The organism is Stutzerimonas sp. 21-1, from assembly GCF_056336065.1.
In genome coordinates this window covers 3,941,854-3,996,971 of the sequence record NZ_CM150500.1, presented here as the reverse complement: position 1 = coordinate 3,996,971, position 55,118 = coordinate 3,941,854, and the positions used below count along the sequence as shown (strand labels likewise).

The 55,118-nt window shown below is 65.8% G+C and carries 58 protein-coding genes (2 of these 58 only partly in view); 48 read left to right on the top strand and 10 right to left on the bottom strand.

Translation table 11 applies throughout. The annotated features are described in order from the left end of the window. From yidC to glmS, 18 genes are all read left to right on the top strand, one after another. Nucleotides 1-177: the end of a membrane protein insertase YidC gene (gene yidC, locus AC0ZJQ_RS19165; protein WP_167133738.1), read on the top strand. 1,488 nt of this gene lie to the left of the window's left edge; only the last 177 of its 1,665 coding nucleotides appear in the window; the start codon falls outside the window, past its left edge; the stop codon is at nt 175-177. 80 nt (nt 178-257) lie between these two features. Beyond that, a complete protein-coding gene (gene mnmE, locus AC0ZJQ_RS19160; protein WP_167133740.1) occupies nt 258-1,625 on the top strand; it encodes a tRNA uridine-5-carboxymethylaminomethyl(34) synthesis GTPase MnmE in 1,368 nt (455 codons plus the stop codon). Nucleotides 1,626-2,076: 451 nt separating this feature from the next. After that, nucleotides 2,077-3,969, top strand: coding sequence for a tRNA uridine-5-carboxymethylaminomethyl(34) synthesis enzyme MnmG (gene mnmG / locus AC0ZJQ_RS19155; RefSeq protein ID WP_167133742.1), 1,893 nt, complete (start codon nt 2,077-2,079; stop codon nt 3,967-3,969). Continuing rightward, nucleotides 3,969-4,610: a 16S rRNA (guanine(527)-N(7))-methyltransferase RsmG gene (gene rsmG, locus AC0ZJQ_RS19150; protein WP_155551025.1), complete on the top strand. Its 642-nt coding sequence runs from the start codon at nt 3,969-3,971 to the stop codon at nt 4,608-4,610. Before mnmG ends, rsmG begins: the two co-directional genes overlap by 1 nt. Nucleotides 4,611-4,643: 33 nt before the next feature. After that, on the top strand, nt 4,644-5,432 hold the full coding sequence (locus AC0ZJQ_RS19145) for a ParA family protein (RefSeq protein ID WP_008569106.1): 789 nt from the start codon (nt 4,644-4,646) through the stop codon (nt 5,430-5,432). A 9-nt stretch (nt 5,433-5,441) separates the two neighbouring features. Next, on the top strand, nt 5,442-6,314 hold the full coding sequence (locus AC0ZJQ_RS19140) for a ParB/RepB/Spo0J family partition protein (RefSeq protein WP_155551024.1): 873 nt from the start codon (nt 5,442-5,444) through the stop codon (nt 6,312-6,314). Nucleotides 6,315-6,451: 137 nt separating this feature from the next. Continuing rightward, the gene (locus AC0ZJQ_RS19135) at nt 6,452-6,850 is read left to right on the top strand and encodes a F0F1 ATP synthase subunit I (protein ID WP_081002768.1); all 399 of its coding nucleotides are present in this window, start codon (nt 6,452-6,454) and stop codon (nt 6,848-6,850) included. A gap of 15 nt (nt 6,851-6,865) precedes the next feature. Next, a complete protein-coding gene (atpB, locus tag AC0ZJQ_RS19130; protein ID WP_008569109.1) occupies nt 6,866-7,720 on the top strand; it encodes a F0F1 ATP synthase subunit A in 855 nt (284 codons plus the stop codon). Between the two features lie 55 nt (nt 7,721-7,775). After that, the gene (atpE, locus tag AC0ZJQ_RS19125) at nt 7,776-8,003 is read left to right on the top strand and encodes a F0F1 ATP synthase subunit C (protein ID WP_003290909.1); all 228 of its coding nucleotides are present in this window, start codon (nt 7,776-7,778) and stop codon (nt 8,001-8,003) included. Between the two features lie 93 nt (nt 8,004-8,096). Next, on the top strand, nt 8,097-8,567 hold the full coding sequence (locus AC0ZJQ_RS19120) for a F0F1 ATP synthase subunit B (RefSeq protein WP_008569110.1): 471 nt from the start codon (nt 8,097-8,099) through the stop codon (nt 8,565-8,567). A gap of 12 nt (nt 8,568-8,579) precedes the next feature. Further along, nucleotides 8,580-9,116, top strand: coding sequence for a F0F1 ATP synthase subunit delta (locus AC0ZJQ_RS19115; RefSeq protein ID WP_054094240.1), 537 nt, complete (start codon nt 8,580-8,582; stop codon nt 9,114-9,116). 15 nt (nt 9,117-9,131) lie between these two features. Further along, nucleotides 9,132-10,676 carry a F0F1 ATP synthase subunit alpha gene (gene atpA, locus AC0ZJQ_RS19110; RefSeq protein WP_054094241.1) on the top strand — a complete coding sequence of 515 codons (1,545 nt, stop codon included), beginning with the start codon at nt 9,132-9,134 and terminating at the stop codon, nt 10,674-10,676. Between the two features lie 50 nt (nt 10,677-10,726). After that, nucleotides 10,727-11,593 (top strand): F0F1 ATP synthase subunit gamma, encoded by an 867-nt coding sequence (gene atpG, locus AC0ZJQ_RS19105; protein ID WP_008569113.1) that lies wholly within the window; start codon nt 10,727-10,729, stop codon nt 11,591-11,593. A 30-nt stretch (nt 11,594-11,623) separates the two neighbouring features. Continuing rightward, nucleotides 11,624-13,000 (top strand): F0F1 ATP synthase subunit beta, encoded by a 1,377-nt coding sequence (gene atpD / locus AC0ZJQ_RS19100; RefSeq protein ID WP_003290901.1) that lies wholly within the window; start codon nt 11,624-11,626, stop codon nt 12,998-13,000. A 75-nt stretch (nt 13,001-13,075) separates the two neighbouring features. Further along, nucleotides 13,076-13,504: a F0F1 ATP synthase subunit epsilon gene (locus tag AC0ZJQ_RS19095; protein WP_003290900.1), complete on the top strand. Its 429-nt coding sequence runs from the start codon at nt 13,076-13,078 to the stop codon at nt 13,502-13,504. 134 nt (nt 13,505-13,638) lie between these two features. After that, a complete protein-coding gene (gene glmU, locus AC0ZJQ_RS19090; RefSeq protein WP_314018486.1) occupies nt 13,639-15,003 on the top strand; it encodes a bifunctional UDP-N-acetylglucosamine diphosphorylase/glucosamine-1-phosphate N-acetyltransferase GlmU in 1,365 nt (454 codons plus the stop codon). 70 nt (nt 15,004-15,073) lie between these two features. Next, nucleotides 15,074-15,859 carry a DeoR/GlpR family DNA-binding transcription regulator gene (locus AC0ZJQ_RS19085; protein WP_175415110.1) on the top strand — a complete coding sequence of 262 codons (786 nt, stop codon included), beginning with the start codon at nt 15,074-15,076 and terminating at the stop codon, nt 15,857-15,859. 3 nt (nt 15,860-15,862) lie between these two features. Beyond that, the gene (gene glmS / locus AC0ZJQ_RS19080; RefSeq protein WP_008569118.1) at nt 15,863-17,698 is read left to right on the top strand and encodes a glutamine--fructose-6-phosphate transaminase (isomerizing); all 1,836 of its coding nucleotides are present in this window, start codon (nt 15,863-15,865) and stop codon (nt 17,696-17,698) included. An 18-nt stretch (nt 17,699-17,716) separates the two neighbouring features. On the opposite strand, the gene AC0ZJQ_RS19075 is transcribed toward glmS, so the two are convergent. Then, on the bottom strand, nt 17,717-18,523 hold the full coding sequence (locus tag AC0ZJQ_RS19075; protein ID WP_458989045.1) for a class I SAM-dependent methyltransferase: 807 nt from the start codon (nt 18,521-18,523) through the stop codon (nt 17,717-17,719). Nucleotides 18,524-18,618: 95 nt separating this feature from the next. Then, nucleotides 18,619-19,536: a LysR family transcriptional regulator gene (locus AC0ZJQ_RS19070; protein ID WP_167133750.1), complete on the bottom strand. Its 918-nt coding sequence runs from the start codon at nt 19,534-19,536 to the stop codon at nt 18,619-18,621. Nucleotides 19,537-19,719: 183 nt separating this feature from the next. Between AC0ZJQ_RS19070 and AC0ZJQ_RS19065 the strand changes: the two genes are divergently transcribed. From AC0ZJQ_RS19065 to AC0ZJQ_RS18950, 24 genes are all read left to right on the top strand, one after another. Then, on the top strand, nt 19,720-21,381 hold the full coding sequence (locus tag AC0ZJQ_RS19065; RefSeq protein WP_476477138.1) for a DUF1302 domain-containing protein: 1,662 nt from the start codon (nt 19,720-19,722) through the stop codon (nt 21,379-21,381). Nucleotides 21,382-21,433: 52 nt separating this feature from the next. Further along, nucleotides 21,434-22,789 (top strand): DUF1329 domain-containing protein, encoded by a 1,356-nt coding sequence (locus AC0ZJQ_RS19060; RefSeq protein WP_476477137.1) that lies wholly within the window; start codon nt 21,434-21,436, stop codon nt 22,787-22,789. 120 nt (nt 22,790-22,909) lie between these two features. Beyond that, nucleotides 22,910-24,058, top strand: a complete 1,149-nt coding sequence (locus AC0ZJQ_RS19055) for a WD40/YVTN/BNR-like repeat-containing protein (protein WP_008569124.1) — start codon at nt 22,910-22,912, stop codon at nt 24,056-24,058. Next, the gene (locus AC0ZJQ_RS19050; RefSeq protein WP_476477136.1) at nt 24,058-26,490 is read left to right on the top strand and encodes an efflux RND transporter permease subunit; all 2,433 of its coding nucleotides are present in this window, start codon (nt 24,058-24,060) and stop codon (nt 26,488-26,490) included. Before AC0ZJQ_RS19055 ends, AC0ZJQ_RS19050 begins: the two co-directional genes overlap by 1 nt. Before the next feature lie 23 nt (nt 26,491-26,513). After that, nucleotides 26,514-27,971 (top strand): methyl-accepting chemotaxis protein, encoded by a 1,458-nt coding sequence (locus AC0ZJQ_RS19045; protein WP_476477135.1) that lies wholly within the window; start codon nt 26,514-26,516, stop codon nt 27,969-27,971. Nucleotides 27,972-28,095: 124 nt separating this feature from the next. After that, nucleotides 28,096-29,760, top strand: a complete 1,665-nt coding sequence (locus tag AC0ZJQ_RS19040) for a sigma 54-interacting transcriptional regulator (protein ID WP_476477134.1) — start codon at nt 28,096-28,098, stop codon at nt 29,758-29,760. 417 nt (nt 29,761-30,177) lie between these two features. Beyond that, complete coding sequence (locus tag AC0ZJQ_RS19035; RefSeq protein ID WP_476477133.1) at nt 30,178-31,107, top strand: catechol 2,3-dioxygenase; 930 nt, start codon at nt 30,178-30,180, stop codon at nt 31,105-31,107. 10 nt (nt 31,108-31,117) lie between these two features. Then, nucleotides 31,118-31,411, top strand: a complete 294-nt coding sequence (locus tag AC0ZJQ_RS19030) for a phenol hydroxylase subunit (protein ID WP_155551017.1) — start codon at nt 31,118-31,120, stop codon at nt 31,409-31,411. A gap of 44 nt (nt 31,412-31,455) precedes the next feature. Then, nucleotides 31,456-32,448 (top strand): aromatic/alkene monooxygenase hydroxylase subunit beta, encoded by a 993-nt coding sequence (locus tag AC0ZJQ_RS19025; protein ID WP_003288494.1) that lies wholly within the window; start codon nt 31,456-31,458, stop codon nt 32,446-32,448. 11 nt (nt 32,449-32,459) lie between these two features. After that, nucleotides 32,460-32,729 (top strand): MmoB/DmpM family protein, encoded by a 270-nt coding sequence (locus AC0ZJQ_RS19020; RefSeq protein WP_003288492.1) that lies wholly within the window; start codon nt 32,460-32,462, stop codon nt 32,727-32,729. Nucleotides 32,730-32,743: 14 nt separating this feature from the next. Then, nucleotides 32,744-34,267, top strand: a complete 1,524-nt coding sequence (locus AC0ZJQ_RS19015; protein WP_476477132.1) for a YHS domain-containing protein — start codon at nt 32,744-32,746, stop codon at nt 34,265-34,267. A 94-nt stretch (nt 34,268-34,361) separates the two neighbouring features. Beyond that, on the top strand, nt 34,362-34,718 hold the full coding sequence (locus AC0ZJQ_RS19010; protein ID WP_008569138.1) for a phenol hydroxylase subunit P4: 357 nt from the start codon (nt 34,362-34,364) through the stop codon (nt 34,716-34,718). A 16-nt stretch (nt 34,719-34,734) separates the two neighbouring features. Next, on the top strand, nt 34,735-35,793 hold the full coding sequence (locus tag AC0ZJQ_RS19005; RefSeq protein ID WP_008569139.1) for an NADH:ubiquinone reductase (Na(+)-transporting) subunit F: 1,059 nt from the start codon (nt 34,735-34,737) through the stop codon (nt 35,791-35,793). 30 nt (nt 35,794-35,823) lie between these two features. Further along, entirely contained in the window at nt 35,824-36,237 is a 414-nt protein-coding gene (locus AC0ZJQ_RS19000; RefSeq protein ID WP_003288487.1) for a GFA family protein, read from the top strand. 187 nt (nt 36,238-36,424) lie between these two features. Next, nucleotides 36,425-37,885 carry a 2-hydroxymuconic semialdehyde dehydrogenase gene (locus AC0ZJQ_RS18995; protein ID WP_008569141.1) on the top strand — a complete coding sequence of 487 codons (1,461 nt, stop codon included), beginning with the start codon at nt 36,425-36,427 and terminating at the stop codon, nt 37,883-37,885. Nucleotides 37,886-37,954: 69 nt separating this feature from the next. Then, nucleotides 37,955-38,752 (top strand): 2-oxopent-4-enoate hydratase, encoded by a 798-nt coding sequence (dmpE, locus tag AC0ZJQ_RS18990; protein WP_003288484.1) that lies wholly within the window; start codon nt 37,955-37,957, stop codon nt 38,750-38,752. Next, the gene (dmpH, locus tag AC0ZJQ_RS18985) at nt 38,749-39,552 is read left to right on the top strand and encodes a 2-oxo-3-hexenedioate decarboxylase (protein ID WP_008569142.1); all 804 of its coding nucleotides are present in this window, start codon (nt 38,749-38,751) and stop codon (nt 39,550-39,552) included. The genes dmpE and dmpH overlap by 4 nt, the downstream gene beginning before the upstream one ends. A gap of 14 nt (nt 39,553-39,566) precedes the next feature. Beyond that, nucleotides 39,567-39,776, top strand: coding sequence for a tautomerase family protein (locus AC0ZJQ_RS18980; protein ID WP_008569143.1), 210 nt, complete (start codon nt 39,567-39,569; stop codon nt 39,774-39,776). Next, nucleotides 39,773-40,687, top strand: a complete 915-nt coding sequence (locus AC0ZJQ_RS18975) for an acetaldehyde dehydrogenase (acetylating) (protein ID WP_003288478.1) — start codon at nt 39,773-39,775, stop codon at nt 40,685-40,687. The genes AC0ZJQ_RS18980 and AC0ZJQ_RS18975 overlap by 4 nt, the downstream gene beginning before the upstream one ends. Next, nucleotides 40,684-41,736, top strand: a complete 1,053-nt coding sequence (gene dmpG / locus AC0ZJQ_RS18970; protein ID WP_476477131.1) for a 4-hydroxy-2-oxovalerate aldolase — start codon at nt 40,684-40,686, stop codon at nt 41,734-41,736. Before AC0ZJQ_RS18975 ends, dmpG begins: the two co-directional genes overlap by 4 nt. 26 nt (nt 41,737-41,762) lie before the next feature. Beyond that, a complete protein-coding gene (locus AC0ZJQ_RS18965; RefSeq protein ID WP_476477130.1) occupies nt 41,763-42,512 on the top strand; it encodes an SDR family NAD(P)-dependent oxidoreductase in 750 nt (249 codons plus the stop codon). A 58-nt stretch (nt 42,513-42,570) separates the two neighbouring features. Next, on the top strand, nt 42,571-42,987 hold the full coding sequence (locus AC0ZJQ_RS18960) for a tautomerase family protein (protein WP_003288474.1): 417 nt from the start codon (nt 42,571-42,573) through the stop codon (nt 42,985-42,987). Next, nucleotides 42,984-43,430, top strand: a complete 447-nt coding sequence (locus tag AC0ZJQ_RS18955) for a GlcG/HbpS family heme-binding protein (RefSeq protein ID WP_003288472.1) — start codon at nt 42,984-42,986, stop codon at nt 43,428-43,430. The genes AC0ZJQ_RS18960 and AC0ZJQ_RS18955 overlap by 4 nt, the downstream gene beginning before the upstream one ends. Before the next feature lie 5 nt (nt 43,431-43,435). Beyond that, nucleotides 43,436-43,795, top strand: coding sequence for a 2Fe-2S iron-sulfur cluster-binding protein (locus AC0ZJQ_RS18950; protein WP_008569145.1), 360 nt, complete (start codon nt 43,436-43,438; stop codon nt 43,793-43,795). Between the two features lie 34 nt (nt 43,796-43,829). On the opposite strand, the gene pgm is transcribed toward AC0ZJQ_RS18950, so the two are convergent. Further along, nucleotides 43,830-45,494, bottom strand: coding sequence for a phosphoglucomutase (alpha-D-glucose-1,6-bisphosphate-dependent) (gene pgm / locus AC0ZJQ_RS18945; RefSeq protein WP_476477129.1), 1,665 nt, complete (start codon nt 45,492-45,494; stop codon nt 43,830-43,832). A 238-nt stretch (nt 45,495-45,732) separates the two neighbouring features. On the opposite strand from pgm, the gene AC0ZJQ_RS18940 reads away from it, so the two are divergent. Continuing rightward, complete coding sequence (locus AC0ZJQ_RS18940) at nt 45,733-45,924, top strand: DUF2934 domain-containing protein (RefSeq protein ID WP_008569149.1); 192 nt, start codon at nt 45,733-45,735, stop codon at nt 45,922-45,924. 6 nt (nt 45,925-45,930) lie between these two features. Here AC0ZJQ_RS18940 and AC0ZJQ_RS18935 read toward each other — a convergent pair whose 3' ends face one another. Then, nucleotides 45,931-46,830: a LysR substrate-binding domain-containing protein gene (locus AC0ZJQ_RS18935; RefSeq protein ID WP_476477128.1), complete on the bottom strand. Its 900-nt coding sequence runs from the start codon at nt 46,828-46,830 to the stop codon at nt 45,931-45,933. 276 nt (nt 46,831-47,106) lie between these two features. On the opposite strand from AC0ZJQ_RS18935, the gene AC0ZJQ_RS18930 reads away from it, so the two are divergent. Further along, nucleotides 47,107-47,691 (top strand): DUF1993 domain-containing protein, encoded by a 585-nt coding sequence (locus AC0ZJQ_RS18930; RefSeq protein ID WP_476477127.1) that lies wholly within the window; start codon nt 47,107-47,109, stop codon nt 47,689-47,691. Nucleotides 47,692-47,929: 238 nt separating this feature from the next. Here the strand turns inward: AC0ZJQ_RS18930 and yghU are convergent, their stop codons facing one another. The 3 genes from yghU to trpB form a co-directional block, all read right to left on the bottom strand. Next, nucleotides 47,930-48,772, bottom strand: a complete 843-nt coding sequence (yghU, locus tag AC0ZJQ_RS18925; RefSeq protein WP_102828150.1) for a glutathione-dependent disulfide-bond oxidoreductase — start codon at nt 48,770-48,772, stop codon at nt 47,930-47,932. A gap of 273 nt (nt 48,773-49,045) precedes the next feature. Continuing rightward, nucleotides 49,046-49,867 (bottom strand): tryptophan synthase subunit alpha, encoded by an 822-nt coding sequence (gene trpA, locus AC0ZJQ_RS18920; RefSeq protein ID WP_008569154.1) that lies wholly within the window; start codon nt 49,865-49,867, stop codon nt 49,046-49,048. Further along, nucleotides 49,864-51,090, bottom strand: a complete 1,227-nt coding sequence (trpB, locus tag AC0ZJQ_RS18915) for a tryptophan synthase subunit beta (RefSeq protein WP_476477126.1) — start codon at nt 51,088-51,090, stop codon at nt 49,864-49,866. The genes trpA and trpB overlap by 4 nt, the downstream gene beginning before the upstream one ends. Nucleotides 51,091-51,296: 206 nt before the next feature. On the opposite strand from trpB, the gene AC0ZJQ_RS18910 reads away from it, so the two are divergent. From AC0ZJQ_RS18910 to AC0ZJQ_RS18895, 4 genes are all read left to right on the top strand, one after another. After that, nucleotides 51,297-52,202, top strand: coding sequence for a LysR family transcriptional regulator (locus AC0ZJQ_RS18910; RefSeq protein WP_476477125.1), 906 nt, complete (start codon nt 51,297-51,299; stop codon nt 52,200-52,202). A 111-nt stretch (nt 52,203-52,313) separates the two neighbouring features. Then, entirely contained in the window at nt 52,314-52,817 is a 504-nt protein-coding gene (locus tag AC0ZJQ_RS18905; protein WP_476477124.1) for a DUF3060 domain-containing protein, read from the top strand. 16 nt (nt 52,818-52,833) lie between these two features. Next, nucleotides 52,834-53,049 (top strand): KTSC domain-containing protein, encoded by a 216-nt coding sequence (locus AC0ZJQ_RS18900; RefSeq protein WP_476477123.1) that lies wholly within the window; start codon nt 52,834-52,836, stop codon nt 53,047-53,049. Nucleotides 53,050-53,151: 102 nt separating this feature from the next. Continuing rightward, nucleotides 53,152-53,367 (top strand): dodecin, encoded by a 216-nt coding sequence (locus AC0ZJQ_RS18895; protein WP_167133789.1) that lies wholly within the window; start codon nt 53,152-53,154, stop codon nt 53,365-53,367. 29 nt (nt 53,368-53,396) lie between these two features. On the opposite strand, the gene AC0ZJQ_RS18890 is transcribed toward AC0ZJQ_RS18895, so the two are convergent. From AC0ZJQ_RS18890 to AC0ZJQ_RS18880, 3 genes are all read right to left on the bottom strand, one after another. Continuing rightward, entirely contained in the window at nt 53,397-54,392 is a 996-nt protein-coding gene (locus tag AC0ZJQ_RS18890; RefSeq protein ID WP_476477122.1) for an LLM class flavin-dependent oxidoreductase, read from the bottom strand. Between the two features lie 15 nt (nt 54,393-54,407). Next, a complete protein-coding gene (locus AC0ZJQ_RS18885; protein ID WP_314018446.1) occupies nt 54,408-54,818 on the bottom strand; it encodes a PA0061/PA0062 family lipoprotein in 411 nt (136 codons plus the stop codon). A 104-nt stretch (nt 54,819-54,922) separates the two neighbouring features. Then, nucleotides 54,923-55,118, bottom strand: the end of a protein-coding gene (locus AC0ZJQ_RS18880) for a PA0061/PA0062 family lipoprotein (RefSeq protein ID WP_008569163.1). Its footprint extends 230 nt past the window's final position; the window shows 196 of its 426 coding nt (coding positions 231-426); its start codon lies beyond the right edge, outside the window — the gene reads right to left on this strand; the stop codon is at nt 54,923-54,925.

The following is a 55,118-nucleotide window of genomic DNA, read 5'->3' as shown; positions in this document are numbered from 1 at the left end:
CCGACGCCGCCCGACCCGATGCAGGCCAAGGTGATGAAGTTGTTGCCAATCATCTTCACCTTCTTCTTCCTCTGGTTCCCGGCTGGTCTGGTGCTGTACTGGGTGGTCAACAACGTCCTGTCGATCGCTCAGCAGTGGTACATTACCCGGCAGATCGAGCAGGCCAAGAGCGCCTGACCGTCTCCAGTCATCGACACCGAGAACGCCCCTTGAATGGGGCGTTCTGCTATTTGCCCGGCCAATATCGGAGAGCTGCCATGAGCATCGTTCGCGACACCATCGCCGCCGTCGCCACCGCGCCTGGTCGCGGTGGGGTGGGTATCGTCCGCGTTTCCGGGCCACGCGCACGCGCACTGGCGATCACCCTCAGCGGTCGCGAACCCACGCCGCGCCACGCCCACTACGGGCCGTTCCATGCCAACGACGGCGAGGTGATCGACGAAGGCCTGCTGCTGTTCTTCCCCGGCCCCCACTCGTTTACCGGCGAGGACGTACTGGAGCTGCAGGGGCACGGCGGCCCAGTGGTGCTCGATCAGCTGCTGCGGCGCTGCGTGGAGCTCGGTGCGCGGCTGGCGCGTCCCGGCGAGTTCAGCGAGCGGGCCTTTCTCAACGACAAGATCGATCTGGCCCAGGCCGAAGCGATCGCCGACCTTATCGAAGCAAGTTCGGCGCAGGCGGCACGCAATGCGGTGCGCTCCCTGCAGGGCGAATTTTCCCGGCGGGTGCACCAGCTCACCGAACGACTGATTCAACTGCGTATCTACGTCGAAGCGGCGATCGACTTTCCCGAGGAGGAGATCGACTTCCTTGCCGACGGACACGTGCTCCAGCTGCTGGACGGCGTACGCAACGAGTTATCCACAGTGTTGCGCGAAGCCGGGCAGGGGGCATTGCTCCGTGATGGTATGACCGTAGTCATCGCCGGGCGGCCGAACGCTGGTAAGTCCAGCCTGCTCAATGCACTGGCCGGTCGTGAAGCGGCGATTGTCACCGATATCGCCGGTACCACCCGCGATGTGCTGCGCGAGCACATCCTCATCGACGGTATGCCGCTGCACGTGCTCGACACTGCCGGTCTGCGCACTACCGACGATCAGGTCGAGCGCATCGGAGTGGAACGCGCGCTCGACGCCATCGGCAGCGCGGACCGCGTGCTGCTGGTCGTCGACGCCAGCTCGCCCGAGGCAAGCGATCCACTGGCGTTGTGGCCCGAGTTCCTTGCCAGCCAGCCCCAGCCGGACAAGGTCACGCTGATTCGTAACAAGGCCGATCTTACTGGCGAGGCTGTCGTGCTGAACCAGGCCGCCGACGGTCACGTCACCCTCAGTCTTTGCGCCAAGGCAGGCGAGGGCATCGATTTGCTGCGCGAACATCTCAAGCATTGCATGGGCTACGAGCAGACCGCCGAAAGCAGTTTCAGCGCACGCCGTCGGCACCTCGATGCGTTGCGCCTGGCCGAGCAGTATCTGCAACACGGCCATGCCCAGCTGACTCAGGCCGGCGCTGGCGAACTGCTGGCCGAGGACCTGCGCCTGGCGCAACAGGCGCTTAGCGAAATCACCGGGGCGTTCAGCTCGGACGATCTACTCGGACGCATTTTCTCGAGCTTCTGCATCGGTAAGTGACAGCGTTCTGCGAACGCAATCCCGCTTTGAACTCAACAAAGGCACGCCCAACGGCGTGCCTTTTTGTTTACCGCAACCCTGTGCACAACCTGCCCTGAGGTCGGTCGATAAGCGGGCTTGAAAAGTGCGGACAACCGCGCCTGTGCATAACCATACTTAATATACACAGGTTAGTGACGGATGCTGCACTGGCACGTCCCAGCTAGCCCACAGAGTTTTTTTTCCTGTAAGCCAAACAGGACGGAGGCTACAGAAGGTTATCCACAGAAAAGGCTGACTACATACATAAACATATAAACAAGCTCTTTATAAATTTCTTCTTTCTTATACTTTTGCCCGCCTGGCCCCTGGCTGATCATTTTTTGTCCAGAGCCCTTCTTATGCGTGGGCTAACTGCCTATACTTCGCGGCTTCCCGAAATTTCCCCATCTGAACAGGCACGAGGTGCGTGGTGGACTTCCCTTCCCGTTTTGACGTGATCGTGATCGGCGGCGGTCATGCCGGCACCGAAGCTGCTCTGGCAGCGGCACGCATGGGTGTGAAGACCCTGTTGCTCAGCCACAACGTGGAAACCCTCGGCCAGATGAGCTGCAACCCCGCCATTGGCGGTATCGGCAAAAGCCATCTGGTCAAGGAAATCGATGCGTTGGGCGGAGCGATGGCGGTTGCCACCGACCTCGGCGGTATCCAGTTCCGTGTGCTCAACAGCCGCAAGGGACCGGCGGTCCGCGCCACCCGCGCGCAGGCCGACCGCGTGCTGTACAAGGCGGCGATTCGCGAAATACTCGAGAACCAGCCGAACCTGTGGATATTCCAGCAGGCAGCCGACGACCTGATCGTCGAACAGGACGTGGTCAAGGGCGTGGTCACCCAGATGGGATTGCGTTTCTTCGCCACCTCGGTGGTGTTGACCACCGGCACCTTCCTCGGCGGGCTTATCCACATCGGGCTGCAGAACTACTCCGGCGGCCGAGCCGGCGATCCGCCGTCGATTGCGCTTGCGCAACGCCTGCGTGAGCTGCCGCTGCGCGTCGGTCGGCTGAAGACCGGCACACCGCCGCGCATCGACGGTCGTTCGGTAGACTTCAGCCAGATGACCGAGCAGCCGGGCGACACGCCGCTGCCGGTGATGTCGTTCCTCGGCAAGCGCGAGCAGCATCCGCGCCAGGTCAGCTGCTGGATCACCCACACCAATGCGCGCACCCACGAGATCATCGCTGCCAACCTCGACCGCTCGCCGATGTATTCGGGGGTGATCGAAGGCGTCGGGCCGCGCTATTGCCCGTCCATTGAGGACAAGATCCACCGCTTCGCCGACAAGGACAGCCACCAGGTTTTCCTCGAGCCCGAGGGCCTGACCACCCACGAGCTGTATCCCAACGGCATTTCCACCTCGCTGCCGTTCGACGTGCAACTGCAGATCGTGCAAAGCATCTGCGGCATGGAGCACGCGCACATCGTGCGTCCGGGCTACGCCATCGAATACGACTACTTCGATCCGCGTGACCTCAAGTACAGCCTGGAGACCAAGGTCATCGGCGGGCTGTTCTTCGCCGGGCAGATCAACGGCACCACCGGCTACGAGGAGGCGGGGGCGCAGGGGCTGCTCGCCGGCGCTAATGCGGCACTGCGTGCCCAGGGACGCGACAGCTGGTGTCCGCGCCGCGACGAGGCCTACCTCGGCGTGCTGGTCGATGACCTGATCACCCTCGGCACGCAGGAGCCGTATCGCATGTTCACCTCGCGCGCCGAATACCGGCTGATCCTGCGCGAGGACAACGCCGATCTGCGTCTGACCGAGAAGGGCCGCGAGCTGGGCCTGGTGGACGACGCCCGCTGGGCGGCGTTCTGCGCCAAGCGCGAAGGCATCGAGCGCGAAGAACAGCGCCTGAAGAACAGCTGGGTGCATCCGGGCAGCGCCGAGAACGCGGCGATCAGCGCGCGCTTCGGCAGCCCGCTGGCCCGCGAATACAACCTGCTCAATCTGCTGGCGCGCCCGGAAATCGATTACCAAAGCCTGGTCGAGCTGACCGGCAACGGCGCGGCGGATCCACAGGTCGCCGAACAGGTGGAGATTCGCACCAAGTACGCCGGCTACATCGAGCGCCAGCAGGAAGAGATCGAGCGGCTGCGTGCCAGCGAGAATCTCCGGTTGCCGGCGGACATCGACTACGCGAGCATTTCCGGACTGTCCAAGGAGATCCAGCACAAGCTGGCCCAGGCGCGTCCGGAAACCCTCGGCCAGGCCTCGCGCATCCCCGGCGTCACGCCGGCGGCGGTGTCGCTGCTGATGATCCACTTGAAGAAGCGCGGCGCCGGCCAGCAGCTGGAGCACAGCGCCTGATGGTCAGTGATGCGCATGCCGCCGAACTGCTGCGCGGCGCCCGTGAGCTCGGCATCGAGCTGAGCGAGCGGCAACAGCAGCAACTGCTCGCCTACCTGGCGCTGCTGATCAAGTGGAACAAGGCCTACAACCTGACTGCCGTGCGTGACCCGGACGAGATGGTCTCGCGCCACCTGCTCGACAGCTTGAGCGTGGTGCCTTTCGTCGCCGAAGGCGGCACACGCTGGCTGGACGTGGGCAGTGGCGGCGGCATGCCGGGCGTCCCGCTGGCGATCATGTTTCCCGAACGCGCGTTCACCCTGCTGGACTCCAACGGCAAGAAGACCCGCTTCCTCACGCAGGTGAAGCTGGAACTCGGCCTGGCCAACCTTGAGGTTATCCACAGCCGTGTCGAGCAGTACCGCCCGGACGCACCGTTTGACGGTATCAGTTCGCGCGCCTTCAGCGCGCTGCAGGATTTCGCGGCCTGGACCCGCCACCTCGGCGGAGCCGAGACGCGCTGGCTGGCGATGAAGGGCGTGCAGCCCGACGACGAGCTGCAGGCACTGCCCGCGGACTTCCGGCTGGAGGCCTGTCACGTGCTCAAGGTTCCCGGTTGCCAAGGCCAGCGCCATCTGCTGATACTGCGCCGCACTTCGTGACCCACGATTCATGACCGGGGACAGAGACTGATCATGGCCAGAGTATTCGCCATCGCCAACCAGAAGGGCGGTGTCGCCAAGACCACCACCTGCATCAACCTGGCGGCATCGCTGGTGGCGACGCGGCGTCGGGTGCTGCTGATCGATCTGGATCCGCAGGGCAATGCCACCACCGGCAGCGGCGTGGACAAGCTCAATCTGGAGTACTCGATCTACGACGTACTGATCGGCGAATGCAGCCTGGTCGATGCCATGCAGTTCTCCGAACATGGCGGCTACCAGCTGCTGCCAGCCAATCGCGACCTTACCGCGGCCGAAGTGGCGTTGCTCAACCTGCCGGCCAAGGAAAACCGCCTGCGCGAGGCGCTGGCACCGGTGCGCGAAAATTACGACTACATCCTCATCGACTGTCCGCCGTCGCTGTCGATGCTGACCATCAACGCGCTGACCGCCGCCGACGGCGTGATCATCCCCATGCAGTGCGAGTATTACGCGCTGGAGGGCTTGAGCGATCTGGTCAACTCGATCCAGCGCATCGCCCAGCTGCTCAATCCCAGTCTCACCATCGAAGGCCTGCTGCGCACGATGTACGACCCGCGCAGCAGCCTGACCAGCGATGTGTCCGCGCAGCTCAAGGCGCACTTCGGCGACAAGCTCTACGACACCGTCATCCCGCGCAACGTGCGCCTGGCCGAGGCGCCGAGCCATGGCATGCCGGCGCTGGCTTACGACAAGCAATCCAAAGGCGCGATGGCCTACCTGGCACTGGCTGGCGAGTTGTCGCGGCGTCAGCGCAAGGCCGCACGCAGCGCTATCGCATAAGGAATCTTCATGGCTACCAAGAAACGAGGGCTCGGACGCGGGCTGGATGCCCTGCTCGGCGGCGCCACGGTCGCGGCGATGCAGGAAGATGCCGTACGCGTCGACGACCGCGAGCTGCAGCACCTGCCGCTGGATCTCGTGCAACGCGGCAAGTACCAGCCACGCCGGGACATGGATCCGACGGCCCTCGAGGAACTGGCGCAATCGATCCGCAGCCAGGGCGTGATGCAGCCGATCGTGGTGCGTCCGATCACCGGCGGTCGCTACGAGATCATCGCCGGCGAACGCCGCTGGCGTGCCAGTCAGCAGGCCGGTAAGGACAGCATCCCGGCACTGGTACGCGATATTCCCGATGAAGCGGCCATCGCGATGGCGCTGATCGAGAACATCCAGCGCGAGGACCTCAACCCGATCGAGGAAGCGGTAGCGCTGCAGCGCCTGCAGCAGGAATTCCAGCTGACCCAGCAGCAGCTCGCCGATGCGGTGGGCAAGTCGCGGGTCTCGATCAGCAACCTGCTGCGCCTGATCGCGCTGCCGGAGGAGATCAAGACGCTGCTGTCGCATGGTGATCTGGAGATGGGCCACGCCCGTGCCCTGCTCGGCCTGCCGGCGGAGCAGCAGATCGATGGCGCGCGGCATGTTGTCGCACGCGGATTGACGGTACGGCAGACCGAGGCACTGGTTCGCCAGTGGCTGAGCGGCAAGCCGGCGGCAAAAAGCGCCGTCAAGGCAGACCCGGACATCAGCCGTCTGGAACAGCGCCTGGCCGAGCGGCTGGGCTCTCCGGTACAGATCAAGCATGGTCAGAAGGGCAAGGGACAGCTGGTGATCCGCTACAATTCGCTGGATGAGCTGCAAGGCGTACTGGCGCACATCCGCTGATACAAAGAATTTGTAGTGCCGGTCGGAAATTACTACCCGATGGTTGAACGAGGTGGGTCCTCCTCCTATACTCGCCGCGCTTTTTTGGACTGCGCAAACGCGCCCGGCGCGGCCTCGCCGCCAGCGATGGTTTTTTGGTGAACATACGCAACAAGACGCCCTTGCACCGTTTGCCGGCCGTTCGCGTGTTGCAGATACAGGCATTGGCAGCTCTGGCGGCCGCGGTCCTTTGTGGAATGGTTTTCGGCATCGTCGCCGGTTATTCGGCGTTGCTCGGTGGGCTGATCGCCTGGTTGGCGAATCTGTACTTCGCCTACAAGGCATTCCGTTATTTTGGCGCACGCTCGACCAGGGCGATCATCCAGTCCTTCTGGTCCGGCGAGATGGGTAAACAGATTCTGGCAGCAGCGCTTTTTGCGCTGGTGTTTGTGGGGGTGAGACCGCTCGAACCGGTTGCCCTGTTCACCGGCTACCTGCTGGTGCTGGGCGTCGGCGCGAGTGCACTCCTGCTGATGAAAAACAATCCGAAGCATTGAGCATTTGAGGCGTTTATGGCGAGCACACCGGCTGAATATATCCAGCATCACCTGCAAAACCTGACTTACGGCAAGCTGCCGGCCGGTTACGAGCGTGCTGATGGCAGCGTCCTCGACCAGGCGACCTGGACCATTGCCCAGACCGGCCTCGAAGCGCGCGACATGGGCTTCATGGCCGTGCACCTGGATACCCTGGGCTGGTCGCTGCTGATGGGCGCGCTGTTCATCCTGCTGTTTCGTAGCGCCGCCAAGGCTGCCACCGTCGGCGTACCGGGCAAGTTGCAGAATTTCGTCGAGATGTGCGTGGAATTCGTCGAAGGCGTGGTCAAGGACACCTTCCACGGCCGCAATACGCTGATCGCTCCGCTGGCGCTGACCATCTTCGTCTGGGTGTTCCTGATGAACAGCCTGAAGTGGATTCCGGTCGACTACATTCCGGGCATCGCCGGTCTGCTCGGCCTGCCAGCGTTCAAGATCGTGCCGACCGCCGATCCCAACGGCACCTTCGGCCTGTCGCTCGGCGTGTTCATCCTGATTCTGTTCTACAGCGTCAAGGTCAAGGGTTTCGGTGGTTTCAGCAAGGAGCTGGCGTTCACCCCGTTCAACCACTGGTCGCTGGTGCCGTTCAACCTGTTCCTCGAAATCCTCGGTCTGCTGACCAAGCCGCTCAGCCTCGCACTGCGTCTGTTCGGCAACATGTATGCCGGTGAGGTGGTGTTCATCCTCATCGCACTGCTGCCGTTCTACGTGCAGTGGACCCTGAATGTGCCTTGGGCGATCTTCCACATCCTGGTGATCCCGCTTCAGGCCTTCATCTTCATGGTACTGACGGTGGTGTACCTGAGCTCTGCCCATGAAGAACATCACTGAAAACGCAACGCTTTAACCGAAAAACCTTAAACCCCCCTAGCTTCAGGAGCTTTACATGGAACTCGTCTACATCGCCGCCTCCATCATGATCGGTCTGGGTGCCCTGGGCACTGGCATCGGCTTCGCCCTGCTGGGCGGCAAGCTGCTGGAATCCACCGCGCGTCAGCCTGAGCTGGCCCCGCAGCTGCAGACCAAGACCTTCCTGATGGCCGGTCTGCTCGACGCCGTGCCGATGATCGGCGTTGGTATCGCGATGTACCTCATCTTCGTTGTCGCCGGTTAATCATTTTTCCGGTTTGAGATGGGGTTCGCCGGGCGAACCCCGTCGCCGTGGAATGACTCCCGCGTTGAACGAGATAGCACGAGGTATATCGCTGTGAACATTAACTTGACGCTGTTCGGTCAAACGCTCGCCTTCGCTATCTTCGTCTGGTTCTGCATGAAGTTCGTCTGGCCGCCTATCACGGCTGCCATGAGCGCACGCCAGAAGAAGATCGCCGAAGGGCTGGATGCGGCAGGCCGTGCGCAGCAAGACCTGAAGCTGGCTCAGGACAAGGTGTCCAACACCCTGCGTGAGACCAAGGAGCAGGCTGCCCAGATTCTCGAGCAGGCGAACAAGCACGCCAACTCGATCATCGAGGAAGCCAAGCAGCAGGCACGTGTCGAAGGCGAGCGTCTGGTCGCCGGTGCCCGCGCCGAGATCGAACAGGAAGTGAACCGTGCCAGGGACCAACTACGCAGTCAGGTAGCGGCTCTGGCCGTCGCCGGTGCGGAGAAGATCCTGGAGTCCCAGGTGGACGCCAAGGTGCACAACGAGCTGGTCGAAAAACTGGCCTCCCAACTCTAAGCGAGGCAAGCGATGATCAATACCCAGACGCTTGCTCGGCCTTACGCGAAAGCCGCTTTCGAGTTCGCCAGCGCGGCCGGACAGACCGGTTCCTGGTCGAAGATGCTGAACCTGGCCGCCATCGCTGTTGAAGTCCCTGAAGTCGCGGCGTTGCTGAACGACCCCCGCCTGACCAGCGCAAGCAAGGTTCAGGAATTGGTGCGTCTGCTCGGCAACGATGCCGACGAGGCGTTCCGCAACTACGTCCAGACCCTTGGCGAGAATGATCGCCTGACGGTCCTGCCGACCGTGTGGGAGCTGTACGAGGACATCAAGGCGCAAGCCGAGAAAACGCTCGAGGCAGAGGTTGAAACCGCCTTCGAGCTCAGCAATGCGCAACTCCAAACTTTGGCTGCCGCCCTGTCGAAGCGGCTAGATCGTACCGTCAACCTCCAGCAGGTCGTGAACCCTGCGCTGATCGGCGGCGTGTTGATTCGCGCCGGTGATGTGGTTGTCGACGGTTCGGTCCGCGGCAAACTGAGCCAGTTGGCCGAATCGTTGAAATCCTGATTTGAGGGTCATGGCATGCAGCAACTGAATCCTTCCGAGATTAGTGAAATCATCAAGCAGCGCATCGAGAAATCCGATGTCGCCGCTCAAGCCCGTAACGAGGGCACCGTCGTCAGCGTTTCCGACGGTATCGTACGCATCTATGGTCTGGCCGACGTTATGTACGGCGAGATGATCGAGTTCCCTGGCGGCATCTTCGGCATGGCACTGAACCTGGAGCAGGACTCCGTGGGTGCCGTGGTTCTGGGTAACTACCTGGGCCTGACCGAAGGCATGAGCGCCAAGTGCACCGGCCGCATCCTCGAAGTTCCGGTAGGTCCGGAACTGCTGGGTCGCGTGGTCGATGCCCTGGGTAACCCGATCGACGGCAAGGGCCCGATCAATGCCCAGCTGACCGATGCGGTCGAGAAAGTGGCACCGGGCGTGATCTGGCGTAAGTCGGTCGACCAGCCGGTACAGACCGGCTACAAGTCGGTCGACGCCATGATCCCGGTCGGCCGTGGCCAGCGCGAGCTGATCATCGGTGACCGCCAGATCGGCAAGACCGCGATGGCCATCGACGCCATCATCAACCAGCGTAACAGCGGCATCCGCTGCGTCTACGTGGCCATCGGTCAGAAGCAGTCGACCATCGCCAACGTGGTACGCAAGCTGGAAGAGCACGGCGCGCTGCACAACACCATCATCGTTGCCGCTTCGGCGTCCGAGTCCGCTGCCCTGCAGTACCTGGCTCCGTACTCCGGCTGCACCATGGGTGAATACTTCCGCGACCGCGGCGAAGACGCGTTGATCGTCTATGACGATCTGTCCAAGCAGGCTGTGGCCTACCGCCAGATCTCCCTGCTGCTGCGCCGTCCGCCGGGACGCGAAGCCTACCCGGGCGACGTGTTCTATCTCCACAGCCGTCTGCTGGAGCGCGCTTCTCGCGTTTCCGAAGAGTATGTCGAGAAGTTCACCAACGGTGCGGTGACTGGCAAGACCGGTTCCCTGACCGCTCTGCCGATCATCGAAACCCAGGCGGGCGACGTTTCCGCGTTCGTTCCGACCAACGTGATTTCGATCACCGACGGTCAGATCTTCCTGGAATCGGCCATGTTCAACGCAGGCATCCGTCCGGCCGTCAACGCCGGTATCTCGGTATCCCGCGTCGGTGGTGCCGCGCAGACCAAGATCGTCAAGAAGCTGTCCGGTGGTATCCGTACCGCACTGGCTCAGTACCGTGAACTGGCCGCATTCGCACAGTTCGCTTCCGACCTCGACGAAGCCACCCGCAAGCAGCTGGAGCATGGTCAGCGCGTCACCGAGCTGATGAAGCAGAAGCAGTACGCGCCGATGTCCATCGCCGACATGTCCCTGTCCCTGTATGCCGCCGAGCGTGGCTACCTGGCGGACGTGGAAGTGGCCAAGGTTGGCGCCTTCGAGCAGGCCCTGATCGCCTTCTTCAACCGCGAGTTCGCCGATCTGATGGCGAAGATCAACGTGAAGGGCGACTTCAACGACGAAATCGACGCCGGCCTGAAGGCGGGTATCGAGAAGTTCAAGGCCACGCAGAGCTGGTAAGCCGCAGCGGGAGCCGCAAGGCTCCCGCCTGCTAACCCGATAGGTGTCAAATGGCAGGCGCAAAAGAGATTCGCAGCAAGATTGCGAGCATCAAAAGCACGCAGAAGATCACCAGCGCCATGGAAAAGGTGGCGGTCAGCAAGATGCGCAAGGCTCAGCAGCGCATGGCGGCCAGCCGTCCCTACGCGGAGCGGATCCGGCAGGTGATTGGCCATCTGGCCAATGCCAACCCGGAATACCGTCATCCGTTCATGGTGGAGCGTCCGGTCAAGCGTGTCGGCTATATCGTCGTGTCGACCGATCGTGGTCTGTGCGGTGGCCTGAACATCAACCTGTTCAAGGCCCTGATCAAGAGCATGAAGGAGTGGCACGACCAGCGGGTCGAGGTCGACCTGTGCGTGATCGGCAACAAGGGCGCAAGCTTCTTCCGCAGCTTCGGCGGTAACGTCGTCGCGGCGATCGGCAACCTCGGCGAAGCACCGTCGATCAACGATCTGATCGGTAGCGTCAAGGTCATGCTGGACGGCTTCAACGAGGGCCGTATCGATCGCTTGTACCTGGCATCCAACAAGTTCATCAACACCATGACCCAGAAGCCGATGGTCGATCAGCTGCTGCCCCTGGCGGCAGACGCGAGCGCCGAGCCGGTCAAGAAAGGTCAGTGGGACTACCTCTACGAGCCGGATGCCCAGCAGCTGCTGGATGCCCTGCTGGTGCGCTTCATCGAGTCCCAGGTCTACCAGGCGGTAGTTGAGAACGGCGCAGCCGAACAGGCCGCGCGGATGATTGCCATGAAGAACGCAACCGACAACGCCGGGGAGCTGATCGGCGACCTGCAACTGGTCTACAACAAGGCCCGTCAGGCTGCGATCACTCAGGAAATTTCGGAAATCGTCGGCGGCGCTGCCGCGGTTTAAGAACGGTTCAAATATTCAGAGGAACCAAACATGAGTAGCGGACGTATCGTTCAAATCATCGGCGCCGTCATCGACGTGGAATTCCCGCGCGATCAGGTGCCGAACGTCTATGACGCGCTGAAAGTACAAGGCGCCGAGACCACCCTGGAAGTCCAGCAGCAACTGGGCGACGGCGTTGTTCGTACCATCGCGATGGGTTCGACCGAAGGCCTCAAGCGCGGTCTGGACGTCAACAATACCGGCAACGCCATCCAGGTTCCGGTCGGTACCGGCACCCTGGGCCGCATCATGAACGTCCTCGGCGAGCCGATCGACGAAGCCGGTCCGGTTGCCTGCGACGAGCAGTGGGGCATCCACCGCGCGGCGCCGAGCTACGCTGATCAGGCGGGCGGCAACGACCTGCTGGAAACCGGCATCAAGGTCATCGACCTGGTTTGCCCGTTCGCCAAGGGCGGCAAGGTTGGTCTGTTCGGTGGTGCCGGTGTCGGCAAGACCGTAAACATGATGGAGCTGATCAACAACATCGCCAAGGCGCACAGCGGTCTGTCCGTGTTCGCCGGTGTGGGTGAGCGTACTCGTGAGGGTAACGACTTCTACCACGAGATGAAGGACTCCAACGTTCTCGACAAAGTGGCGATGGTGTACGGCCAGATGAACGAGCCGCCGGGAAACCGTCTGCGCGTTGCCCTGACCGGCCTGACCATGGCCGAGAAGTTCCGTGAGGAAGGTCGCGACGTTCTGCTGTTCATCGACAACATCTACCGCTACACCCTGGCCGGTACCGAAGTGTCGGCACTGCTGGGTCGTATGCCGTCCGCGGTGGGTTATCAGCCGACTCTGGCCGAGGAAATGGGCGTTCTGCAGGAGCGCATCACCTCCACCAAGACCGGTTCGATCACCTCGATCCAGGCCGTATACGTTCCCGCGGACGACCTGACCGACCCGAGCCCGGCGACCACCTTCGCCCACTTGGACGCCACCGTCGTACTGTCGCGTGACATCGCCTCCCTGGGTATCTACCCGGCCGTGGACCCGCTGGACTCCACCAGCCGTTCGCTGGACCCGCTGGTAGTTGGCCAGGAGCACTACGAAGTGACTCGCGGCGTGCAGTACGTGCTGCAGCGCTACAAGGAACTGAAGGACATCATCGCCATCCTGGGTATGGACGAACTGTCCGAGCAGGACAAGCAACTCGTTGCTCGTGCGCGTAAGATCCAGCGCTTCCTGTCGCAGCCGTTCCACGTGGCCGAGGTCTTCACCGGCGCTCCGGGCAAGTACGTGTCCCTCAAGGAAACCATCCGTGGCTTCCAGGGCATTCTCAATGGTGACTACGACCACCTGCCGGAGCAGGCGTTCTACATGGTCGGCACCATCGACGAAGCCATCGAGAAGGCCAAGAAACTGTAACTGGCGCGCCCGTTCGCGGGCGCCGATCCAGCCTGACCGGCCTCGGCCGGCCAGGCCGATTACCGAGGCATATGTATGGCTATGACAGTCCACTGCGACATCGTCAGCGCGGAAGAAGAGCTGTTCTCGGGGCTGGTGGAAATGGTCGTCGCTCACGGTAACCTGGGTGACATCGGGATCCTGCCAGGCCACGCGCCTCTGCTGACCGATCTCAAGCCGGGTCCGGTGCGGGTGATCAAGCAGGGTGGCGACGAAGAGATCTTCTACATCTCCGGCGGCTTCATCGAAGTGCAGCCGAACATGGTGAAGGTGCTCGCCGATACCGCCACGCGCGCCAAGGACCTCGACGAGGCCGCCGCGCAGGCTGCGGTCAAGGCCGCGGAAAAGGCGCTGAACGAGAAGGGCGCGGAATTCGATTACGGTTCCGCCGCCGCTCGTCTCGCCGAGGCCGCTGCCCAGCTGCGGACCATCGAGGCACTGCGCAAGAAGTACGGTCGGCACTGATCGATCCGCGACTTCATCGCGTACGAGTAAAAGGGTAGCCTTGGCTACCCTTTTTCTTTTTCCGTCATTCTGTCCGTACCGGCGACCGACCTGCCCGGTCAGCGGACGGCGCCAAACCGTTCAGGATCACCGTCATGTCTCTTGATATTGTCATCCTCGCCGCTGGTCAGGGCACCCGCATGCGTTCCGCCCTGCCGAAGGTCCTGCATCCGGTGGCCGGGCAGTCCATGCTCGGCCACGTCATCGACACCGCCCGCGCGCTGCAACCCAAGAGCATCCAGGTGGTGATCGGTCACGGTGCCGAACAGGTACGTCAGCGCCTGACGGGTGACGATCTGAGCTATGTCGTACAGGCCGAGCAGCTCGGTACCGGCCACGCGGTGGCGCAGGCGCTGCCGAACCTGACGGCCGAGCGGGTGCTGATCCTCTATGGCGACGTACCGCTGATCGAAACCGATACCCTGCAGCGCCTGCTGCACAAGGTCGGCCCCGACCAGCTCGCGCTGCTCACCGTCGAGCTTGCCGATCCGACCGGTTACGGCCGCATCGTGCGCGACGTGCAGGGCGAGGTGCAGGCCATCGTCGAGCATAAGGATGCCAGCGCCGCGCAGCGGGCGATCCGCGAAGGCAATACCGGCATCCTCGCCGTACCGGGCGCGCGGATCGGTGAATGGCTGGGCCGCCTGTCCAACAGCAATGCACAGGGCGAGTACTACCTGACCGACGTGATCGCGATGGCGGTCGCGGACGGTCTGCGCGTGGCCACCGAGCAACCGCTGGACGCAATGGAGGTGCAGGGCGCCAACGACCGCATTCAGCTGGCGGAGCTGGAGCGCCACTACCAGCAGCGCGCGGCGCGGCGGCTGATGGCGCAAGGTGTCACCCTGCGCGATCCGGCGCGTTTTGACCTGCGGGGCGAGGTTGCGGTCGGTCGCGACGTGCTGATCGACGTCAACGTGCTCCTCGAAGGCCGCGTGGTGATCGAGGACGACGTGCAGATCGGCCCCAATTGCGTGATCAAGGACAGCGTCCTACGTAAGGGCGCGATCATCAAGGCCAATTCGCACCTGGAAGGCGCCGAGGTGGGCGAGGGCGCCGACTGCGGGCCGTTCGCGCGGCTGCGTCCCGGCGCGGTGCTCGGCCGCAAGGCGCACGTCGGCAATTTCGTCGAACTGAAGAACGCGGTGCTCGGCGAGGGCGCCAAGGCTGGCCATCTGAGCTACCTGGGCGACGCCGAGATCGGTGCGCGGACCAACATCGGCGCCGGCACCATCACCTGCAACTACGACGGCGCCAACAAGTTCCGTACGGTGATGGGCGAGGACGTGTTCATCGGCTCCAACAGCTCGTTGGTCGCGCCGCTCACGCTCGGTGATGGTGCCACCACCGGCGCCGGTTCGGTGATCACCGAGGACGTGCCTGCACATACCCTCGGCCTCGGCCGCGGTCGCCAGCGCAACATCGACGGCTGGCAGAGGCCGGTGAAGAAGAAGTCCTGAACACTCTGCTTGCAGCCTTCAAACGCTTTATGTTTTGATTCGCGTCTGTAACTTTCGGATCGAAACATAGCTGATGTCGAAGCGCAACACACCGCAACGCCGCCACGCCATCCTTGCACTGCTCGCCGAGCAGGGCGAGGTGAGCGTCGATCAGCTGTCGCAGCGCTTCGAAACCTCCGAAGTCACCATTCGCAAGGACCTCGCCGCGCTCGAGAAGAATGGTCTGCTGCTGCGCCGTTACGGCGGCGCGGTGTCGCTGCCGCAGGAGCTGATCGGCGACGGCGTGCAGCCGGTTTCGCCGGCCAAGCAGGCCATCGCCCGCGCCGCGGTTGGCTGCATCCGCGAGCATGCGCGGATCATCATCGACAGCGGTACCACCACCGCCGCGATGATTCCCCAACTCGGCCACACGCACGGCCTGGTGGTGATGACCAACTCGCTGAACGTGGCCAACGCGCTGCGCGAGCTGGAGCACGAGCCGGTGCTGCTGATGACCGGCGGCACCTGGGACCCGCATTCCGAGTCCTTCCAGGGCCAGGTGGCCGAACAGGTGCTGCGCTCCTATGATTTCGACCAGCTGTTCATCGGTGCCGACGGCATCGATCTGGAGCGTGGCACCACCACCTTCAACGAACTGCTGGGGCTGTCGCGGGTGATGGCCGAGGTTGCCCGCGAAGTCATCGTGCTGGCCGAGTCCGACAAGATCGGCCGGCGCATCCCCAATCTGGAACTGCCCTGGGGCAGGATCCACACCCTGATCACCGACGAGCGCCTCACAGACGCGGCGCGCGCATCCATTCAGGCCCGTGGCGTCAGACTGATCTGCGCGGCCATCGAACCCAATCTGGAGACCTGACCCATGTGTGGCATCGTTGGCGCCGTCGCCGAACGCAACATCACTGCGATCCTGCTCGAAGGCCTCAAGCGCCTGGAATACCGCGGCTACGACAGTGCCGGCGTCGCCGTGCTGGATGGCGCCGGAACACTGCAGCGCCTGCGCCGCACCGGCAAGGTCGCCGAGCTGGAACAGGCGCAGACCGAGGCCCAGCTGGCCGGTCGTCTGGGCATCGCGCACACCCGCTGGGCCACCCACGGCGCGCCGTGCGAGCGCAACGCCCACCCGCATTTCTCCGGCGATGATCTGGCCGTGGTGCACAACGGCATCATCGAGAACCACGAAGCCCTGCGCGCGCAGCTCAAGGCGTTGGGCTACAGCTTCACCTCCGATACCGATACCGAAGTCATCGTCCATCTGCTGCACCACAAGCTCGACGAGTTCGGCGACCTCACCGTGGCGCTCAAGGCGGCGGTCAAGGAGCTGCACGGCGCGTACGGCCTGGCAGTGATCTCGGCGCGCCAGCCGGATCGTCTGCTCGCCGCGCGCAGCGGCAGCCCGCTGGTGATCGGCCTCGGCCTGGGCGAGAACTTCCTCGCCTCCGACCAGCTGGCGCTGCGTCAGGTCACTGACCGCTTCATGTACCTGGAAGAAGGCGACATCGCCGAGATTCGCCGCGACAGCGTGCAGATCTGGGACGCCGCCGGCCAGCCGGTGCAGCGCGAAGCGGTGCAATACCACGAAGGCGCCGAGGCGGCGGACAAGGGCGAGTACCGCCACTTCATGCTCAAGGAAATCCACGAGCAGCCCAAAGTCGTGCAGCGCACCCTCGAAGGTCGCCTGGGCGAAAACCAGGTGCTGGTGCAGGCGTTCGGTCCGCAGGCCGCCGAGCTGTTCGCCAAGGTGCGCAACGTGCAGATCGTCGCCTGCGGTACCAGCTACCACGCCGGCATGGTTGCGCGTTACTGGCTCGAAGAGCTGGCCGGGATTCCCTGCCAGGTCGAGGTCGCCAGCGAGTTCCGCTACCGCAAGGTGGTGGTGCAACCCGACAGCCTGTTCGTCACCATCTCCCAGTCCGGCGAGACCGCCGATACCCTGGCCGCGCTGCGTAATGCCAAGGACGCCGGCTATCTGGCCAGCCTGGCGATCTGCAACGTCGGCATCAGCTCGCTGGTGCGCGAATCCGACCTCTGCCTGCTGACCCAGGCCGGGCCGGAAATTGGCGTCGCCTCGACCAAGGCCTTCACCACCCAGCTGACCGGGCTGATGCTGCTGACCCTGGCCCTCGGCCAGGTGCGCGGCAGCCTGACGGCGGCCAGGGAAGCCGAGCTGGTGGCCGAATTGCGCCGCCTGCCGACGCGCCTGGGCGAAGCGCTGGCGATGGACACCACGGTGGAGAAGGTCGCCGAACACTTCGCCGAGAAGCACCACACGCTGTTCCTCGGCCGTGGCGCGCAGTATCCGGTGGCGATGGAAGGGGCACTCAAGCTCAAGGAAATCTCCTACATCCACGCCGAAGCCTACCCGGCCGGCGAGCTCAAGCACGGCCCGCTGGCGCTGGTGGATGCCGACATGCCGGTGGTCACCGTGGCGCCGAACAACGAGCTGCTGGAGAAGCTCAAGTCCAACCTGCAGGAAGTGCGCGCACGCGGCGGCGAGCTGATCGTCTTCGCCGATGGCGCCGCCGGGCTGGAGAATGGCGAGGGCACCTTCGTGGTGAACATGCCGCACATCCACGATGCGCTGGCACCGATCCTCTACACCGTGCCGCTGCAGCTGTTGTCCTACTACGTCGCCGTGCTGCGCGGCACCGACGTCGACCAGCCGCGCAACCTGGCCAAGTCCGTCACCGTGGAATAACCGCGCTGGCCACCGCCGTTAGGTGGTGGTGGCCGACGGTACCGTCCAGCCGATGAAGGCCCAGCGCATCGGCGCGCCGCCCTGGCAGGCGCGCTCCGGGTCGGCGTGGTACCAGCCGGCCAGGCTTTCGCGCTGCACGTCGTCGAGCGGACCAAGCGACCAGGCGACGCGCTCGGCGAATTCCTCGAAAGTGGCGCAGCCGGCCAGGCGACTGGGCAGCTCGATATAGTCCAGGCGTGGATGAATGCCGCGTTGGTGCAGCAGGTTGAGCGTGTAGATGTAGTCCGGCACGCTGGCCTGCTCGCGTCCGAGCAGGCGGGCGATGGCCGGATCGATGAAATGTCCGCCGGCCAGCTGGGTCATGTAGGCCCGCAGCCGGGTATGCCGGTGAATCTTCTCCAGCGCGGCATCCAGGTCGTCGACCAGACCCGAGCGCGAGGCGATCAGGATGTCGCACACCGGCACCGCGCTCCAGTCATCCTCCCAGGCGCATTGCAGCGGCTGCACGTTGTCCACGCCCGATTCGTCGAGGCGCGCCTGCAGGCAGGCTAGCATGCCGGGGCTGTAGTCCAGCGCGTAGATCCGTTCGAACTGCGTGGCCAGCGGCAGGCACAGGGTGCCGGGACCGCAGCCGATATCCAGCAGGCTGCGCGCGCCGCTGAGGTCCATGAGCCTTATGAAGGCGTCGGTATAGGCGCCGCCCAGCGGTTTGCCTGCCAGTTCGGCGGCGCGCTTGTCCCAGGCGCTGGGCGGCTTTGAGGGACGGGCGCTGCGGCGCAGGTGCTGGCGATAGCGTTCGGCGAAGTCGATGTCATCGAGGCTCATGCGGGTTCCCGGTCTTGCAGTTCGCGCAAGAGTACTCGCGACGTGTGCTGCGGCGCGATGCGGCGCTGCGCAGCAGACGCCTGTCCGGCAAACCGTTAACCCCTCGCCGGGCGCTCTGCGCTGCGGCGCTGACGATACGAGCGCACCACCTCGAGGAATGCGGCGAGGATTGGCGAGCGGTCGTCGGGGCGGTAGATGCACGACAGATCGATCCGCGTGTTGCCCGGAATGCCGTCCAGCGGCCGGTAGGTCAGGCCCGGCAGCGACAGCGCCGCGGTGGACTGCGACACCAGGCAGGCGCCGAAGCCCTTGGAGACCAGCGAAACGGCGGTCACCGCGTCGCCGACTTCCTGAGCGATGGTCGGCACGAAGCCGGCCTGCTGGCAGAGGCCGAGCACCTTGTCGAGAAAACTCGGCCGCCCGCCGGTGGGGAACAGCACCAGCGGCTGGTCGGCCAGCGCGCGGAAATCCACCCGCTGCTGGCGCGCCAGCGGATCGTCCTCGTGCAGCGCCAGCAGCAGCGGCTCGGTATCCACCAGCTCGGCGGCGAAATCCGGCGAGGGCGTGAGGATCCGGTTGAAGCCGACGCTGATCCGTCGCTGGCGCAGCGCTTCGAGTTGCTCGTCCTTGTGCATGCTGTGCAGCACCACCTTGACGTCCGGATAGGCACTGCGGAAATCCGCCAGCAGCCGCGGGATGGTGTCGAGGATCGCCGAGCCGAAGATCGCGACGTCCAGCCGGCCGAACTTGCCCTGGCCGGCGCGTTGCGTGCGTTCGGTGGCCTGCTCGATCACCGCGTTGATGTTCTTCGCCTCGTCCAGCAGCAGCTCGCCGGCCGGCGTCAGCTCCATGCCGCGCGGCGTGCGGTTGAACAGCTGCACGCCGAGCTGCTCTTCGAGCTGCTGGATCTGCCGCGTCAACGGTGGCTGCGAGATGTGCAGGCGGGCGGCGGCGCGACCGATGTTGCGTTCCTCGGCGACGGCGATGAAGTAGCGCAGGTGGCGAAGTTCCATGAAGCGTTCTCAGTCGGTGGATGGCGTCGGCGTTGGCGACTTTTTCCATACCCTGAAGGTATCGGTCAGCGGTTTTTTTAGTATTGGACGGTAATTCCGACGGCGCTTAGCTTTGGCCTCGCGAACACCGCCGGTCAAGGGTGGGTTGCGCTACTTCTAACAACAATAATTCAGGAGTACGACATGGTGCCTAGTACCTGTCTGCCGACGGCTCGTTTGAAGACTCTGTTCATTGCTGTGACCGGTGCTCTCGCCGGCGCCGCGGCGACAGTGCCCGTACAGGCCATGCCGATCGACGTCGGCAACCCCGATCTGCGCATGTCGTGGGACAACACCATCAAGTACAGCGCCGCCTGGCGCGTGCGCGGTGCCGATTCCGAAGTCGCCGACAGCTCCGTCGGCGTGCAGGCCAACACCAACGACGGCGACCTCAACTTCGACAAGGGGCTGATCTCCAACCGCCTCGACCTGCTCTCCGAATTCGATCTGCGCTACAAGCGCAACTACGGCCTGCGCCTGAGCGGCGCGGCGTGGTACGACGACGTCTACAACAAAGACAACGACAACCCCGGTGCCCTGGGCGGCGCGCTGGTCAACTCGCGCAGCGCCGACTTCGACGAGTTCACCAACGACACCGAGAAGCTCCACGGGCGCAAGGCCGAGCTGCTCGACGCCTTCGTCTACGGCAGCTTCGCCCCGGCCGGCATGAGCCTCAACGCCAAGGCTGGCCGCTTCACCCAGCTGTACGGCGAGAGCCTGTTCTTCGGCTCCAACGGCATCGCCGCGGCGCAGACCTCGCTGGACCTGATCAAGGCGCTGTCGGTGCCCAACTCGCAGTTCAAGGAAATCCTGCGTCCCATCGGCCAGGTCTCCGGCCAGCTGCAGATCAACTCCAATGTCTCCATCGGCGCCTACTACCAGCTGGAATGGCGCAAGAGCCGTCTGCCGGGCGCCGGCAGCTACTTCAGCTTCGCCGACTTCGTCGACGAGGGCGGCGAGGCCATCTTCGCGCCGGTGCCCGGTGGTGTCGCCTACCGCGCCGACGACATCGAGGCGCGCGATTCCGGGCAGGGCGGCGTGCAGCTGAAGATCAGCTCCGGCGACTACGAGTTCGGCATCTACGCCGCGCAGTTCCACGACAAGATGCCGCAGTTCTACCTGTACCCGGACACCAGCCGCTACGAGATGGTGTACGCCGAGGACATCCGCACCATCGGCTTCAGCGTCAGTACGTTGGTCGGCGAGACCAACGTCGCCGCCGAGCTGTCGTTCCGTGACGACATGCCGCTGGTGGCCAGCGGCAACACCGTGATCGTGCCGGCCTTCGTCGGTGCCGATGGCGGTGACGATGCGGCGTTCCCCAAGGGGCGCACCATGCACCTGAACCTCTCGGCGATCAGCGTGCTGTCGGCGTCGCCGCTGTGGGACGGCGCCTCGTTCATCGGCGAGTTCGCCTTCAACCGCCGCCTGAGCGTCACCGACAACAAGGAGCAGCTCGACCCGCTGGCCACCCGCGATGCCGGCGCGCTGCAGTTCGTCTTCACCCCCGAGTACTTCCAAGTGGCCCCGGGCCTCGACCTGCAGCTGCCGATTGGCGTGAGCTACGGCCTGTTCGGCCGCTCCTCGGTCAACGGTGCGCTGTTCCCGGCCAATAACGGCGGCAACGTCAGCATCGGCCTCAAGGCCGAGTACCAGAAGACCTGGCAGGCCAGCGTCGGCTACACGCACTACTACGGCTCGGATGGCTCGATCATCCGCTACGACACCGCCGCGCCCGAGCTTTCCTACAACAACTTCCACGGCGACCGCGACTTCGTGTCGTTCTCCGTGCAACGCACCTTCTGAGCGAGCCGCCGCTGTCCAGGCGGTTGCGATCCCCGAGTCGAGGAGAACGACAATGCATAAGAAAACGGCTTTGTGGGCGGCACTGGCTGCCGTACTGATGGGCGCCCAGGGCGCGCAGGCCGCGGTGAGCGCCGATGAGGCCGCCGCGCTGGGCAAGACGCTCAACCCGCTGGGTGGCGAGATGGCCGGCAACGCCGACGGCAGCATCCCGGCCTGGACCGGCACACAGGGCGTCGACGGTAGCGGCGCCAAGGTCGGCGACATCCCGGCCAAACCCTTCGCCAACGAGAAACCGCTGGTGCAGATCACCGCGCAGAACATGGCGCAGTACGCCGACAACCTCTCCGAGGGCACCCAGGCGCTGCTGAAGAAGTACCCCGACAGCTTCCGCGTGGACGTCTACCCGACCCACCGCACCGGCGTGGCGCCGCAGTACGTCTACGACAACACCGCGAAGAACGCCACTCAGTGCCAGACCAAGGACGACGGCAAGTCGCTGCAGGGCTGCTACGGCGGTATCCCGTTCCCGATTCCCAAGTCCGGCGTCGAGGTGGTGTGGAACCACCTGCTGCGCGTCGAGAACGAGGCCACCGACGTCGCCAGCTTCAAGAACATCGTGCTCACCGCCGATGGCTCGCGCACCCTGGCGACCATGAACGACCAGGCCAACCAGTACCCCTACTACTACAAGGACGGTTCGGCCGACAGCTGGAGCGGCGAGTACTTCCTGCAGCGCTTCGCCACCATCGCCCCGCCGTTCAAGGCCGGTGAATCGCTGGTGTTCCGCGACAGCATCGACGTCAAGCAGTCGCGTCAGGCCTGGCAGTACCTGGTCGGCCAGCGTCGCGTGCGCCGCGCCCCGACCGTCGCCTACGACACCCCGGACTTCGTCGCCTCCGGCGCCAACTACTTCGACGAGGTGATGGGCCTGATGGGCCATATCGACCGCTTCGACTGGAAGCTGGTGGGCAAGAAGGAACTGTACGTGCCGTATAACGCCAACGAGGTGGTTACCGCCTCGCTGGACGAGGCCTACGGCAAGCATCACCTCAACCCGGACAAGGTGCGCTGGGAACTGCACCGCGTCTGGGAAGTGGAAGCGACCGTCGCCAGCGGCAAGCGCCACGCGGTGGCCAAGCGCAAGTACTACTTCGACGAGGACTCCTGGATGGCCCTGCTGATGGACGGCTACGACAGCGAAGGCAAGCTGTGGCGTACCACCCAGATCACCCCGTTCGTGCTGCCGTCCACCCCGATGCTGGGCTTGAAGCCGGCGCACATCTTCAACCTGCAGGCCAACACCATGAGCACCACGCAGTCGCTCAACGAGGCCACCTTCAAGGTTGTCGAGCGCAAGCCGGAAATGCACTGGACGGGTGATGCGGTTGCCGCCGACGGCGTGCGCTGAACCGCGAAACCCAGGCTGTAGTCCTGGTTCCCCTGCCGCTGGCAGGGGGCCGGAGTTCCCTCTCATGACTATCCCGCCCGCAGGCGCCCCGCTTGGCGGCGCAGCGGAGGCGGGAGTCGGATGCGAGTACGTACCATGCACGCGCTGATTCCGCTCCACCGGCGCACGGCCCTGGCCGTTGCCCTGCTCTCCCTGACCTGCCTGGCAGGCCTCTCCCACGCAGCCGGCGGGCAGACCGTCCCCGACCTGCTCGACCTCCCGGCGCGGGAAAGCGCGCGCGCCCAGCACAGCCTGCAACTGGCGGTCAGCCGGGCCGGCGAACGCCTGGTGGCGGTGGGCGAACGCGGCATCGTGCTGCTCTCCGACGATGCCGGACGCAGCTGGCGCCAGGCGCGCAGCGTGCCGGTGAGCGTGGCGCTGACCGACGTGCATTTCGCCTCCGCCAGTCACGGCTGGGCGGTCGGCCACAGCGGCGTGGTGCTGCACAGCAGCGACGGCGGCGAAAGCTGGACGCGCCAGCTCGACGGCAAGCAGGCGGCGCTGATCATCCGCGACGACGCCAAGCGGCGTGCCGACGCCGGCGAGGAGGGTGCCGCGGCGGCGCTGCGCAGTGCGGAATTTCTGGTGACCGACGGCCCGGACAAACCCTTCCTCGGCGTGCGCTTCGCCGACGAACAGCGCGGCTACGCGGTCGGCGCCTACGGCATCGCGCTGTACACCGTCGACGGCGGGCAGCGCTGGCAGTCGCTGGTCGGGCAGATTCCCAACCCGCGCGGCAAGCACCTGTATCAGGTGCAGATCGCCGGTGACGCGCTGCTGATCGCCGGCGAGCAGGGCGCACTGTTCCGCTCGGTGGATGCCGGCGCGCACTTCGCCGCGGTGCAGACGCCCTACGCCGGCACCTTCTTCGGCGCGCTCGAACTGGGCGGCGATGCCCTGCTGGCCTACGGCCTGCGCGGCAACGCCTGGCGCAGCGACGACGGCGGCGCCAGCTGGCAACGCGTCGAGCTGGGCCAGGAGAACACCGTGAATGCCGCGCTGAGCCTGGGCGACGGCGCGCTGCTGCTGGCCGATGAAAGCGGCCGCCTGCTGCACAGCGTCGACGGCGGACAGAGCTTCACTACCTTGCCGGCCGCCGCGGCGACCAGCATCACCAGCCTGCTGCAGACCCACGATGGCGCGCTGGTGCTGGCCGGCACGCGCGGGCTGGTCCGCGTCGAGCCCGCCGCGCTGGCCGAACCCACTGCACTTGCAGAGAGAGTCCAATGATGAGCCACATGCCGTCCGTACCCACCGATCTGGTCATCGGTGACATCAAGGACTTCGACCGCCAGTCCGGCACCCTCGCCGAGCGCGTGCTGTTCAACAACCGTCTGGTCATCGTCTGCCTGTGCCTGTTCGCCACCCTGGTGCTTGGCTATCAGGCGCTCGGCCTGTCGCTCAACGCGGCGTTCGAGAAGATGATTCCCACCAGCCATCCATACATCGCCAACTTCCTGGAGAACCGCAAACAGCTAGCCGGCATGGGCAACACGCTGCGCATCGCAGTGGAGGCGAAAGACGGCAGCATCTTCGACGACGAGTACCTGGACACCGTGCGCAAGCTCAGCGACGAGGTGTTCCTGCTGCCCGGCGTCGACCGCCCGTACATGAAATCGCTGTGGGCGCCGGCGGTGCGCTGGACCGGCGTCACCGAGGACGGCCTCGACGGCGGCCCGGTGATCCCCGACGACTACGACGGCTCGCCGGCAAGCCTCGAACAGGTGCGCATCAACGTCGAGCGCTCCGGCGAGATCGGCCAGCTGGTGGCGGCCAACTACCAGTCCAGCATCATCCTGGTGCCGCTGCAGGAGCGCATCGCCGAGACCGGCGAGCGCATCGACTACCACGCGCTGTCGCAGCGCATCGAGGAACTGCGCAGCAAGTACCAGTCGGAGCAGATAGCCATCCACGTCACCGGCTTCGCCAAGGTGGTCGGCGACCTGATCGACGGGCTGCGCCAGGTGTTGGTGTTCTTCGCCGCCGCCATCGTCATCTGCACCGCGGTGCTCTACTGGTACACCCGCTGCCTGCGCAGCACCCTGCTGGTGGTGGCCTGCTCGCTGGTGGCGGTGGTCTGGCTGCTCGGCCTGCTGCCGACCCTCGGCTACGAGCTGGACCCGTATTCGGTGCTGGTGCCGTTTCTGGTGTTCGCCATCGGCATGAGCCACGGCGCGCAGAAGATGAACGGCATCATGCAGGACGTCGGCCGCGGCACCCACAAGCTGGTGGCGGCGCGCTACACCTTCCGCCGCCTGTTCCTCGCCGGCCTCACCGCGCTGCTGGCCGACGCGGTGGGTTTCGCCGTGCTGATGGTGATCGACATCCAGGTCATCCAGGATCTGGCCATTACCGCCAGCATCGGCGTCGCCGTGCTGATCTTCACCAATCTGGTGCTGCTGCCGATCCTGCTGTCCTACACCGGCGTCAGCCCGGTCGCCGCCCAGCGCAGCCTCAAGGCCGAGCTGACGGAGGCCAACGATCCGCAGCATCGCAAGCACCCGTTCTGGGCCTTCCTCGACCTGTTCACCCGCATGCCCTGGGCCGGTGCGGCGGTGGCGCTGGGTGTGGTGTTCGGTGCGGTCGGCCTGGCGTTCAGCTTCCAGCTGAAGATCGGCGACACCGATCCCGGCGCGCCGGAGCTACGTGCCGATTCGCGCTACAACCAGGACAACGCCTTCATGGTCGCCAACTACGCGGCGAGCAGCGACGTCTACATCGTCATGGTCAAGACCCCGCAATACGCCTGCGCCCACTACAGCACCCTGAGTGCAGTGGATGCGCTGGAGCGCGAGCTGCAGCAGCTGCCGGGCGTGGAGACCACCAGCTCGCTGGCCGGGCTGGCCAAGGTGGCCAACGCCGGGATGAACGAAGGCAGCATGAAATGGTTCGAGATGCCGCGCTCGCAGGACATGCTCAACGCCATCATCACCCGCGCCCCGCGTGAGATGTTCAACCAGAACTGCGACCTGCTGACGGTCTATGCCTACCTCAAGGACCACAAGGCCGACACCCTGACCAGCGTGGTCAACACCGTCGAAGCCTTTGCCGCCCGTTACGGCAGCGACGAGATCCGCTTCCTCAACGCCGCCGGCAACGCCGGCATCGAGGCGGCCACCAACATCGTGGTGAAGAAGGCCAACGTGCAGATGCTGTTCCTGGTCTACGCGGCGGTGATCGTGCTGGCCTTCATCACCTTCCGTTCGTGGCGCGCGGTGGTCTGTGCCGTGGTGCCGCTGATGATCACCTCGGTGCTCTGCGAGGCGCTGATGGTCTGGCTGAACATCGGCGTCAAGGTCGCCACCCTGCCGGTGATCGCCCTCGGCGTGGGTATTGGTGTGGACTATGCGCTGTACGTGATGACCGTGACCCTGGCGCAGCTGCGCGCCGGCCGCTCGTTGTCCGAGGCCTACTACAAGGCGCTGACCTTCACCGGCAAGGTGGTGGTGCTGACCGGCATCACCCTCGGCATCGCCGTGGCCACCTGGGTCTGGTCGCCGATCAAGTTCCAGGCCGACATGGGCATCCTGCTCGCCTTCATGTTCATCTGGAACATGCTCGGCGCGCTGATCCTGCTGCCGGCGCTGGCGCACTTCCTGTTCCGTCCAATGGCCGCACCGGTGCTGCGTAGCCAGCCCCAGCCAGCCGGCGTGACGGCCTGAACCGACCCGGCCAGGAGACCCGCATGAATCGATATCCCCAGGACTGGATCGCGATGCTGGCGCTGGCCGGCGTTGCCTGCCTCGGCGGGCTCGATGCCCTGCAGCTGCGCGGGTTGTGGCTGGCGCTGCTGGTGCCGTTCGGGCTGCTGCTGCTGACTGGTGTGGCGCGTCGCGAACGGGCACTCACCGCGCGCATCGACGGCATCCGCGCGCTGCTCGACGATCCGCAGGATGCCGGCGGGGACGCCCGGCGTTCGCTCGATCTGCTGCAGCAGGTACTGCAGGGTAAGGTCGAGGCGGTCAAGCACATGAGCAAACTGGCCTGCGACCTGACCGTCGCCACCGGTACGCTGGTGTCCGGCTTCACCGAGGCGGTGGCCACTGCCGACAAGCAGTCGGCACTGGCGCGCGATTCGCGAGGGCGTGTCGAGGACATGGCCGACCAGGCGCGTGCCACCCTGCAGCAGGCGCTGGGTCTGGCCGAAGCCAGTACCAGCGCGCGCGAGCAGGTGTCCGGCGGCGGCGCGCAGGTGCGCCAGGTGGCCGGCGCCATGCTCGACCTGTCGGCCAACGTCACCGCCGTCGGCGAGGAATTCGACGGCGTGCGCAAGCAGGTCGGGCGCATCGGCGAGATCGTCGCGATCATCCAGGGCATCGCCGGGCAGACCAACCTGCTGGCGCTCAATGCCGCCATCGAGGCGGCGCGCGCCGGCGAGCAGGGCCGCGGCTTCAGCGTGGTTGCCGACGAAGTGCGCAAGCTGGCCGAAAGCACCGGCAACGCCACGCTCAGCGTCGGCGAGATCATCTCGTTGATCGTCCAGGGTATCGACAGCCTCGACCAGCGCCTGGCCGGCGCGCGACGCGGCACGGACGAGGGGGTGGCGCGCTCCACCGCCGCGGCCGAGGTGCTCGGCGGCATTGCCGCCACCGCGCAGGACACCGTCAGTGCGGTGCAGGTCATCGCCGACAACGCCGACAGCCAGGCACGTAGCGCCGGCCAGCTGCTTGACGATTCCAGCGAGGTGGCGCAGCTCGCCGGCACGCTGGACAGCAAGGTCAACGACTGCAACAAGGGGCTGCGCGAGCTGATGCTCGGGCTGGTGGAACTCAAGAGCCTGGCCAACCGTATCGACGTCAACCGTGACGCCCACGCCAGCCTGCTCGAAGCCGTCGAGGAAACCCGCGCGCACACCATCATGGTGATCAACGCGCGCAATCGTGAGCAGATGCTGCCGCACGTGCAGCGCATCCAGCGGCTCGACGCCGAGGTCGACGGACTGCTCGCCCAGCTGCCGGCCAGCGTGCGTCGCGAAGCGCTGGCGCAACTGCGCCAGGCGCTGCTCGACTACCGTGCGCAGCGCGATCCGTTGCTGGCGGCGGCGCAGAACGGTGCGCTGGAACAGCAGCGCGAACGCAGCGTGCCGCTGGTGCGCGCCGCCTATGCCAGCGTCAAGCAGGCCTGTACGGCGCTGGGCGCCTAGACTAAAGCCCATGTGACAATCCAGGGCGGTGCGCTTACAAACGAAGGATTGGCGGTACCAGAAGCAGCATCAAACAGGAATAACAATAATCATGGGCCGATACCCGGGATGCCTTGAAAAGACCATGGCCGAGCAACCCCTGATCGAGCGCTTCAACCTAAGGTCGCGATTGCGCTTCGACATCCAGAGCGGACAGATCTGGCTCGACGAGAACCGCATGCTGCTGCTGCACGCCAAGGCGTTCGGCGCGCTGCGCCAGGAGCTGTTTGAGTCGCTCGGTCCCAAGCGCGCCCAGGGTCTGCTGTTTCGCATGGGGTTTGCCGCCGGGCAGAACGACGCCGACCTGGCGCACAAGCTCTACGGCCAGGGCGACGCCTACGACGTGTTCAAGATCGGCCCCGAGCTGCACGCGTTCGAGGGGCTGGTGCGCTCGACCATCACCGACGCCAGGATCGACTGGGAAGAAGGCACCTTCTTCGGCGATGTCAGCTGCGCCAACTCGTGGGAAGCCGAATCGCACCTGCAACTGTTCGGCGTCGGCGAACACATGGCCTGCTGGACCATGGCCGGCTATGCGTCGGGCTATGTGTCGCGCTTCTTCAAGCGGCTGATCGTGTTCCGCGAGACCCACTGCACCTGCTGCGGCGACGCCATCTGCACCATGGTCGGCAAGCCGGCCGAAGCCTGGGGCGACGATGTCGACCTGGACTACTGCCAGGTCGACACACCGACGGCCTTCGAGGACCTCCAGCAGAACCTCTGGCAGCTGCGCAGCCGGCAGGTCGAGCTGCGCGCGCCGGGCAATCTGGTCGGCAGTTCGCCGGCCTTCAGCCGCGCCTTCGAGCTGCTCAGCAAGGCCGCCAACAGCCCGATCACCGTGCTGCTGCTGGGCGAGACCGGGGTCGGCAAGGAAGTCTTCGCCCAGTGGCTGCACGAGAATAGCGCGCGCGCGGACAAACCCTTCGTCGCGGTCAACTGCGCGGCGATTCCCAACGATCTGATCGAGGCCGAACTGTTCGGCGTGCAGAAGGGCGCCTACACCGGCGCACAGGCTTCGCGCGCCGGGCGTTTCGAGCGCGCCGACGGCGGCACGCTGTTCCTCGACGAACTCGGCGAGCTGTCACCCTCGGCGCAGGTCAAGCTGCTGCGCGTGCTGCAGACCGGCGAAGTCGAGCGGCTGGGCGACGACAAGCCGCGCAAGGTCAACGTGCGGCTGGTGGCGGCGACCAACGTCGATTTGCAGCAGGCCATCGCTGAAGGACGTTTTCGCGCCGACCTGTATTACCGCCTGGCTACCTATCCGCTGGTGATCCCGCCGCTGCGCGAGCGCAAGGCGGACATCCCGGTGCTGGTTTCGGTGCTGCTGGAAAAATACTCGCCGACCTATCACAAGACCCTGCAGGGCGTCAGCGACCTGGCCATGCAGGCGCTGATGGACTACGACTGGCCGGGCAACGTGCGCGAGCTGGAGAACATCATCGAGCGCGCCGTGCTGTTGACCCCGGCGGGCGAGCAGGTCGAGGTCAAGTACCTGTTCCCGGGCATGGCGCCCGCGCCGGCGCCGGGCGCGGCGGTCGATCCCCAGGGGCATGTCGGCAACGCCCGCCAGGCCCGGCTCGACAGCCTCTACGACGACCTGCTGCAGGACGGTTTCGACCTGCAGGCGCACGAGGCGCAACTGCTGCAACTGGCGGTGCGCCGCGCCAACGGCAACCTCACCCACGCCGCGCGCCTGCTCGGCATCACCCGCCGGCAACTGGCCTACCGGGTCAAGCAGACGCTGGGCTGAGGCCCGCGTACCTGACCAAAACGAACACCTCCCGCGGTTCTCCCTCCCGATACGGCCAGCCAGTGGACATTTTCGTCCGCCGGCTGGCCTGCGACATTTCAGCGCAGGCTTTTTCCTCACGTAAACCGCCGCGCGGCGGCCGATTGCCGGTGATTTCCGGCGTTGCGCCGTGCGCCGTCGACCGCGCACGGCCCGCGGGCTTTACGTTTTTGTAAGGCGGCGAGGGCGGTTGGACATAAACGTAAGTCCGCCGCGGCTTCGCGATGCGCCCTATCTGACTAAAAAGTTATGTAAATCAATGCATTAACCAAGTTGGCACCGTCCCTGCAATTCCTCTGCTGCAACAACAGAAAGGTCTTCGGTGTGCCGCCAGGCAGACCGCAACCAAGCCTCATTAGCCAATAACGGAGACAAGAAATGGCAATGACAGGTGTGTTGAGGCCGGGCCATGCCCAGGTCCGTGTGCTCAATCTGGAAGAAGCAGTACGGTTCTACCGCGACGTCCTCGGTCTGGTGGAAACCGGCCGCGACGCGCAGGGTCGCGTCTACTTCAAATGCTGGGATGAACGCGACCACAACTCCTACGTGATCCGCGAGGCTGACAGCGCCGGTCTCGACTTCTTCGGCTTCAAGGTGCTCGACCGCGCCACCCTGGAAAAACTCGACGCCGATCTGCGCGCCTACGGCCTGCAAACCACCCGCATCCCCGCCGGCGAGATGCTGGAGACCGGCGAGCGCGTGCGCTTCGAACTGCCTTCCGGGCACCTGATGGAGCTGTATGCCGACAAGACCATCATCGGCAACGGCGCCGGCCTGGTGAACCCCGCACCCTGGACCCAGGCCCGCGAGCACGGCATCGGTCCGGTGCGCCTCGATCACGCGCTGATGTACGGCCCGAACGTCGCCGAAGTGAAGAAAATCTTCACCGAAGTGCTGGGCTTCTATCTGGTCGAACGCGTGCTCGCGCCGGATGGTGAGGGCGAAGCGGCAATCTGGCTGTCCTGCTCGCACAAGGTCCACGACATCGCCTTCGCCGAGTACCCCGAGCCGGGCAAGCTGCACCACTGCTCGTTCCTGATGGAGAGCTGGGAACAGGTGCTGCGCGCCGGCGACATCATGTCGATGAACGCCGTCGAGGTGGACATCGGCCCGACCCGCCACGGCGTCACCCGCGGCTGCACCATCTATGCCTGGGACCCTTCCGGCAACCGCTTCGAGACCTTCATGGGCGGCTATCAGCCGTACCCCGATTACGAGCCGATCACCTGGACGTTCGACAACTTCGGCCAGGGGCTGGACTACCCGCAACGCAAGCTGCACGAAACCTTCCTGACCGTCGTGACGTGAGGAGCCGGCCATGAGCACGCCCGAACACGCGCTGGACATGACGCCGGCCGAGCTGGATATGCGCAAGCGCTACGTGCGCATCACCGGCAGCCGGGCCGGGGAATTCGTCGAGTTCGACTTCGCCATCGGCGAGCCGGAACTGTTCGTCGAAATGATCCTGACCTACGAGGCCTTCATCGAGTTCTGCACCGCCAACGCGGTGGAAGTTCTGCCGCCGGAAGCCGGCGTGCTCGATGACGGCTCCGATGCCGCGCAGTGGAATTGGCGACTGGCCGATGCCACCAAGGTTCGTTTCAAGCACTAGAACAACGGCGCCCGCCAGCGGCGCGGCGCCCAGGGAGACAGCACATGCAAATCGATCTACGCACGGTCAGCATCCAGCCACTGCGCCAGACCTTCGACCACCTGGCCCGGCGCTTTGGCGACAAGCCCGCCTCGCGCTACCAGGAAGGCAGCTACGACATCCAGGCCGCGGAAAACCTGCACTACCGGCCGACCTGGGACCCGGACCAGGAACTCTACGACCCGGCCATCAGCAAGATCGTCATGCGCGACTGGTACGCGCTGAAAGACCCGCGCCAGTTCTACTACAGCACCTACACCCTGACGCGCGCGCGCCAGCAGGAAACCACCGAGGCCAACTTCACCTTCGTCGAGTCGCGCGGGCTGGTCGAGCTGCTGCCCGAGGCCGTGCGCACTGCCGCGCTGGAGCTGCTGGTGCCGCTGCGCCACGCCGCCTGGGGCGCCAACCTGAACAACACCTTCATCTGCGGTTACGGCTACAGCGCGATCTTCACCCAGCCGTGCATCTACCACGCGATGGACAACCTGGGCACCGCCCAGTACCTGTCGCGCATCGGCCTGCTGCTGGGCGGCACCGAGGCGCTGGACGCCGGCAAGGCGGCCTGGATGCAAGGTGCGGCCTGGCAGGAACTGCGCCGCTACGTCGAGGACACCCTGGTGCTGCGCGACCCGTTCGAGTCGTTCGTGGCGCAGAACCTGGTGCTCGACGGGCTGCTCTACCCGCTGGTCTACGCGCGCATCGTCGACGAGCACTTCGCCGCCAATGGCGGTTCGGCGGTGGCCATGCTCACCCAGTTCATGAGCGACTGGTTCGAGGAGACCCGCAAGTGGGTCGATGCGGTGATCAAGACTGCCGCCGGCGAATCCGAGGCCAACCGCGAGCAGCTGCAGGCCTGGGTCGGCGTCTGGCGTGAACGCGCGGTGCCGGCGCTGCTGCCGCTGGTGCGCCAGGTCTTCGCCGAACAGGCCGAGGACATCGTCAGCGAACAACTGGACGCCTTCAAGGCGCGTCTCGACAAGACCGGCGTGGTCATCTGAGGAGCTTCGACATGTCCACCGTATTCATCGCATTGCAAGCCAACGAAGAAACCCGCCCGATCATCGAGGCCATCGAACTCGACAACCCCGAGGCGGTGGTCAACCGCGAACCGGCGATGGTCAAGATCGACGCCCCCGGCCAGCTGGTGATCAACCGCGAAACCATCGAGGAGCAGATCGGCCGCAGCTTCGACATGCAGGAGCTGAACGTCAACCTGATCACCCTGTCGGGCAACGTCTGCGAAGACGAAGACTCCCTGACCCTGACCTGGCGCTCCTGAGCGAGGACTTTCCCATGGATATGAAGACCCAGAACAAGAAACTGACCCAGAAGGAAAAATACCGCCTGCTGACCCGCGACCTGGCCTGGGAGCCGAGCTATCGCAGCAGCGCCGAGATCTTTCCGTACATCGACTACGAAGGCATCAAAATCACCGACTGGGACAAGTGGGAAGACCCGTTCCGCCTGACCATGGACGCCTACTGGAAGTACCAGGCGGAGAAGGAGCGCAAGTTCTACGCGATCATCGACGCCCATGCGCAGAACAACGGCCACCTGAACATCACCGACGCGCGCTACCTGTCGGCACTGAAGATTTTCCTGCAGGCCATCAGCCCCGGCGAATACTCGGCGCACAAGGGCTTCGCCCGTGTCGGTCGCGAGTTCCGCGGTGTTGGCACCCAGGTCGCCTGCCAGATGCAGGCCATCGACGAGATCCGCCACGCGCAGACGCAGATCCACGCGCTGTCGAACTACAACAAGTTCTACAACGGCTTCCATGCCTTCGCCGAACAGCGCGACCGCATCTGGTACACCTCGGTGGCGCGCTCGTTCTTCGACGACGCCATGTCCGCCGGGCCGTTCGAATTCATGATGGCGATCGGCTTCAGCTTCGAATACGTGCTGACCAACCTGCTGTTCGTGCCGTTCATGTCCGGCGCCGCCTACAACGGCGACATGGCCACCGTCACCTTCGGCTTCTCGGCGCAGTCCGACGAGGCGCGGCACATGACGCTGGGGCTGGAGTGCATCAAGTTCATGCTCGAACAGCACCCGGACAACCTGCCGATCGTCCAGGCCTGGATCGACAAGTGGTTCTGGCGCGGCGTGCGCGTGCTGAGCCTGGTCAGCACGATGATGGACTACATGCTGCCCAAGCGCGTGATGAGCTGGCGCGAGGCGTGGAACATCTACGGCGTGGAGAACGGCGGCGCGCTGTTCAAGGATCTGGCGCGCTACGGCATCCGTCCGCCCAAGCACTGGGACCAGGCCGAGGAGGCCATCGACCACATGTCCCACCAGCTGATGCTGGCGCTGTACCAGTGGAAGTTCGGCACCGCGTTCCACGTCTGGGTGCCGTCCGAGGAGGACATGGACTGGCTGTCGAAGAAGTACCCGACCACCTTCGACAAGTACTACCGCCCGCGCTGGGAGCACATCAAGAAGCACGAAGCCGCGACCGGTGCGCCGTTCAACAACTTCGGCCTGCCCAAGCTGTGCCAGTGCTGCCAGCTGCCGACCCTGTTCACCGAGCCGGGCGACCCGACGCTGACCTGCCACCGCGAGACCGTCTACAAGGGCGACACCTACCACTTCTGCTCCGACGGCTGTAAGGACATCTTCGACAACGAGCCGGAGAAGTACATCCAGGCCTGGCTGCCGATGCCGGGGCTGATGCAGGCGCCGCTGCACGGTGACCTGATGGGCTGGATGGACTGGGCGTTCCTCACCGACGGCCAGGACAACGGCGACTTCGCCACCTCGCAGGACCGCGAGAATTTCGAGCGCTGGCGCGCGCAGTCCACCTCCAACCAGTGACCGACGATCCCTGCGCCTGCGCCTGCGGGCGCAGGAGTCAGGCGAGGCCGGTCACGCCGGCTTCGTGAACAGAACAACAAGAAGGAACATCACCATGTCCGTAGTTGCCCGCAAAGAGTATGTCGGCGTCGCCCGCGACCGAATCGAGAATTTCAACGGCAAGCAGCTGGTCTTCATCAGCTGGGACCACCACCTGCTGTTCGCCGCGCCGATGATGTTCTGCGTGACGCCGCAGACCCGCCTCGGCGAACTGCTCGACCGCCACCTGCAGCCGCTGCTGCAGGCCGATCCGGACAGCGCCGCCATCGACTGGAGCAAGGCCGAATGGCTCAAGGGCAACCAGCCCTGGGTGCCGGATTTCGAGCGCAGCCTGGCCGACAACGGCATCGGCCACAAACAGCAGCTGCGCCTGCGTACACCTGGCCTGAACAGCGTCTGCGCCGTGCAGTGAACGAGGAGGGTTGAGCATGAGCTACGAACTGACCATCGAGCCGCTGGGCCAGACCATCGAGATCGAGGAAGGCCAGACCATCCTCGACGCCGCGCTGCGCGCCGGCATCTACCTGCCGCATGCCTGCGGCCACGGGCTGTGCGCCACCTGCAAGGTGCAGGTGGTGGACGGCGAGATCGACCACGGCGAGGCCTCGACCTTCGCCCTGATGGACTTCGAGCGCGAAGAACAGAAGTGCCTGGCCTGCTGCGCCACCGTCGAGAGCGACGTGGTCATCGAGGCCGAAGTCGAGGAAGACCCGGATTCGCTGAACCTGCCGGTGCGCGACTACTACGGCACCGTCAGCCGCATCGAGTCGCTGACGCCGACCATCAAGGGCGTCTGGATCAAGCTCGACGATGCCGAAGGCGTGCAGTTCCAGGCCGGCCAGTACATCAACCTGATGCTGCCGGATGAGATCGGCAGCCGCGCCTTCTCCATCGCCAGCGTGCCGGGCGCCGACGAGCTGGAGCTGAACATCCGCATCGTCCCCGGCGGGCGCGGCACGATGTACGTGCACGAGCAACTGCAGGTCGGCGAGCGCGTGCACCTGACCGGGCCGTACGGGCGCTTCTTCGTGAAGAAATCCGCCGACCTGCCGGTGATCTTCATGGCCGGCGGCTCGGGGCTGTCCAGCCCGCGTTCGATGATCCTCGACCTGCTGGCCGAAGGCTTCACCAAGCCGATCACGCTGATCTACGGCCAGCGCAACCGCGACGAGCTGTACTACCACGAGGAATTCCTCGCCCTGGCGATCCGTCACCCCAACTTCAGCTACGTCCCGGCGCTCTCCCACGAGCCTGAAGGCAGCGCCTGGCAGGGATTCCGCGGTTTCGTACATGACGCAGCGAAGGCGCATTTCGACAACGACTTCCGCGACCACAAGGCCTACCTCTGCGGCCCGCCGCTGATGATCGAGTCGTGCATCAGCACGCTGATGCAGGGCCGCCTGTTCGAACGCGACATCTACACCGAGAAGTTCATCTCGGCGGCCGACGCCCAGCAGGTGCGCAGCCCGCTGTTCAAGGCGATCTGACGACGGCCCGTGGGCCGCAGGGAGAGTGAGATGAGTGAAACCCGCCTGAGCGGTGGTTGCGCCTGCGGCGCGGTGCGCTATGACTGCGCCGCCGCGCCGGTCATCGTCGCCCACTGTCATTGCCGCGATTGCCAGCGCGCCAGCGGCGCCGCCATGTCCACGGTGTTCGCCGTGCCGCGCGCGGCGCTGCACAGCCGCGGGCAGACGCGCAGCTACGCCACCCGTGGCGACAGCGGCAACCCGGTGCTGCGGCACTTCTGCGGCGAGTGCGGCTCGCCGCTGTATTCCGAGGTGGCGGTGCTGCCGGACCTGCAGTTCGTCCGCGCCGCCAGCCTGGATGATCCGGCCGCGGTCAGCCCGACCATGCACATCTACTGTGACAGCGCGCAGCCGTGGGGCCGACCGCTGGACGACCTGCCGCACTTCGCCAAGATGCCCGGCTGACGCCGCCCGGCCGCTCGCCAGGCATCCTGGCGGGCGGGTCGCCGGCTGATCGTTGCCATACCTGTCAGGTATCAATTAGCAAGAAACAAAGTATTAGCCGGTATAGAAAGCCATCCCTAGACTCAATCGCAAAGGCCAGCCCGATCGCACCGGCTGGCCGATCCAAGAACAACGATGCGGAGTGATCATGCGCCAGATTGAAAACTTCATTGCCGGTGAATACCGCGCGGCGGCCAGTCGCCGGCGCTTCGACAAGCGCTCGCCGCTGGACAACCGCGTCATCGCCTCGATCAGCGAGGCTGGCCGCGACGAGGTCGACGCCGCCGTGCAGGCCGCGCGTGCCGCGTTGCACGGCGAATGGGGCGCGATGAGCACCGAGCGCCGCGTCGAGCTGCTGTACGCGGTGGCCAACGAGATCACCCGCCGTTTCGATGACTTCGTCGCCGCGGAAATGGCCGACACCGGCCAGCCCGAGCACGTCATGAAGCACGTGTTCATCCCGCGCGGCGCGGCCAACTTCAAGGTCTTCGCCGACACCATCAAGAACGTCGCCAGCGAGTCCTTCCGCATGGACACCCCGGACGGCCGCGGCGCGCTGAACTATGCGATCCGCAAGCCCAAGGGCGTGATCGGCGTGGTCTGCCCGTGGAACGCGCCGTTCATGCTGATGACCTGGAAGGTCGGCCCGGCGCTGGCCTGCGGCAACACCGTGGTGGTCAAGCCCTCCGAGGAGTCGCCGCAGACCGCCGCGCTGCTCGGCGAGGTAATGAACGCGGTGGGCATTCCCAAGGGCGTGTACAACGTGGTGCACGGCTTCGGTCCGGATTCGGCCGGCGAGTTCGTCACCCGTCATCCGGGCGTCGACGCGATCACCTTCACCGGCGAGACGCGCACCGGCACCGCGATCATGAAGGCCGCCGCTGAGGGCATGCGTGACGTGTCCTTCGAGCTGGGCGGCAAGAACGCCGGCATCGTCTTCGCTGACGCCGATTTCGATGCCGCGGTGGAAGGCTTCTCGCGCTCGGTGTTCCTCAACACCGGGCAGGTCTGCCTGGGTACCGAGCGCGTCTACGTCGAGCGGCCGATCTTCGAGCGCTTCGTGCAGGCGCTCAAGGCCAAGGCCGAGGCGGTCAAGTACGGCCGTCCCGAGGTGCACGGCAGCAACTTCGGCCCGCTGATCAGCCTGGAGCACCAGCAGAAGGTGCTGTCCTACTACCGCAAGGCCATCGAGGAGGGCGCGACCCTGGTCACCGGCGGCGGCGTGCCGGACATGCCCGGCGAGCTGGCCGAGGGCGCCTGGGTGCAACCGACCATCTGGACCGGGCTGCCGGAAACCGCCGCGGTGGTGCGCGAGGAAATCTTCGGGCCGTGCTGCCACATCTCGCCGTTCGACAGCGAGGACGAAGTGGTGGCCAAGGCCAACGCCACCGACTACGGCCTGTCGACCACCATCTGGACCAGCAACCTGGCGCGCGCGCACCGCGTCGCCGAGCGCGTCGATGTCGGCATCACCTGGATCAACAGCTGGTTCCTGCGCGATCTGCGCACGCCCTTCGGTGGTTCCAAGCAGTCCGGCATCGGCCGCGAGGGTGGTGTGCACTCGCTCGAGTTCTACACCGAGACCCGCAACATCTGCGTGAAGCTCTGAGAACGGCTGCGCCTTGCCCTGTGCCAGGGCAAGGCCGTGCCTATCCGCCGCAAAACCTGTGAGAACGACATGGATAACAACAAGATCGAACAATACGGCGACGAGCTTTACCAAGCCTTCGTCGCGCGCCGCCCGGTGCCACCGCTGCTGGCGCGCGAGCCGGACATCAGCATCGAAGATGCCTACCGCATCCAGCAGCGCTTCGTCGCCCGCCGGCTCGCGGCCGGTGAACGCGTGGTCGGCAAGAAGATCGGCGCCACCAGCAAGCCGGTGCAGGAATTCCTCGGCGTCTACCAGCCGGACTTCGGCATCCTCACCAGCGGCATGGTGTTTCAGGAAGGCGACACCATCGACCTCGGCCAGATGATCCAGCCCAAGGCCGAGGCCGAACTGGCCTTCGTCCTCAAGCACGACCTGCAGGGCCCCGGCATCACCGCGATGGACGTGATCCGCGCCACCGACTACGTGCTGCCGTGCTTCGAGATCGTCGATTCACGCATCGAGAACTGGCAGATCAAGATCCAGGACACCGTGGCGGACAACGCCTCCTGCGGCGTGTACGTGCTGGGCAAGACCAAGGGCGACCCGCGCAAGCTCGACATCACCCTGGCCGGCATGGTGCTGGAAAAGAACGGCGAGCTGTTCTCCACCGGCGTCGGCGCCGCGGTGCAGGGTTCGCCGGCCAACGCCGTGGCCTGGCTGGCCAACACCCTCGGCGAGCTGGGCATTCCGTTCAAGGCCGGCGAGGTGATCCTCTCTGGTTCGCAGTCGGCGCTGGTGCCGGTGGTCGATGGCGACGAGCTGGTGTGCACGGTGGGTGGCCTGGGCAGTTGCCGGGTGAAGTTTTCCGGGAGGAGCGCGGCATGAGCATGAATCTGACACTTTCGCGGGAAGACGTGGTGCGCCTGTGCGAGCGCGTCGAGGGCGCGCAGACCCGCGCCTATGCGATCCCCAAGCTGACCAACGAATATCCGGACATGACCATCGCCGATGGTTACGCCGTGCAGAACGAACTGCGCAAGCGCTTCATCGCCCAGGGCCACAAGCTGATCGGCTGGAAGGCCGGCCTGACGTCCAAGGCCAAGATGCAGCAGATGGGTGTCGATGTGCCGTCGATCGGCTTTCTCACCGACCGCATGGCGCGCCCGGAGAACTCGGCCATCTCCACGGCTGACCTGGTGCATCCGCGCGTCGAGTGCGAAGTCGCCTTCGTCATGAAGCAGGAACTGCGCGGCCCCGGCTGCACCGCCAGCGATGTACTGGCGGCTACCGATTACGTGCTGCCGGCGGTGGAGATCATCGACTCGCGCTTCTCCGGCTTCAAATTCGACCTCGCCAGCGTGGTTGCCGACAACGCATCTTCGGCGCGCTTCGTCGGTGGCGGCCGCCCGCGTTACGTCGAGGATCTGGACCTGCGCACCCTCGGCGTGGTGATCGAGATCAACGGCGAGATCGTTGCCACCGGTGCGTCGGCGGCGGTCATGGGGCATCCGGCCGAGGCCATCGCGATGGTCGTCAATATCCTCGCCGAGCTGGGCGAGAGTCTGCCGGCCGGCAGCTTCGTGATGAGCGGCGGAATCACCGAAGCCGTGGCGGTGAAGCCCGGCGACAACGTGGTCGCGCGCTTCCAGGACCTGGGCAGCGTCTCGATGCGCTTCGTCGACTAACCGGAGAACCACCCATGCCAATCATCGAAATGCACATGGCCGAAGGGCGCACCCACGAGCAGAAGAGTCGCGTCGCCGCCGCCGTCACCGCCGCGGTCGCCGAGACTCTGGACTGCGCGCCGGAAACGATCCGAATCCTCATCACCGAACACGGCAGCGGGGAGTTCTACGTCGGCGGCTTGACGCTGGCCCAACGCGCCGCGAAACGGGAGCAGGCACAATGAAGAAGATCAAATGCGCACTCATCGGCTCGGGCAACATCGGCACCGACCTGATCTACAAGATCCAGCGCAGTGAAGTGCTGGAGCCGGTGTGGATGGTCGGCATCGATGCCGACTCCGAAGGCCTCAAGCGTGCCCGCGAAATGGGTCTGAAGACCACCCACGAGGGCGTCGACGGGCTGCTGCCGCACGTGCTCGAAGACGGCATCCAGATCGCCTTCGACGCCACCAGCGCCTATGTGCACGCCGAGAACAGCCGCAAGCTCAATGCCCTCGGCGTGCTGATGGTCGACCTCACCCCAGCGGCCATCGGCCCGCTGTGCGTGCCGCCGGTGAACCTGCGCGAGCACGCCGAGAAGCTGGAGATGAACGTCAACATGATCTCCTGCGCCGGTCAGGCGACCATCCCGGTGGTGTACGCGGTGTCGCGCATCCAGAGCGTCGATTACGCGGAAATCATCGGCAGCCTGGCGTCGAAATCCATCGGTCCGGGTACCCGCGCCAACCTCGACGAATTCACTGCCACCACCTCCAGCGCGATCTGCAAGGTCGGCGGCTCGCGGCGCGGCAAGGCGCTGTGCATCATCAACCCGGCCGAGCCGCCGATGATGATGCGCAACACCGTCTACTGCCTGACCGACGAGGAGCCGGACCGCGACCGCATCACCGCCTCGATCCTCGAAATGATCGGCGAGGTGCAGAAGTACGTGCCGGGCTACCGCCTGGTCAACGGGCCGATCTTCGACGGCAACAAGGTTTCGGTATTCCTCGAAGTGGCCGGGCTGGGCGATTACCTGCCGACCTACGCCGGCAACCTCGACATCATGACCGCCGCCGCCACCCGTACCGCCGAGATGTTCGCCGAGGAAATCCTGGCCGGAAAAATCCAGCTGCCTGCCGTGGAGGTTGCGTGATGAGTCAGTCCAACAGTCTGAAAGGCCGCAAGGTCATCCTGCATGACATGTGCCTGCGCGACGGCATGCACGCCAAGCGCGAGCAGATCAGCGTCGCGCAGATGGTCAAGGTCGCCACCGCGCTGGACGACGCCGGCGTGCCGTATATCCAGGTCACCCATGGTGCCGGCCTGGGCGGCAACTCGCTGCAGCACGGCTTCGCGCCGCACAGCAACGAGGAATACATCAGCGCCGTCGCGGCGCAGATGAAGCAGGCCACGGTCTCGGTGCTGCTGATCCCCGGCCTCGGCACCATGAAGGAGCTGCAGTCGGCCTACGACTGCGGCGCGCGCAGCGTGCACGTCGCCACCCATTGCACCGAGGCCGACACCTCGCCGCAGCACATCGCCTATGCGCGCAAGCTGGGCATGGACACCTCGGGCTTCCTGATGATGGCGCACCTTAACGACGCCGAAGGCATCGCCCAGCAGGGCAAGCTGATGGAGTCCTACGGCGCGCAGACCATCTACGTCACCGATTCGGCCGGCTACATGCTGCCCGAGGATGTCACCGCGCGGGTCGCTGCGCTGCGTGCGGTGTTGAATCCCGAGACCGAGATCGGCTTCCACGGCCACCACAACCTGGGCATGGGCATCGCCAACTCCATCGCCGCCATCGAGGCCGGTGCCACGCGCATCGACGGCTCGGTGGCCGGCCTTGGTGCCGGCGCCGGCAACACGCCGCTGGAAGTCTTCGCCGCCGTGTGCGAGCGCATGGGCATGGACACCGGTGCCGACCTGTTCAAGCTGATGGACGTCGCCGAAGAGATCATCGTGCCGATGATGGAGCACGTGGTGCGCGTCGACCGCGAGTCGCTGACCCTCGGCTATGCCGGCGTCTACTCGACCTTCCTGCTGCACGCCAAGCGGGCCGCCGAGCGTTTCGGCGTGCCGGCGCGCGACATCCTCGTCGAGCTGGGCCGCAAGAAGATGATCGGCGGCCAGGAAGACATGATCCCGGACACCGCCATGACCATGGCCAAGGCGCGCGGCATCGCCTTCCGGGCCTGATGGCACGCAGCGCAGGAGGGCGGACAGTGGCCAACGAACTGGCGGTGGTGGTCGGCGCCTCGGGTGACTTCGGGCGGCGGATCGTCGCGCGGCTGATCGACAGCGGTCTCGACGTGCTCGCGGTGGCGCGCAGCGAGGCGCCGTTGCAGGCGCTGCGCGCGGAGTGCCCACGGGTGATTCCCTGTGTCGCCGATATCGCGTCCGACGAGTCGGTCGCGGCCATCGGCGCGGCGCTCGACCGGCCGGTGCGCATGGTGGTGCATGGGCCGGGCGTGGCGGTCGCCGGTGGCGTGATCGATGCGCCGGTCGCGGCGCTGGTGGATGCGGTCAACATCAAGGTCGGTGGTTTGCTGCGGCTGGTGCGCGCGGTCGATCCACATCTGTGCGCCGGCTCGCGGCTGGTCGCCATCGGCGGCCACTACGGCTTCGAGCCGACCGCCTACGCCGCCTCGGCCGGCATCGCCAACGCGGCGTTGGTCAACGCGGTGCGCCAGCTGAGCCTGGCCTACGGCGCGCGCGGCATCACTGCGCACCTCGTCGCGCCCGGCCCGGCCGACACCGAGCGGCTGCACCGGGTCGCCGCCGACCGCGCGCGGCAACGCGGCATCGACAGCGCGGCAGTGCTGGCCGAGATGTGCGCGGAATCCTCGCTCGGCGCCTTCACCACGCCCGAGCAGGTCGCCTGGGCGGTGGCGCTGCTGCTGGCGCCTGAAGCCGACGCGATGACCGGCTCGACGCTGATGCTCGACTCGGGGCGCCGACGCGGATTGCCCTGAGCCAACCTGACGAAACGAAGCGGACGAACAATTACAACGACGCCGTGGAGACAAACCAATGCCCATTGTGAACTTTCACTTGGCGCAAGGCTGCGCCAGCCCCGAACAGCAGATCGAGCTGCTAGGCGAAGCCTCGCGGCTGTACAGCGAGGTACTTGCCGCACCGATCGACCGCGTGCGGGCGATGATCAGCCTGTACCCGCGCGAGTGTTTTGCCGTGGCCGGCGAAGTTGGCCGGCAGGCGCCGTATTTTGAATTCCGCGTGCTGGACGGCCGCCCGCTCGAGCAGCGACGGCGGCTGATGGCCGGCTTCACCGAACTGCTGGTACGCATTCTGGATGTGCAGCCGCAGCTGGTGCGCGGGCTGTGCATTCGCGTCGAACCGGAGGACTGGTCGATCGGCGGCGTACCGGCCGACCTGCTGCGCGCGGCGGAGATCGCGGCGCGCGAGCAGGCAGGGGAGGCCGCATCATGACCCACCGCGATTTCCTCCAATCCCAGGGGCCACGCCTCGACTGGCGCGGCGGCGCCGTCGCCGCGCAGGCGGCGCTGGACTGCGCCGAGCGGCTGGGCATCCGTGTGCATGTGGCGCTGGTCGACCGCAGCGGCAACACGCTGGCCTATCTGCGCATGGCCGAGGCGTTTCTGCACTCGGAAAGCATCGCCGTCGACAAGGCCTACACCGCCGCCAGCTTCGGTTTCCCCACCGGCCAGTGGCTGGAGGTGATCGGCGACAACCCGCGCCTGCACACCGGGCTGACCACCCGGCCACGGCTGGTGGTGCTCGGCGGCGGTTTGCCGATCCTCATCGAGGGGCGCTGCATCGGTGGCGTCGGCGTCTCCGGCGGCAGCGAGGAGCAGGACGAAGCCTGCGCCCGCGCCGCGCTCGCAGCGCTTGGGCTCAATTCGGCAGAGTGAGGGTGATGATGAAGCACCAGATCACCATCGAAGACACCGCCGAGCACTATCCCTGCGACGAGCACGAATCGGTGCTGCACGGCATGGCGCGCCTCGGCCGGCGCGGCATTCCGCTTGGCTGTCGCGGCGGCGGCTGCGGCGTGTGCAAGGTGCAGGTGACCCAGGGCAGCTACGAGGCGAAGGTGATGAGCCAGGCGCATGTCAGCGCCGAGGAACTGGCGCAGGGGATGGTGCTGGCCTGCCGGATCATGCCGCATAGCGACCTTTGCCTGCAGGTGGTCGGCAAGATGAAGAAGAGCGTCTGCGGGCGCGCGGCCCCGTCCGCCGAGGAAGGTGGTACTGAGGCCGCGCCGGCGCGTCACTGACTCTGCGTCACTGACTGCGCGGCGCGGCTGCCGATTAGCCGGCCAGCACCGAATCCACCAGCGCCTTGGCTTCGGCCTGGATGCGCTTGAGGTGCGCCTCGCCGTCGAAGCTCTCGGCGTAGATCTTGTAGACGTCCTCGGTGCCGGACGGCCGCGCGGCGAACCAGCCGTTTTCCGTCTCCACCTTCAGCCCGCCGATGGCCGCGCCGTTACCCGGTGCCTCGGTGAGGATGCGGGTGATCGGCTGGCCGGCCAGTTCCTTCGCCGTGACCTGCGAGGCCGACAGCTTGCCCAGGCGCGCCTTCTGCTCGCGGTTGGCGGCCGCGTCGATGCGCTGGTACACCGGCGCGCCGAAGCGCTCGGTCAGCGCCTGGTAGCGCTGGCTCGGGTCCTTGCCGGTGACAGCGGTGATTTCCGCGGCGAGCAGGCCGAGGATCAGCCCGTCCTTGTCGGTGGACCAGGCGTTGCCATTCAGGTCGAGGAACGACGCACCGGCCGATTCCTCGCCACCGAAGCCGAGGCTGCCGTCCATCAGGCCGTCGACGAACCATTTGAAGCCCACCGGTACTTCCACCAGACGGCGGCCGATGCCGGCGGCGACGCGGTCGATCATCGACGAGGACACCAGCGTCTTGCCGATGCCGGCCTCGGCGCTCCAGCCCGGGCGGTGGATAAACAGGTATTCGATGGCCACCGCCAGGTAATGGTTGGGGTTCATCAGCCCGCCGGAGCGGGTGACGATGCCGTGGCGGTCGTGGTCGGTGTCGCAGGCGAAGGCCACGTCGAAGCGGTCCTTGTTCTCGATCAGCCCGGCCATGGCATGCGGCGAGCTGCAGTCCATGCGGATCTTGCCGTCCCAGTCCAGCCGCATGAAGCGGAAGGTCGGGTCGACCACCGTAGACAGCACCTCCAGCGGCAGGCCGAAGCGCTCGGCGATGCGCGGCCAGTAGTGCACGCCGGCACCGCCCAGCGGGTCGACGGCGAACTTCAGGCCCGAATCGCGGATCGCGGCGAGGTTGATCACCCGTTCCAGCCCGCCGACATAGGCGTCGATGAAATCGAAGCGCTGGGTGGTGGCGGCCTTGAGCGCCTGGCGGTAATCCATGCGCTTGACGCCATCGAGACCGGCGACCAGCAGCGCGTTGGCGCGCTCCTGAATCCACTTGGTCACGCCGGTATCGGCCGGGCCGCCATTGGTGGGGTTGTACTTGAAGCCGCCATCCCCCGGCGGGTTGTGCGACGGCGTGATGACGATGCCATCGGCCAGCCCGCTCGTGCGGCCGCGGTTGTAGCTGAGAATCGCGTTGGAAATCGCCGGGGTCGGCGTGTAGCCCGGCTCGCCATTGGTTTCCGCGCAACCGGCGTCAATGCGCGTCTGGATGCCGTTGGCCGCCAGCACTTCCAGCGCCGAGATGAACGCCGGCTCGGACAGCGCGTGGGTGTCCATGCCCATGAACAGCGGACCGTCGATGCCCTCCTGGCGGCGGTAGTCGCAGATCGCCTGGGTGGTGGCGAGGATGTGCCACTCGTTGAAGCTGCCCTTGAGCGAGGAACCGCGGTGCCCGGAGGTGCCGAACGCCACCTGCTGCGCCGGGTCGGACGGGTCCGGGCGGTCGCTGTAGTAGCGTGCCACCAGGCGCGGCAGGTGGGTCAGGCTGTGCGGGTCGGGCAGGCGTCCTGCATTGGGGGCGATGCTCATCGATGGGTCCTGTGTGAAGAAGGCGAAACGCCGGCCCAATCCGGGCGCAGCGCGAAGCGAATGAAACGCCAGTCGGCGCCATTTATCCAGAGCTAAGACCGCGTGCGCGGCGACGGTTCCGCAGCCCGGTGTTCCGGTGAAACCGAAACGCTCGTCGTCCGGGCGGAACCAATCACTGCAGGCGCCTTTCTCCTGCATAGCGGCCGGTCGTCGCCGGCCTGTCAGCGGAGGTCCAGCCATGAATATCGAAGAACGCATTCGCCAACGCGCCTACGAAATATGGGACGCCGAGGGCCGCCCCGAAGGTCAGGAAGCCGAACACTGGCAGCGCGCCCGGGACGAGATCGAGCCTTACGAGCAGGAAGGCGATGCACTGCCCGACAGCATCGAAAGCAGTGTCGCCGTCCCCATGTCGCGCCGCGAGCGATAGCGAGCTTCAGCGCGCCGCGTCCGCGCCCAGGTGCTCGCTGAGGTAATCGAGAAAACAGGCGATGCGCGAGGCCAGCGCGCTGTTGCGGTAATACACCGCGTTGATCGGCTGGCGCACGTCGACTCGCTGCGCCGCCAGCACCTCTACCAGCGCGCCGCGCTGGCGATCTCTGTCGGTCATGAAATCGGACAGGCACGCCAGCCCCTCGCCGGCCAGCGCCAGCTCGCGCACCGTGTCCCCGCTGGAGGCTCGCAGCGCTTGCGCGATCCGCCAGCTTTCGCCCAGTGCATGGCGCAGTGGCCAGTCGTTGAGGCGATCCGGCTCGGTAAAGCCGATCAGGCTGTGATCCGCCAGGTCCTCGACCCGCTGCGGCGTGCCATGCCGCGCCAGATAGGCCGGGCTCGCCAGCACCCGGCGCAGGGTGTGGCACAGCGGCCGTGCATGCAGGCTGGAGTCGGGTAGCGGGCCGATGCGGATGGCCAGATCGATGCGCCGCTCCAGCAGATCGACGATGCGGTCATCGCTATACAGCTCCAGCTCGATCAGCGGATAGCGCGCACGGAAGTCGCCGATCAGCGGCACGATCACATGCAGCATGAACGGCGACGCGGTATTGACCCGCAAGCGCCCGGCCGGCGCCTGCCGGCGCAGCGCCATCTGCTCCTCGGCTTCCTCCACACTGGCCAGAATCCGCCGCGCCTGGGCGAGAAACGCTGCGCCTTCCTCGGTCAGCTCCAGGCGTCGCGTGGTACGCCGCAACAGCGTCACCGCCAGCTTCTCTTCCAGCCGACTCAACGCCCGGCTGACGCCCGAGGCGGTCTGTTCCAGCTGCTCGGCCGCGGCACTGATCGAGCCACTGTCGACCACGCTGACAAAGGCGAGCATTTCGTCGAGGTTGGTTTTCATTGTTGAGCTCAGGTCAAAAGTGTTTGGTGGATGACCGAATTTCCCGCGGGAGTGTGGCTCCGATACTGCGCGCCTTAACAGACCCGGAGCCCTCATGTTCCTTGCTCTGGTTGCTCTGGTTGCTCTGACGCTCAGCGCGTTTGCCATTGGCACGACGAAGTTCGTCATCGTCGGCCGCTGCCCACCATCGCGATTAACTTTTCGGCCGGCTAGCTTCATAAACTCCTGTCACGTTCTTCGGCGTACATGGCCCTCAATCGCTCAAGGTAAGAACCCATGCTGCTAACAACTCTCCTCGTCCCCACCTACACGCAAATGCTCAAAACCCTCTCCGGCTGGCTGCAGAAAGCGCAGGCCCAGCTACCGGAAGCGGAGGCGCAGGCATTGTTATCCGCGCGGCTGGCGCCGGATATGTTTCCGCTGTCGACCCAGATTCGCTTTGCCTGCGTGCAGGCGCGGGAGGCCGTTTGCCGGCTGAGAGGCGAGGCCTTCCCGGCAGTGATCAACGAGCTGCTGGATGAGGGGCGGCAGGCGGGTGAGCGGCCGGGCACGCTGGCCGATGCCTATGCCTGCGTCGATGAAACGGTGGCGTTGCTCGACGGCCTCGCCGCCGATGCGCTGGATATGGACGCGGACAAGCCAATCGCCCACGAGCTGGCAAACGGGATGATCTTCGACCTGACCGCGGAGCAGTACGCGCGTGATTGGACGCTGGCGCAGTTCTATTTCCATGTGATGACCGCGTATTCGATCTTGCGCAAGGAAGGGATCGCGCTCGGCAAGGCGGATTACGTGGCGCACATGCTGCCGTATCTGCGTCCGGAATCGATTCCGAAAGGGTCGCGAGGCGCCCGGACGTAACGCGTGGACGCGTGGAAAAGGCTGCGCCGTTTTCCACCCTACGGGTCTGTCGTGGAGCCTTCTCGGCCTCCTGATGCGCGAGGGCCGGATGAAACGGAAAGACGGATCTCGCCGTCATGTTGCGCAAGTGAGGTAGCGCGTAGGGTGGATAACGCGCAACGCGCTTATCCACCGGTCGGGACGCGGGCAAGGTGGAAAAGGCATTGCCGCTTTCCACCCTACGAACCGCACGGCGCGCTCAGTCGAGATCGGCGGCGCTGTGGCGTTCGGGCGCCTGCTCCGATTCCTCGCCCCAAGTACGGTTGACCTTGCGGCCACGGATGACGGCCGGGCGTGCGGCGATCTCATTTGCCCAGCGCTGCACGTGCTGGTAGTCCTGCACCGAGAGGAACTCGCCCGCGCCGTACAGCTCACCCAGCGCCAGCACGCCGTACCAGGGCCAGATCGCCATGTCGGCGATGCTGTAGTCGTCACCGGCGACGTAGCGGTGTTCGGCCAGCTGGCGGTCGAGCACGTCGAGCTGACGCTTGGCTTCCATCGCGTAGCGGTTGATCGGGTATTCGTATTTCTCCGGCGCGTAGGCGTAGAAGTGGCCGAAGCCGCCGCCGAGGAACGGCGCCGAGCCCATCTGCCAGAACAGCCAGTTCAGCGTCTCGGTGCGTGCGCGCAGTTCCGTGGGCAGGAAGGCGCCGAATTTCTCCGCGAGGTAGACCAGGATCGAGCCGGACTCGAACACCCGCAGCGGCCCGCCTTCGGCGCTGTGATCGACCAGCGCGGGAATCTTGGAGTTCGGGTTGACCTCGACGAAGCCGCTGCCGAACTGGTCGCCATCGCCGATGCGGATCGGCCAGGCATCGTACTCCGCGCCGGCGTGGCCGCTGGCGAGCAGTTCCTCGAGCATGATGTTGACCTTCACACCGTTGGGCGTGGCCAGCGAATACAGCTGCAGCGGATGCTTGCCCACCGGCAGCGCCCGCTGCACTCGCGCGCCGGCGGTCGGTGCGTTGATGTTGGCGAACTGGCCGCCGGACGGTGCGTCGTGAACCCAGACTTTCGGCGGGATGTAGCTCTTGTCGGACATGACGATCTCCTCAGCGTGATTCGAATCGGGGCGTGCGCAGCATGCTACGCGCTCGGCGCGCCGGGGCGAAATCAGCCGGATCGATAGCGATCATCGATGCTCGACGAGTGGGGGGTGCTGTGTGAGGGCGCGCGGAAAGCGCGTGTCGCTCAAGCGTGGCGCGTAGGGTGGATGACCGCCTGGGCGATCATCCACCGGCGCTGGGCCGTTGCGGCGTTCCGGCCGGTGGAAAAGGCTGCGCCGTTTTCCACCCTACGTGTGGAGCGGGGATGTTCAGCCGCGGGCGCCGCCGCGGGCGTTGCGCACGCCGGTGCTGAGTTCGCGGCACAGGCCCAGCACGCCTTGCACCGCCTGTTCCGGGCTTTTGGCGCTGGCGATCTGGTCGATCAGTGCCGAGCCGACCACCACGCCCTCGGTCAGCCGGGCGATGGCCGCGGCCTGCTCCGGCGTGCGGATGCCGAAGCCCACGCATACCGGAATATCGGTGTGGCGCTTGAGGCGCGCCACCGCTTCCTCGACGTGTTCCAGGGTCGCCGAACCGGCGCCGGTCACGCCGGCCACCGAGACGTAGTAGACGAAGCCCGAGCTGCCGTTGAGCACGGTGGGCAGGCGCTGGTCGTCGGTGGTCGGGGTGGTCAGGCGGATGAAGTCGATGCCGGCGGCCTGGGCCGGGTCGCACAGCTCGTCGTTATGCTCCGGCGGCAGGTCGACGACGATCAGGCCGTCGACGCCGGCCTCTTTCGCATCGGCGACGAAGCGTTCGACGCCATAGGCGAAGATCGGGTTGTAGTAGCCCATCAGCACCAGCGGCGTGCTGGCGTTGGTTTCGCGGAATTCGCGGACCATCTGCAGCGTCTTCGGCAGGTTCTGCTTGGCCGCCAGCGCGCGGATGTTGGCCAGCTGGATCGCCGGGCCGTCGGCCATCGGATCGGTGAACGGCATGCCCAGTTCGATGACGTCGGCGCCAGCCTCGGGCAGGCCCTTGAGGATCGCCAGCGAGGTGGCGTAGTCCGGGTCGCCGGCGGTGACGAAGGTCACCAGCGCCGCGCGGTTCTGTTGTTTCAGCTCGGCAAAGCGGCTCTGCAGGCGGCTCATGCGTGCTTCTCCTGCTCTTGTTCTACTTGGGGGCTCATGTGGTGCATCACGGTCTGCATGTCCTTGTCGCCGCGGCCGGAGAGGTTGACCACCATCAGGTGCTCCTTGGGCAGCCTGGCGGCGCGCTTGAAGGCTTCGGCCAGGGCGTGGGCACTTTCCAGCGCGGGGATGATGCCTTCCAGGCGGCAGCAGTCGTGGAAGGCGGCGAGCGCCTCGTGGTCGGTGATCGGCACGTACTCGACGCGCTTGATCTCGTGCAACCAGGCGTGTTCCGGGCCGACGCCGGGGTAGTCGAGGCCGGCGGAAATCGAATGCGCGTCGGTGATCTGGCCGTCGGCGTCCTGCAAGAGGAAGGTGCGGTTGCCGTGCAGCACGCCCGGCGCGCCGCCGGCCATGCTGGCGGCGTGCTTGCCGGTGTCGATGCCGTGACCGGCGGCCTCGACGCCGACGATCTGCACGCTTTCATCGTCGAGGAACGGGTGGAACAGGCCGATGGCGTTGGAGCCGCCGCCGATGCAGGCGACCAGCGAGTCGGGCAGGCGGCCTTCCTTCTGCATGATCTGCTCGCGGACCTCGTTGCCGATCACCGACTGGAAGTCGCGGACCATGGCCGGGTAGGGGTGCGGGCCGGCAGCGGTGCCGATCAGGTAGAAGGTGTTGTGGACGTTGGTCACCCAGTCGCGCAGGGCTTCGTTCATCGCGTCCTTCAGCGTGCCGGTGCCGGCGGTGACCGGGATCACCTCGGCGCCCAGAAGCTTCATGCGGAAGACGTTGGCCTGCTGGCGGTCGATGTCGGTGGTGCCCATGTAGACCACGCACTGCATGCCGAAGCGCGCGGCGACGGTGGCGGTGGCCACGCCGTGCATGCCGGCGCCGGTCTCGGCGATGATGCGTTTTTTGCCCATGCGCTTGGCCAGCAGGATCTGGCCGATGCAGTTGTTGATCTTGTGCGCGCCGGTGTGGTTGAGGTCCTCGCGCTTGAGGTAGATCTTCGCGCCGCCGAAGTGCTCGGTCAGGCGCTCGGCGTAGTACAGCGGGCTGGCGCGGCCGATGTAGTCGCGCTGGAAGTAGGCCAGTTCCTCAAGGAAGGCCGGATCGCTCTTGGCTTTCTCGTACTCGGCGGCCAGCTCATTGATCAGCGGCATCAGGGTTTCGGCGACGAACTGGCCGCCGAAGCGGCCGAACAGCCCGCGGTTGTCCGGGCCGGTGCGGTATGAGGTCATGGAGCGCTCCTTGATTGGGTGCCGGTGCACGCAGTCGGGGTGACCGTAGGGTGGACAACGGCGCAGCCTTGTCCACCATCGTGATCGACGGTGGAAAATCGCTTTGCGAGTTTTCCACCCTACGGCAGGTATGGGGGCGAGCTTACGGCTGCAGGCCCTCGCGGAAAAGCGATAAGATCGCCGCAACACGTCAGGAAAACTCACCTATGGCGACTGAGCTTCCCCCCCTCAACGCGTTGCGTGCCTTCGAGGCGGTCGCCCGCCTGGGCAGCCTGAAGCGCGCCGCCGACGAGCTGAACGTCACCCACGGGGCCATCAGCCGGCAGCTGCGAACGCTCGAGGAAACCCTCGGGGTGGCGTTGCTGCAAAAGGAAGGGCGCGGCGTAAAACTCACCGATGCCGGGCGTCGGCTGGGCGAGGCGAGTGGCGAGGCTTTCTCCCGGCTGCGCGGCGCCTGTGACGAACTCCGTCGCGATACCGCCGAGGCGCCGTTCGTGCTCGGCTGTCCGGGCAGCCTGCTGGCGCGCTGGTTCATTCCGCGGCTGGACCGGCTCAACCGCGATCTGCCGGAACTGCGCCTGCAACTGTCGGCCAGCGAGGGCGAGCTGGACCCGCGCCGCCCCGGCCTGGATGCCACGTTGTGGTACGCCGAGCCGCCGTGGCCGGCCGACATGCAGGTGTTCGAGCTGGACGCCGAGCGTATCGGCCCGGTGCTCAGCCCGCATCATCCGCGGTGCGCGGCGCTGCGTGCGCTGCCGGCGGCGGCGCTGCTCGATGAGCCGTTGCTGCACCCGGCCTCGCGACCGCAGGCCTGGCCGAGCTGGGCGCAGCAGCAGGGGCTGGAGCCGGCACGGCTGCGGCTGGGGCAGAGCTTCGAGCACCTGTATTTCCTCCTGGAAGCGGCGCTGGCCGGGCTCGGCGTAGCCATCGCCCCGCAGCAGCTGGTCGCCGATGACCTCGCCAGCGGCCGTCTGCTGGCGCCCTGGGGCTTCGTTGAGACATCCGCACGGCTGGCGCTGTGGGTGCCGACACGGCGGGTCGGCCGGCGTGCCGAGCGGCTGGCCGAGTGGTTGCGTGCGGAGCTTCACGCGGCGCGCCCGTCGCCGGGCTGACCCTGCGCCGCAGCCGAACTCCGGCGTGACCGTCGAGTCCTATGCACATCGCCGCGTGGCGCGTTCGACGGGCCTTGCGACGAGCCCCTTCGCGCAAAAAAGGATTTCCAGATGACCCCGCTCTTTCTCGCTCCGGCCCTGCTGGCCGGTCTGCTGGCCTCGGCCGCGGCGCAGGCCGCCGTCATCGAACTGGACGGCATCGGCCTGTCGCGGGACGTGCCCTGCAACGGTCAGGCAGTGAACATCTCCGGTAACGGCAACCGTATCCAGCTGACCGGCGACTGCGGCGCGGTCGAGGTCTATGGCTCGGATCATCAGGTGAGCCTGCAGCGTGCCGCCGCGCTGACCGTCTCCGGTGCCGAGAACAGCGTGCAGGCCGAGGCCGTCGGCAGCCTGAGCGTGGACACCAACCGCAACCGTGTGCGCACGGCCATCGTGGCCGGCGCCGAGCCGGCGGTCGTCGAGGTGAGCGGCGCCGAGCACGAACTGGAGCTGCGCTTCGATGCGCCGGCGCAGGTGTCCGTCGAAGGCGCTGACAACCAGCTGCTCTGGCAGGGCCAGGAGCCGCAGTTCGCCGTCGGCGGCGTCGATCAGCGGATCGAGCGCAAGCCGTGAACCGGACCAGCCGGCGATGAAGCGCACGCCGGTGGCCTCCAGCAGCCTGCGCTCGCTGGGTTACGACGCCGCGCAGCAGGTGCTGGAGGTGGAGTTCGCCAGCGGCGCGCTGTACCGCTACGAGCAGGTGCCGGCCGCGGCGGTGCAGGCGCTGCTGGAGGCCGATTCGCTGGGCCGGTATTTCAACCAGGTCTTCAAGCCGCAGCACTACGCCTACCGGCGCATCGCATGAATGGCCGCCGCGGCGGCTGAACTTCGCGTGGCTCTGCTAGCCTCAATTCAGGCAGGGACGGCCTCAATCGAGCGGAGGCTCATCGAACGCAAGGGGGCATTCATGTCGGACCATCACACCTACAAGAAGATCGAGATCGTCGGCTCGTCGCGCAACAGCGTCGACGAGGCGATCCGCAACGCCGTGGCCGAGGCGGGCAAGACGCTGCAGAACCTGGAATGGTTCGAGGTCGGCGAGATTCGCGGGCACATCCGCGACGGCCAGGTGGCGCACTTCCAGGTCACGGTGAAGATCGGCTTCCGTCTCAACGACAGCTGACGCGGCAGCCGCGCTGAGGCGTGCCGGGCTCACTTCAGCCCGGCAAGAATCTCGAAGGCGCGGTGGCGGTCGGCGGTTTCGTACAGATCGCAGGTGAAGATCAGCTCGTCGGCCTGGGTCTGCTCCAGCAGCACGTCCAGCCGCGCGCGGACCTTCTCCGGCCCGCCGATCAGCGCCAGACCGAGGAAATCGCCCACCGCCTGCTGCTCATGCGGCAGCCACAGGCCGTGCATGCTCGGCACCGGCGGACGCAGCACCAGGCTCTGGCCGCGAATCAGCGCGAGGATGCGCTGGTAGACGCTGGTGGCGAGGTATTCGGCCTGCTCGTCGCTGTCGGCGGCGATCAGCGGCACGCCGAGCATCACGTAGGGTTGGTCGAGCACCGCCGAGGGCTGGAAGTTGTCGCGGTAGAGCTTGATCGCCTGATGCATGAAGCGCGGCGCGAAGTGCGAGGCGAAGGCATACGGCAGGCCCTTGGCCGCCGCCAGCTGGGCGCTGAACAGGCTGGAGCCGAGCAGCCAGATCGGCACGTTGCTGTTCATGCCGGGCATGGCGATGACGCGCTGGTTCGGCTGGCGCGGGCCGAGCAACCGTTCCAGCTCTTCGACATCCTGCGGAAAATCATCGGCGCTGCCCATGCGGTCGCGGCGCAGCGCGTGCGCGGTGAACTGGTCGGCACCCGGCGCGCGACCGAGGCCCAGATCGATGCGCCCGGGATATAGGGCCTCTAACGTGCCGAACTGCTCGGCGATCACCAGCGGCGCGTGGTTGGGCAGCATCACGCCGCCGGCGCCGAGGCGGATGCGCGTGGTGTTGGCGGCCAGGTAGCCGATCAGCACCGCAGTCGCGGCGCTGGCGATGCCGTCCATGTTGTGGTGCTCGGCGACCCAGAAACGCTCGAAGCCGAGCCCTTCGACATGCCGCGCCAGCGCCAGGGCATTGTGCAGCGCCTGTGCCGGCGTGCCGTCATCGCGGATCGGTGCCAGGTCGAGGGCGGAAAAGCGGGTCTGGGCAATACGGGACATCGTCTACCTCTGTCATCAATAGCAGTGCTCGGCCTGCGCCTCGACCAGCACGTTGCGCTGTTCGTCGAGCAGCCAGCCCTGTGGCGTGAAGCCGAGCGAGCGCGCCTGGAACAGGTAGCGCTTGCCGGCCTCGAAGTGGTCGTACTGCACCACCATCGTGCAGCGCATGGTCTGGGTCTCGCCGAACATGCCGAGGCCGCCGCCACTGACTTCGAATTCATAGTTGGCTTCGAGTTCATGACTGCCCGGCGGCACTTGGAAGAAGCGCCCGTCGTAGGTGCGCTTGCCGTCCAGCCGGTCGGACATGAAGATGTCGATGGTCTGCGCGCGCATGTCCACCCAGGCCATCTGCGGATCGTGCGGCGGCAGCGGGCTGGCGCAGCCGGTCACGGCGAGAGCGATCAACAGGGCGAGCGGCAGGCGCATGATGAGTTCCTCGACGGGCATGCACGAGGCCACTGCCTCGTCACGATCCTGCGAGCCTGCGCCAGATGCCGGGGCTTTTCAACCGCGCCTGGCGGGCGCCGGCCTCAGCGTTCGGCGAGGTTGCCGCAGCCCTTTTCCTCGGCGCGCGCCAGCACGTACTGGTGTTCGTCGTAGAGCTTGGCCCACGGACGGAAGCCGTAACCCCCGGCCACCAGCCGGTAACGCGCGCCGGCATTGAAACGGTCGTAGGCCAGGGTCAGCTTGCAGTCGCGCGGCAGCGGTGCGCTGGCCGGGCCGATG

What these genes read in the sequence shown, in the direction of transcription:
- AC0ZJQ_RS19045 (WP_476477135.1), top strand. Translation starts at nt 26,514, where the DNA reads ATGAATCGATATCCCCAGGACTGGATCGCGATGCTGGCGCTGGCCGGC.
- AC0ZJQ_RS18980 (WP_008569143.1), top strand. Translation starts at nt 39,567, where the DNA reads ATGCCAATCATCGAAATGCACATGGCCGAAGGGCGCACCCACGAGCAG.
- AC0ZJQ_RS18905 (WP_476477124.1), top strand. Translation starts at nt 52,314, where the DNA reads ATGACCCCGCTCTTTCTCGCTCCGGCCCTGCTGGCCGGTCTGCTGGCC.
- trpA (WP_008569154.1), bottom strand. Translation starts at nt 49,867, where the DNA reads ATGAGCCGCCTGCAGAGCCGCTTTGCCGAGCTGAAACAACAGAACCGC.
- AC0ZJQ_RS19075 (WP_458989045.1), bottom strand. Translation starts at nt 18,523, where the DNA reads ATGAGCCTCGATGACATCGACTTCGCCGAACGCTATCGCCAGCACCTG.
- AC0ZJQ_RS19145 (WP_008569106.1), top strand. Translation starts at nt 4,644, where the DNA reads ATGGCCAGAGTATTCGCCATCGCCAACCAGAAGGGCGGTGTCGCCAAG.
- AC0ZJQ_RS18950 (WP_008569145.1), top strand. Translation starts at nt 43,436, where the DNA reads ATGATGAAGCACCAGATCACCATCGAAGACACCGCCGAGCACTATCCC.
- AC0ZJQ_RS19040 (WP_476477134.1), top strand. Translation starts at nt 28,096, where the DNA reads ATGGCCGAGCAACCCCTGATCGAGCGCTTCAACCTAAGGTCGCGATTG.
- AC0ZJQ_RS19010 (WP_008569138.1), top strand. Translation starts at nt 34,362, where the DNA reads ATGTCCGTAGTTGCCCGCAAAGAGTATGTCGGCGTCGCCCGCGACCGA.
- AC0ZJQ_RS18890 (WP_476477122.1), bottom strand. Translation starts at nt 54,392, where the DNA reads ATGTCCCGTATTGCCCAGACCCGCTTTTCCGCCCTCGACCTGGCACCG.
- atpA (WP_054094241.1), top strand. Translation starts at nt 9,132, where the DNA reads ATGCAGCAACTGAATCCTTCCGAGATTAGTGAAATCATCAAGCAGCGC.
- mnmE (WP_167133740.1), top strand. Translation starts at nt 258, where the DNA reads ATGAGCATCGTTCGCGACACCATCGCCGCCGTCGCCACCGCGCCTGGT.
- trpB (WP_476477126.1), bottom strand. Translation starts at nt 51,090, where the DNA reads ATGACCTCATACCGCACCGGCCCGGACAACCGCGGGCTGTTCGGCCGC.
- atpG (WP_008569113.1), top strand. Translation starts at nt 10,727, where the DNA reads ATGGCAGGCGCAAAAGAGATTCGCAGCAAGATTGCGAGCATCAAAAGC.
- AC0ZJQ_RS19055 (WP_008569124.1), top strand. Translation starts at nt 22,910, where the DNA reads ATGCGAGTACGTACCATGCACGCGCTGATTCCGCTCCACCGGCGCACG.
- AC0ZJQ_RS18955 (WP_003288472.1), top strand. Translation starts at nt 42,984, where the DNA reads ATGACCCACCGCGATTTCCTCCAATCCCAGGGGCCACGCCTCGACTGG.
- atpD (WP_003290901.1), top strand. Translation starts at nt 11,624, where the DNA reads ATGAGTAGCGGACGTATCGTTCAAATCATCGGCGCCGTCATCGACGTG.
- AC0ZJQ_RS19050 (WP_476477136.1), top strand. Translation starts at nt 24,058, where the DNA reads ATGAGCCACATGCCGTCCGTACCCACCGATCTGGTCATCGGTGACATC.
- dmpH (WP_008569142.1), top strand. Translation starts at nt 38,749, where the DNA reads ATGAGCATGAATCTGACACTTTCGCGGGAAGACGTGGTGCGCCTGTGC.
- AC0ZJQ_RS18895 (WP_167133789.1), top strand. Translation starts at nt 53,152, where the DNA reads ATGTCGGACCATCACACCTACAAGAAGATCGAGATCGTCGGCTCGTCG.
- AC0ZJQ_RS19115 (WP_054094240.1), top strand. Translation starts at nt 8,580, where the DNA reads ATGATCAATACCCAGACGCTTGCTCGGCCTTACGCGAAAGCCGCTTTC.
- AC0ZJQ_RS18930 (WP_476477127.1), top strand. Translation starts at nt 47,107, where the DNA reads ATGCTGCTAACAACTCTCCTCGTCCCCACCTACACGCAAATGCTCAAA.
- AC0ZJQ_RS19005 (WP_008569139.1), top strand. Translation starts at nt 34,735, where the DNA reads ATGAGCTACGAACTGACCATCGAGCCGCTGGGCCAGACCATCGAGATC.
- AC0ZJQ_RS19000 (WP_003288487.1), top strand. Translation starts at nt 35,824, where the DNA reads ATGAGTGAAACCCGCCTGAGCGGTGGTTGCGCCTGCGGCGCGGTGCGC.
- dmpE (WP_003288484.1), top strand. Translation starts at nt 37,955, where the DNA reads ATGGATAACAACAAGATCGAACAATACGGCGACGAGCTTTACCAAGCC.
- glmS (WP_008569118.1), top strand. Translation starts at nt 15,863, where the DNA reads ATGTGTGGCATCGTTGGCGCCGTCGCCGAACGCAACATCACTGCGATC.
- AC0ZJQ_RS19025 (WP_003288494.1), top strand. Translation starts at nt 31,456, where the DNA reads ATGCAAATCGATCTACGCACGGTCAGCATCCAGCCACTGCGCCAGACC.
- AC0ZJQ_RS19070 (WP_167133750.1), bottom strand. Translation starts at nt 19,536, where the DNA reads ATGGAACTTCGCCACCTGCGCTACTTCATCGCCGTCGCCGAGGAACGC.
- AC0ZJQ_RS18900 (WP_476477123.1), top strand. Translation starts at nt 52,834, where the DNA reads ATGAAGCGCACGCCGGTGGCCTCCAGCAGCCTGCGCTCGCTGGGTTAC.
- atpB (WP_008569109.1), top strand. Translation starts at nt 6,866, where the DNA reads ATGGCGAGCACACCGGCTGAATATATCCAGCATCACCTGCAAAACCTG.
- rsmG (WP_155551025.1), top strand. Translation starts at nt 3,969, where the DNA reads ATGGTCAGTGATGCGCATGCCGCCGAACTGCTGCGCGGCGCCCGTGAG.
- AC0ZJQ_RS19020 (WP_003288492.1), top strand. Translation starts at nt 32,460, where the DNA reads ATGTCCACCGTATTCATCGCATTGCAAGCCAACGAAGAAACCCGCCCG.
- yghU (WP_102828150.1), bottom strand. Translation starts at nt 48,772, where the DNA reads ATGTCCGACAAGAGCTACATCCCGCCGAAAGTCTGGGTTCACGACGCA.
- AC0ZJQ_RS19065 (WP_476477138.1), top strand. Translation starts at nt 19,720, where the DNA reads ATGGTGCCTAGTACCTGTCTGCCGACGGCTCGTTTGAAGACTCTGTTC.
- glmU (WP_314018486.1), top strand. Translation starts at nt 13,639, where the DNA reads ATGTCTCTTGATATTGTCATCCTCGCCGCTGGTCAGGGCACCCGCATG.
- AC0ZJQ_RS18995 (WP_008569141.1), top strand. Translation starts at nt 36,425, where the DNA reads ATGCGCCAGATTGAAAACTTCATTGCCGGTGAATACCGCGCGGCGGCC.
- pgm (WP_476477129.1), bottom strand. Translation starts at nt 45,494, where the DNA reads ATGAGCATCGCCCCCAATGCAGGACGCCTGCCCGACCCGCACAGCCTG.
- AC0ZJQ_RS18935 (WP_476477128.1), bottom strand. Translation starts at nt 46,830, where the DNA reads ATGAAAACCAACCTCGACGAAATGCTCGCCTTTGTCAGCGTGGTCGAC.
- AC0ZJQ_RS19015 (WP_476477132.1), top strand. Translation starts at nt 32,744, where the DNA reads ATGGATATGAAGACCCAGAACAAGAAACTGACCCAGAAGGAAAAATAC.
- AC0ZJQ_RS19030 (WP_155551017.1), top strand. Translation starts at nt 31,118, where the DNA reads ATGAGCACGCCCGAACACGCGCTGGACATGACGCCGGCCGAGCTGGAT.
- AC0ZJQ_RS19035 (WP_476477133.1), top strand. Translation starts at nt 30,178, where the DNA reads ATGGCAATGACAGGTGTGTTGAGGCCGGGCCATGCCCAGGTCCGTGTG.
- atpE (WP_003290909.1), top strand. Translation starts at nt 7,776, where the DNA reads ATGGAACTCGTCTACATCGCCGCCTCCATCATGATCGGTCTGGGTGCC.
- AC0ZJQ_RS18910 (WP_476477125.1), top strand. Translation starts at nt 51,297, where the DNA reads ATGGCGACTGAGCTTCCCCCCCTCAACGCGTTGCGTGCCTTCGAGGCG.
- AC0ZJQ_RS19060 (WP_476477137.1), top strand. Translation starts at nt 21,434, where the DNA reads ATGCATAAGAAAACGGCTTTGTGGGCGGCACTGGCTGCCGTACTGATG.
- AC0ZJQ_RS18975 (WP_003288478.1), top strand. Translation starts at nt 39,773, where the DNA reads ATGAAGAAGATCAAATGCGCACTCATCGGCTCGGGCAACATCGGCACC.
- AC0ZJQ_RS18885 (WP_314018446.1), bottom strand. Translation starts at nt 54,818, where the DNA reads ATGCGCCTGCCGCTCGCCCTGTTGATCGCTCTCGCCGTGACCGGCTGC.
- AC0ZJQ_RS19140 (WP_155551024.1), top strand. Translation starts at nt 5,442, where the DNA reads ATGGCTACCAAGAAACGAGGGCTCGGACGCGGGCTGGATGCCCTGCTC.
- AC0ZJQ_RS18940 (WP_008569149.1), top strand. Translation starts at nt 45,733, where the DNA reads ATGAATATCGAAGAACGCATTCGCCAACGCGCCTACGAAATATGGGAC.
- AC0ZJQ_RS18960 (WP_003288474.1), top strand. Translation starts at nt 42,571, where the DNA reads ATGCCCATTGTGAACTTTCACTTGGCGCAAGGCTGCGCCAGCCCCGAA.
- AC0ZJQ_RS19095 (WP_003290900.1), top strand. Translation starts at nt 13,076, where the DNA reads ATGGCTATGACAGTCCACTGCGACATCGTCAGCGCGGAAGAAGAGCTG.